Here is a 57,671-nt window from a genome sequence, read left to right as displayed (position 1 = left end):
CCTCGCCCGGGAAGACATCGCGCCTGTCGCAGCCCTGATCAAGACGGTTGCCGCCAGCTGTGGCGTGCTTCTGGTCGAGCACAATCTGCAAGTCGTGAGAAGTCTGGCGACGAAGGTCACGGTGCTCGCGGAAGGCTCGGTCCTTTGTGAGGGAGGCTACGACGAAGTCGCGCGCGACGCTCGCGTGATCAACGCCTATATCGGAGCCGAGCGCCGTGCCTGACGCTGCTTCGCTGCGCCTCTCCGATGTGGAAGCTTGGTATGGCGATTCCCAGGTGCTGTTTGGCGTCGGATTCGCGGTTCGGCAAGGCGAGGTCACCTGTCTGGTCGGTCGCAACGGCGCGGGTAAGACAACCATCCTCCGCGCCATCATGGGTTTGCTGCCGCGACAAACCGGCAGCATCGTCCTGTCCGGGTACGAAGCGAGCGGAATGCGCCCATATGAGCGCACCCGGTTCGGCATCGGCTATTGCCCCGAGGAGCGTGCGATCTTCTCCAGTCTCACCGTCGAGGAAAATCTTGCCCTTCCTCCAGCGGTTTGCGCCGCAGGCATGGCCAACGACGAGATTTTCGCGCTGTTTCCGAATCTTCGTACCAGGGGACGCCATTACGGTGACCAACTCAGCGGCGGTGAGCAGCAAATGCTCGCCATCGCGCGGATTTTGCGCACGGGCGCCCAGACCCTTCTTCTGGACGAACCCACTGAAGGGCTAGCGCCGGTCGTCGTGAGGCAAATCGAGCAGGCGCTGATCGAACTCAAGCGCCGCGGCTACACGATCCTGCTTGTGGAACAGAACCTCGATTTCGTCCTGCATCTCGCCGATCGCGTGGTGGCGATCGAGAACGGTGAGGTTGTGGACGACCTCGAAACCCAAGGTGGCGAGCACGTCAGGGCTCGGCTCCTCCAACGTCTCGCGCTGTGACTCCTCCATGATGGACCTCATCCTCGGCTACCTGACGATCGGCCTGGTCAATGGTTCGTTCTATGCGCTGCTCAGTCTCGGGTTGGCGCTTATCTTCGGTCTTCTCAACGTTCTCAACATGACGCACGGCGTGCTCTACATGATGGGCGCCTTTGCTGCATGGGCCGGTTCTCGATATCTCGGATTGGGCTATTTGGAGGGGCTGGCTTTCGCGCCGGTGTGCGTGGCCGCCTTCGGCATGATCCTCGAACGTTGGTTGCTGCGTCGAACCTACGGCCTCGATCCGCTCTACGGATTCATGCTGACGTTCGGCGTGGCGATGGTCGTTCAGGGCGGCTTCCAGGCCCATTTCGGTTCGACCGGACTTCCCTACGCGGCGCCGGACTGGTTGTCCGGCGGGCTGGATTTCGGCTTTCTGTATTTCCCCACGTACCGGCTTTGGGTCGTCGCCGTGGCGCTTGTCATCTGTGTGATCGTCTGGGTCGCCATCGCTCGCACGCGTCTGGGCTCGATTCTGCGCGCCTCGTCTGAAAATGCAGCCACTGCCGAAGCGCTCGGTGTCGGCGTGCCCCGTGTCTTCGCCGCGACCTTCGCCTTGGGCGCAGCCCTGGCGGGATTGGCGGGCGCGCTGGCGGCGCCGATCTACCAGGTCAGCCCGCTGATGGGTTCGGACATCCTGCTTGTCGTATTTGCAATCATCGTGATCGGCGGCATGGGGTCGATCGGGGGAACGATCATCTCGAGCTATGCCCTCGCGCTGATCGAGAGCCTTACGCAGGCGCTGGTCCCGCAGGCGGCAAGCTTCATTGTCTTCGCCTTCATGTGCGTCGTGCTTCTGCTTCGGCCGCAGGGGCTGTTCGGCATTTCGGTGGTTCGATCCCACGAATTTCTGACCGCCCGGCTTTCTCGGATCGAGCCGGCCGGAAAGGAAACGGCCGCCAAGCGCTTGACCGGCATGGTGCCGGCGCTCGCTACCGTCGCCGCATTGTTGGCACTGCCGATGCTGCTCTATCCCGTTTATCTGATGAAGATCTTCTGTTTCACCATCTTCGCCGCCTCATTCAATTTCCTGCTTGGGTTTGCCGGCATCATGTCCTTCGGCCAGGCCGCCCTGTTCGGTACCGCGGCCTATCTCACAGCGCATGCGGCAAAGGAGTGGGCGCTGCCACCGGAGGCCGCGATTGGCGTCGGGATAGCGGCAGCGCTCGCTCTTGGCCTCGTCATGGGGATCTTTGCGATCAGGCGTCGGAGCATCTATCAGGCGATGATCACGCTGGCGATCGCGCAGATGATCTATTTTGCCTATGTGCAGGCCAGCTTCACCCATGGCGAGGATGGCATTCAGTCGGTTCCACGCGGCATGTTGCTAGGCTTGATCGATCTCCACAACGACGCGAATGTCTATTGGCTCAGTGCCGTCGCGATGCTCGGCGTGCTCTTCGGCCTGCGCCGTCTAATGAATTCCCCGTTCGGGATGATGCTGATCGCGATTCGCGACAATGAACGCAGGGCTCTGTCGCTGGGGCATAATGTCGACGGATACAAACTCGCTGCATTCGGCGTCGCCGCCTTCTGTGCCGGGGTCGCCGGTTCCATGAGTGCCATCATCTTCCAATTGGCCACCTTGTCCGACGCGCATTGGCAACTTTCGGGCGAAGCCGTGCTGATGGCGTTGATCGGCGGTATCGGCACCTTCGGTGGACCTCTCGTCGGCGCCGCCGTGTTGGTGACCATGCAACATTTCCTGTCGTCGTTCGGTGCCTGGATCATGGCAATTCAGGGAGCCGTCTTCGTTCTTTCCGTCCTGCTGTTTCGCGACGGGCTATTGCCCCATGCCCTTGCGCTTGTCGCAAATCTTCGCCGGCGAGATGCAAGTTCGGAAGACGCAGCGGCCCCGCGAACGGTGGAGGCTGTCGGCCAATGAATCACGCATCAGGTACTCAGCGGCAGGCGCTCGCTTCGAACGGCATGCGATTGAACGAATTGTCGGCGCGTACGATCGTCGATGCGATCCGCGGGCGTCGGCTGACGGCGATATCCGTGATGGAAGCCTGCCTGGAGCGAATTGCCATTCGCGAACCGGAGGTGAAGGCCTGGAGCTTCTTGGATGCGGATGCGGCGCGGCAACGCGCGCGGCTGGCAGATGAATATCAGGCCAGCGGACTCCCGCTCGGCCCGCTGCATGGCCTGCCGGTCGGCGTGAAGGACGTGTTCGACACCAGCAATATGCCATCCGAATACGGCAGCCAAAGCTTGCGTGGGCGTCGCCCGACCGAAGACGCGGATGCCGTCAGCCTGCTGCACCGGGCCGGTGCGGTCGTCGTCGGCAAAACCAGCACGTCCGAATTCGGAATGTATCATCCCAGTCCGACCCACAATCCCCTGGATCTGTCGCGCTCCCCCGGCGTGTCGTCGGCGGGCTCTGCGGCGGCCGTGGTCGATCGTATGGTTCCGCTGGCGCTCGGCACCCAGCACACGGCATCCACCACGCTGCCAGCTTCGTTTTGCGGCGCGTTCGCCTTCAAGCCGTCGTTCGGATTCGCGAGCATGCAAGGATCGAACGTGCTGGTCCCGCGTATGGCGCATATAGGTCTGCTGGCCCGCTCTCTCGACGATCTCACACTATTCGCCGGAGCTTTCGATCACAGTCTCGCGGACGTCGAAGTACTGCGGCATCCGCCCAGGCTCGGTTTGGTTCGTGGGCCGGGCTGGGACAGCGTCAGTCCCGACGCGCGTCAGGCTCTCGATCGTTTGGTCGCCGGACTGCCTGTGGCTGTGGTGAACGTCGATCTTCCAAGCGAATTCGATATGGCGCTTGAGGTTGTGCTGGGCCTTCTGAACGCCCATCTGGCAAATCGTTTCGGTGCCCTGCCGGAGCAAACGTTCCGCAGCTTCTGCCCACCATTGCAGGAGGGGATCGTTGCTGGGCGCTCGTTGAGTGCCGCGCGCTATCTCGAACTCGAGGCCATGGCCGACCGGCTCAGCGCTCTGGCCGCGGCGCTGTTGTGCGACCATGACGCTTTGCTCACGCTCTCCGCGCCAGGTGAGGCTACGCGCCTTGAGGAGGGGCCGGGCTCTGGCGTCTTGTCTATGCCCTGGAGCTTGTGCGGACTACCGACCGTGTCCCTGCCGCTGCTGCGCGGAATGAACGACATGCCGATCGGCGTCCAACTCGTTGGTCGTCACGGGGGCGACCGCGAACTTCTGGGCGTGGCGGCGTGGCTCACAGACGTTGTAACACTCGACGGTAAGTCTTCTCATGAACAAATCTGATCGAATCTCGACCGATGTCGCGTCATGTCGTGCCGAGAGACCTCTGCTGAGAGTGAACGGGCGGGCCTACGCGTGGCCGAAACATCCCGCTGTGGTCATCTGTTTCGACGGCTGCGATCCGGCCTATATCGAGTCTGCCGGCGCCGCCGGAGCCATCCCGGCCATCGACCGGATGCGGCGCGAAGGCTTCAGCAGCTCGGCACTTGCGGCAATGCCGACATTCACCAACCCCAACAATGTGTCCATCGTCTGCGGTGTACCGCCTGCTGTTCACGGTGTCTCCGGCAATTTCTATCTCGACCGCGACACCGGCGCAGAAATTATGATGGTCGATGCGACGCCGGTTCGTGCGCCAACCATTCTGGCAGCGTTCTCGCAAGCGGGAGCCAAGGTTGCCGCCATTACTGCCAAGGACAAGCTGCGCAGGGCGCTCGGCCACGGGCTGGACGGCATCGCTTTCTCTGCCGAGAAGGCCGACGATGCAACCGATGCGGAGAACGGCATCTCCGCAATTGGTGCGCTGGTCGGGCGTGGAGCGCCGGACCAGTATTCCGCCGATCTTTCCTTGTTCGTGCTCGATGCCGGAATTCGCCTGCTCGAGGCCCGCCGGCCAGACCTGATTTATCTGTCGCTTTCCGACTATGTGCAGCACAAGCATGGGCCGGAGGCTCCAGAAGCGATCGCCTTTATGCGCGCGGTGGACCAGCGGGTCGCAAGGTTGGTCGCGCTCGGCGCCTGCCTCGGCATCGTCGCCGACCATGGCATGAATGACATGGCTCACCCGAGCGGCGAGCCGAATGTCGTCTATCTCGGCGACTTGCTGGATGCCGCCTTCGGCGCGGGTGCAACCCGCGTCATCTGCCCAATCACCGATCCCTTCGTACGTCACCATGGCGCCCTGGGCGGATTTGTCCGGGTGCATCTGCAACGGACGGGGATTTCCCGCGCCTCGGTGTTGGAGTTCATTCGGCAGCTTCCCGGCGTCTGCATGGCCGCTCCGCGCGAGGAAGCGTGCTTGCGCTTCGAGCTGCCGGAAGATCGCGAAGGCGACATCGCCGTGGTGGCCAGGTCGGGTGTCGCCCTCGGCGCTCACGCCCGCGACCACGACATCTCGCGGCTCGCGGGCGAGCGGCTGCGTTCTCATGGCGGGCTCGCCGAGCAGGTGGTACCGTTCATCCTCTCTCACCCGTTGAGGGCCGGGGTGGCGCTGGGCAGGGCAGGGCAACCGCTCCGTAACTACGACGTCTTTTCGGCACTGCTCAACGATGTGGAAGTCTGACCATGCCTCGCGCCATCCTTGTCATCCTCGATGGTCTACGCCGCGATCTCGTGACACCCCAGACCACACCACGTCTTGCCGCCTTCGCCGATCGCTCCGAGCAGTTCGCCGCCCATCGCACGGTGTTTCCGTCTTGCACGCGGGTGGTCTCGGCGAGCCTGGCAACCGGTTGCCATCCGGCGCGCCACGGCTTGCAGGGCAACACCATGGCGCTGATGGAAAACGGGCGCCTCGTTCGGCACGATGCGGGTCACCCCGACTTCCTCCAACACAAGCGGCGCGTCACCGGTCGCGCGCTGGCCGTCCCAACTTTGGCCGAATGCCTCACGGACTGCGGCGGCGCCGTCATCTTCAGCAACGTGTCACCCGGAGCGGCCTACGCGCACGATCCGGATGGATTTGGGCGGGTCTATCATCGCGCCGGTTCGTTCGGCCGTGGCCGCGTCCCGCTGCCGCAAGACGAGCAGCTTCGCGTCACGCTGGATGCGGAGGGCGACCGGGCGATGACCGAGCGCTTCATCCGAGAAGCGGTGTTGCCCCAGCCTGATCCTCCTGCGCTTGCGGTGCTGTGGCTCGGTGAGCCGGATGCGACGCAGCACGTCTTACCCATGGGGTCACCCGGTCATCTTGCGGTGCTGGAACAGGCGGACCGCAATGCTGAGCGCGTCATCGACGCCGTGGCGACGCTTGCGGACAGAGACGATGTTCTCTTGCTGATAGGATCAGATCACGGCCATCAGACGGTCGCCGGCGTCATCGACATCGACGAAGAACTGGTCGCAGCCGGATTGAAGGAGAGCTCCGACTCCACCGACGTGGTCGTCGCTTCGAACGGCACCTCCGCGCTGCTCTATGTCCATCCTGATTTCGTCGCGCGCACGCCTTTGGTCGGTGACTTCCTCGCCAATCAGGAATGGGTGGACACCGTTCTCGATGGCAGCGCACTGGCATCGGTGGGGCAGTCCCGGGATCATGGCCTAGCTTTTGCGGTCTCAATGCGCGCGAGCGAGGAACACAATGCCTACGGCGTGGCTGGCACCAGCCTCGTTGCGGAGCGCGCCGGCGGCAAGGCAGACGTTCTCGGCAGCGGCCAGCACGGTGGTCTCGGTGCAGGCGAGCAGGCGCCCTTTCTCATGATCGATGGCGCGGGCTTCAGCCGTGGTGCGGTGAGGCAGGAGCCTTCCTGCATCGTCGACATCGCGCCAACCATTCTTGCGCATCTTGGGCTTCCTGTCTCTGGAATGGACGGGCGCCCGCTCCAGGCGCCGCAGGGAGGCCTCAATGGCTGAGATCGAACTACGACTTGCGGAGCCGGTGGAGATGGGCTGCTGACCGCCGCGGAGCGTTCCAGAGTCACCTCCGCGGTGAATAGGAGCCCATGATCCGGTCCAGAGACCTGGAAGATTTCCGTTGTTCGGCAGTTTCAACGCATCTACCATTCGCCAAACATAAAAAGTGGAGATCAACTGCACGGGAGGAAATGATGTGCTGCATTCGTGCAATGCGGCTGATCGCGTCCGCGCTTCTGCTGTTGCTATTCCTTTCGGCGCCTCCGAGCTATGGTCAGGGGCTCCCGCAGGATATTCCAAGGAAGGAACTGCTGATCCTGGAAAACCCGGAAGGGACCATCAAGAACGCCGGTTGGTTCAATATCTGGGCGATCAATGCCGGATCGCAGTCGAACGGGCTGCAGCAAGTTGCGCTCGATACGCTTTGGTACATTGATCCTGAAGCCGGCCTCGACGGGGCCTGGGACAACTCGCTGGCTGCCGACAAGCCACAATATAATTCCGACTTTACCGAAATGAGGGTGAACCTCCGGAAGGGCATCTTCTGGAGTGACAACGTTGAGTTCACTGCCGATGATGTGGTCGCGACGGTGATGACACAGATCATGCATCCGGGGATGCGCTTCAGCGCAGTGATGGCGAGCAACGTCGCGTCAGTCGAAGCGCCCGATCGTTACACAGTCGTGTTCAAACTTAAGCATCCAAATTCGCGCTTTCACACCAATTTCACCGTGCGCTGGGGCGCGGTGTGGATTTTGCCCAAGCACGTTTTCGAGAAGGTGGATGATCCGCTCAGATTTAATTTCAACAAGCCGATCTCTCTCGGTGCATACGAATTGCACAGCTACGATCCAAACGGAAAATGGTACATTTGGCAACTTCGCCGCGATTGGGACCGCACGACGCTTGCTCGCTTCGGCAAACCCGGGCCGAAATATCTCGCCTATATAGATCCCGGTCCGCCGGACAAACGGGTCATTCTGCAGCTCAATCACGAGCTCGACGTCATCCATGACATCGCGCCTGAAGGCATGTTTGCCCTGGCCAGGCAGAGCAAGACGACGCGGGCTTGGTTCAAGGGATTCCCTTATGGTCATCCCGATCCGACGCTTCCTGCGGTGATCTTCAACACGCAGAATGATCTGTTCAAAAACCCGGATGTACGATGGGCGCTTGCGCTGTTGATCGATATCAAGGCGGTCGTGATGGCCGCCTATCGCGGCGCCTGCACCATCTCAGCCATCGGCGTACCACCGACCGGAGCTCATCCGGAAACCTATCATCAGCCGATGGAAGAATGGCTCAAGAGCTTCGAGATCGACACCGGAAAGCGCAAAATCAGGCCGTACGATCCCACGATAGGAAAGCAGATCGCCGACATGCTGCGGCCCTCCATGGGTGAGCAGATTCCATCCGACCCGAAAGAGGTCGCCCGAGCGTTCGGGATGGGCTGGTGGAAGCCGGATCCGCAGGCTGCGCAGGAACTTCTGGAAAAGGAGGGCTTTGCCAAGCGCAACGGTGCCTGGACCACGCCGGACGGAAGGCTGTTCAGCATCCGCGTCATGGTCGAAGGCGATCTACGCCCGGTGATGACGCGCGCCGGCACGATGATTGTGCAGCTGTGGAAGCAGGCGGGCATCGATGCCAAGATCGATCTGGCGCAGGGGACGCTGCCGACGCGACGGGCTGCGGGTGACTTCGACACCCTGATCGGGTGGAGCGTCGAGACGTGGGGCGGCCACCAGGATTTGTCCTATTTTCTCGATAGCTGGCACTCTCAGTTCGTTGCCGAGCCGGGTAAATCACAACCACTGCGCAACTGGCAGCGCTGGTCGAGTCCGGCGCTCGACAAGATTATCGAGGAGATCCGCACAGTCGATTTTGATGATCCGAGGTCGATCGAGCTCGGTAAGGAATATATCAAGCTCGCGGTCAAGGAGATGCCCACCATCCCCCTGATGGCCTACACCGTCTTTACCGCGATGGACCAGACCTACTGGACCGGATTCCCGACAGCTGAAAATCCTTACACGAATCCGGTGCCGAACTGGGGCAACTCGCGCTATATGTTCGTCAGGCTCAAGCCCGCCAGTTAGGTCCGTCGGGCAATGCTGCGAATCGCGTCCTATGAGGCTGCGGACTGCGGTGATCCGGGATCGTTCCTCAGGCATGGGGGTGCGCTCATGAGCGGGTATTTCGCTTTCCTGTTGCGGCGCCTGGGACAGTTCGGGCTTGTCCTTTTCATCGGCATCAACGTCGCTTATGTCATTACCCACGCCTCGCCGATTGATCCCGTCGAGCAATCGATCTCTGCGGTCACCTCTTTCGGCAACACCGCTCCGGATGCGGTCGAGCAGATGCGAAGCGCACTGCGCGAGCTCTATGGCCTGGGGGCCACGCCGCTCGACCAATATCGCCTGTTCTGGAGCCGAATTCTGCGCGCCGATTTCGGCCCGTCGCTATCAGCATTCCCAACCCCGGTCTCTACCTTGATCGGTCGTGCGCTGCCCTGGACTGCGGGATTGCTGGCCGTCTCGACCATTATCGCCTGGGGGCTCGGCAACCTGTTGGGCGGGCTTGCCGGCTACTACCAGAAAAGCCGCACATTGCGGTTGATGGGCGTGGTCGCGATCGGGTTGCATCCCATCCCTTACTACATTCTGGCGCTGCTGCTGCTGATCGTGTTCGGCTATCTCTGGCCTGTGCTTCCAATCGCCGGTGGTTCGGCGATGAACTTGCCGCAGTCGTTGACAATGGAGTTCGTCGCGAGCGTTTTGCAGCATGCCATCCTGCCGGCGCTCTCCCTGATCCTGATCGGGGTAGGGAGCTGGTTTATCGGCATGCGGTCGCTGGTATCGAACATCGTGACCGAGGACTACGTCGTCTACGCCGAATTGGCTGGCGTGAGGCCCTGGCGCATCCTGTCGTCCTACGTCATGCGGAATGCGATGGCGCCGCAGCTAACCGGCCTGGCCATGTCGCTTGGGGGTATCTTCAACGGAGCGGTCATTACCGAAAAGGTGTTCGGCTATCCGGGGCTCGGTTCGCTCCTGGTCGACGCGGTCTACGCGGGAGACTACGGCCTCGTGCTCGGCGTGACGACCATCTCGATCGTGGCCGTTTCGGCCGGCGTGCTTGCGATCGATCTTCTCTACCCGTTGCTTGATCCCAGAGTAAAGGTCAACTGATGGCTGGAGCCATACGAGACCTCTTCCGCGATCACGCGGAGTTCAGGATCGGGGCGGTGCTGGTCGCGTTTGTGCTGCTGCTGTCGGCCCTGGCGAGTTTCTCGCCATATCCGCCGGAGAGCGTATATGTGGTGCCTCCGGACGTGCCGCCATCGCTGGCCTACTGGTTCGGCACCACGTCGCGCGGCCAGGACGTGTTTTGGGAGCTGAGCGTCGCCCTTCGCAACACGCTGCTGTTCGGGGCCGTTGTGGCGATGATCAGCCGTGTTATAGCCCTCGTGATTGGACTTCTCAGCGGTTATAAGGGAGGGTGGGTCGACCGGGCCCTGATGTCGGTGAACGACACGTTCATCGTCATCCCTCTGCTGCCGCTGCTCGTGCTGTTCTATTTCGTGATGCGCGACCGCATGTCCTGGCTCGCATTGGCACTGATCATGGCGTGTTTCGGCTGGGCTTATGATGCGCGACTGATCCGCTCTGTCGCAATGAGCCTGAAGGCCCGCGAATTCACCCAGACCAGCCTGTTCTCCGGAATGAGCACGCGCGAGATCCTGGTTCAAGAGCATCTGCCCCATGTCATGCCGGTTGTGTTCTCGACTGCCATGAACAACATGGTCTGGTCGATCGGTCTGGAGGTGACGTTGGCAGTGCTTGGCTTCACCGACGTCAACAGGCCGACGATCGGCGGCATGATCTATTGGGCCAACCAGCACGCAGCGATGGTGGCGGGAGTTTGGTGGTGGATCGCTTTTCCAATAGCCGCCGTGACGATGATGTTCATCGGGCTGTTCCTGCTCGCTGTCACCGCCAACGCATACATCGATCCTAGAAGTCGCTTCCGAACCATTGGAGGCGCCTTCTGATGCACGCGCAGGCGGTGCCTGATGTTCCCTCCGAAGCGGTTCCCCCGATGCTGTCGGTCCGCGATCTCCGGACGTACTATCGGGCTAACCGTCTCGGCATCAAACGCGAGGTGAAGGCTGTTGATGGTATCAGCTTGACGGTGCGGCGCGGTGAAATTTACGGGCTCGCCGGCGAATCCGGGTCCGGCAAGTCCACACTGCTCAACTGTGTTGCGGGGGCGATCAGGCCGCCGATGGAGATCGTTGGCGGCGACATCGATTTTGCATTCCTGTCCGGCTATGGTGGATTGCACCGTGCTCCACCGGCCGAGGTAGCGCGCGTCCGCTGGCGGCATCTGTCCTACATCATGCAGGGTTCGATGAACGTGCTGAATCCGCTGCGCCGGCTCCGATCGGTGTTCGTCGATTTCGCGTATCCGCATGTCGGGGGCACTCGGCAGCAATTTGAGCGGCAGCTGCACGCTCATCTGGCCCGGCTTAACCTTGATCGCTCGGTGCTGAGCGCCTATCCGCATGAGCTATCCGGAGGCATGCGGCAGCGTGCGACAGTTGCACTTGCTACGGTTTGCCGCCCGGATCTCATCATCGCCGACGAGCCCACGACCGCGCTCGACGTCCTGGTTCAGAAGGAGGTGCTCGGGATGATCAGAGGTATTCAGCGAGAGATGGGCTCGTCAGTCCTGCTCGTCACTCATGACATGGGTGTCCACGCGCACGTGTCCGACCGCCTCGGCATCATGTATGCGGGTCATCTCGTCGAGGAGGCAGGTACAGCGGAAATCTTCCGCAATCCACTCCACCCTTACACCAAGCATCTGATTTCAAGCCTCCCGCGCATCGGCGACGACGCGCCTCGATGTGGGCTTGGAGGCGCCCCACCAAATCTCGCGGATCCTCCGCTCGGATGCCGCTTCCACCCGCGCTGCCCGCTTGCCATGAAGGTTTGCAGCGGCGAAGCCCCAGCGATGCTGGAGACGGCGCCCGGACATCGCGTCGCCTGCTTTGCCTACAACCAGAGCGGTGGAGCATGAGCGATCTGCTGCTCGATGTTTGTCATGTCAGCAAGATCTTCAGCCGGGGAGGGCTGTTGTCCAGGCAGCGAATTACCGCCGTTGATGATGTGAGCTTCCAGATCGATAAACGCCGGCCGGAGATCCTGGCTGTCATCGGCGAATCCGGCAGCGGCAAGACGACGCTCTGCCGGATGATTCTGAATCTGGAACTGCCAACAACCGGTAGATTGGTCTTCGACGGCGTCGACCTTGCAACAATTCGAACTGCGGCAGACCGAATGATGCTCAGGCAAGGGGTCCAGCCGATTTTTCAGAATCCCTTCGATTCTTTCAACCCGATGAAGCGGCTGGAGCGCTACCTGTTCCTGACTCAGCGCCGTTTCCTAGCTGCAACGCAGCAGCCAGCCTCGTCCAAGGCGGCCATCGATGACGCGCTGCACCAGGTGGGATTGTCGCTAAAGGAAGTCAGTCACCGCTACCCGCACGAGCTTTCCGGCGGACAGCTTCAACGGGTCGCAATCGCTCGCGCGCTGCTCGCGAGGCCGAAATTGATTGTTGCGGACGAGCCGGTGTCCATGGTCGATGCGTCGCTACGCCTATCGATTGTCAACCTGTTCCGGACTGTGCGCGATCTCGGCATTTCGATCATCTATGTCACGCATGACTTGGCTACAGCCTACTACATCAGCGATCGTATCCTGGTCATACGGAACGGAAGCATCGTCGAGAGTGGCGATGCGAAGGCGGTGTTGAAGTACCCACAGCATCCCTATTGCCGTCAGCTGCGGGATGCTGTGTTGTTGCCTGATCTTGCGAACGCCGCGGCGGACGTTCCGATCAGCATGACCGGTGTGAAAGGCACCGGAGAACCAGATCGCAGGCCATGAGAAAAGCACGCGTGCTGCTGGACCGTGATTTCAGCATCGGTCACACCGACCATCGTTTGTTCGGCGCCTTCGTCGAGCACCTCGGACGCTGTGTCTATGGCGGCATCTTCGAGCCGGGCCATCCTGCTGCGGACGAGAAGGGGTTTCGGAAAGACGTGCTTGCGCTCGTGAAGGAGCTTGGACCAACTATCATCCGATATCCCGGGGGCAATTTCGTGTCGGGATACAATTGGGAAGATGGCGTCGGGCCGTTGGAAAGTCGTCCGTCGCGCCTTGACCTCGCATGGTTCAGCACCGAACGGAATAACTTCGGCACCAATGAATTCATCGATTGGTGCAAGGCCGCCGAGGTCGAGCCGATGCTCGCGGTCAATCTCGGTACCCGTGGAGGCGACGCCGCGCGCAAATTGATTGAATACTGCAACCATGCGGGTGGGACGACCTGGTCGGATTTGCGACGCGCTCATGGTTGGGAGAAGCCGCATAACATCAAACTATGGTGCCTGGGCAACGAAATGGATGCGCCGTGGCAGATGGAGTATAAGAGCGCTGAAGCCTATGGGGTGGCGGCGCGCGAGGCTGCCAAGATGATGCGATGGGTCGACCCTAACGTCGAGCTGGCGGCGTGTGGCTCGTCGGCGCGCAACATGCCTACATTCGGGCATTGGGAGGACACGGTCCTCGATCACACCTTCGATCACGTGGATTACATTTCGCTTCATACTTATCTCAACAATTATAGGCACGATACTGCATCATTCCTTGCCAGCCCCGACCTGATGGACAGATTCATCGATGAGGTCGTTGCGCTCGCCGATGCCGCAGCGGCCAAGCGGCGCTCCAGCAAGCGCATGATGCTGAGCTTCGATGAATGGAACGTCTGGTATCGAACGCGCCGCCCCCGAGCCGATCGGGTCCCGGAGGGCTGGCCGGCAGCACCGGCGATCTTGGAGGAAATTTATACCATGGAGGACGCGCTCGCGTTCGGTGGCGCCTGCATTTCACTGCTCAATCACGCCGATCGCGTCAAGGTGGCCTGTCTCGCGCAACTTGTGAACGTCATAGCACCGATCATGACCGAGACCGGCGGCGGCGCGTGGCGCCAAACAATCTTTTTTCCGTTCGCACATATGAGCAGCCTCGGACGTGGCAGGGTCCTGCGCACCCTGGTCGAGTCCGAGACCTACGATTCCTGCTACTACGATCCTCGCGGCGATCAGGAATTGACGTTTCCAATCCCTGACGTGCCGTATCTCAAGATTGCGGCAGTTGCAGGAGAAAGCGGCAGTCTCTCGCTCTTCATGCTCAACCGCGACCTGAAGCAAGAGATCGCAGTGACGATGGAGGCGCGAAGCTTTGGTCCCCTTGCGTTGGCCCAGGCGTTCGAATTGCGTCACGATGACCTTCAGACGACAAATACCGGGAACGAACCGGAGCGGGTGGCTCCGCAACCGTTAGAGCACGTCACGATCGTCGGGAGACGGCTGCAGGCCACGCTGAAGCCAGCGTCATGGAATGTGGTGCGCCTGTTGCCGAACTGAAGAGGGGCGGGCTCCGGGATTGCCGCGCCGGGATCAGTTGTCGTGGTTCGACCCGGTTCGGGCAGCCAGGACTTCCCGAATCAAACGCGCCAGCTCCAATGGGCGATAGGGCTTGCTGATCAAGGTGATTCCAGGCTCGAGACGACCATCATCCGTCATGGCAGCTTGCGGATACCCCGACATATAAAGGACGGCGACTTCGGGACGCTGCCGCCTGACGGCTGCGGCGAGTTCGCGTCCATTCATGCCGCCGGGCATGACCATATCCGTGAAGAGCACATCGAAGGACTCGCCCTCGGCCAACAAAGCCAACGCCTCAGGACCATTGGCCGCAGTCATCGTGCGATAGCCGAGACTCTTGAGTTGCAGCACCACATTGTTACGCACCAGTGGATCGTCTTCGACAACAAGGATGGTCTCACTCCCACGTTGGGCTTCATGTTGTGGCGGCGCATCTGAGATAGCTTCCCCTTCGACCGCGCGCGGCAGATACAAGCTGATCGTCGTTCCGCGCCCTTCCTCGCTGTCGATCGTGACGTAGCCTCCGGATTGCTTGATGAAACCGTAGACCATGCTCAGTCCCAGCCCCGTTCCTTTTCCCAGTTCTTTGGTCGTAAAGAAAGGCTCGAATATCTTGTCGCGTATGTTCGATGGAATGCCGGACCCGGTATCGCTCACGGCGACCATCACGTAGTCGCCGAGCGCCCCTTCCGGGCCGGAGTTGAAGCCGGCAAAGCTCGCTTTGGCTGTCGTGTAGGTAATTGCGCCACCGTTCGGCATCGCATCTCGAGCATTGACGGCAAGGTTTATCAAAGCAGTTGAGAGTTGACTTGGGTCGATCAAGGCATGCCAGCAACTGGCTTCAAGTCTGGAGTCGATCGTGATCTGTTCGCCGAGCGTCGGTCGCAATAACTTGGCCGTGTTGATGACAAGCGTATTGATATCGGTATCGCGAGGCTGCAAGGGTTGCTTGCGCGCGAACGCAAGCAATTGCTTGGTCAGCTCAGCGCCACGGCTGGCGGCATCATCGATCATTCGTGCGATTGCGGCCAGCTCGGGCCGATCGGACAAACCATCGATCAGGATGTCGATGGTCCCGGTGATCACGGTCAGCAGGTTGTTGAAGTCGTGAGCCACTCCGCCGGTCAGTTGGCCGATGGAATCCATCTTCTGCGATTGGCGCAGCTGCTGCTCGAGGCGAAGGCGGTGGGTGATATCACGCGCGATGACGATGATCAGTTCTTGGCCGCCAATTGATACACGGGCCGCCGATACCTCTGCATCTAGCCCCTTGCCGTCCTGGCCTGCAAGGCGCAGCTGAATCAGGCCAGCCGGGCTTGGTTTGAGCAGGCTGTCGAACTCGGTTGCTGCCAGGGGACCTACAATGGATCGGAACGGACGCTGGATGATCTGCTCCCGAGGCCGGCCAAGCATGACCGTGGCCGTGTGATTGGCTTCGATGACATTGCCGCTCTGATCGAGAACCAGGATGCCGTCGTGGGCCTGCTCCATCAACAGCCGATACTTCTCTTCCGCTTGCTTTCGTGCCGTGAGATCGAGCACGAAAGAGATGTTTTGCTCGGAGGATCCAGTGAGCATGGCCGTACCGATCAGCACCGGAACCCGACTGCCGTCCTTTCGGAAAAACTCCTTTTCGCGAGGTGGAAGCTGCCCGAGCAGCCGAAGTTTGCGGACCCGCTCCGCATCAGAAACATGATATTCCACCGGCGTGATGTCTTTCCATTGGATTGATCCGGAGACGAGTTCCTGCCTCGAGTAGCCGGTCATGTTCAGGAAGGCGTCGTTGGCGTAGCTGATATCGCCGTTCGCATGCCAGAACAGGATTCCAATGATGTTGGAATCGACGAGCCGGCGGATACGGGCCTCGCGCTCCTGCAGATCGCGGTAGAGGCGGGTGTTTTCAAGAGAAATCGCGGCCTGAGCTGCCAACAGCTCGAGCACGGTGACCCGGTCCGGTGTGAAGGCGTAGGTTGCCAGCGTATTCTCGAGATAAAGCACCCCGATCAGTTTCGCCTGCTTCATCAGGGGCAGGCATAGGATCGATCTGGGACGACGGCGATGAACATATTGCGGGTCGCGGAGCGGATCCGCCTGCGAGGCGTCATCGATAATAAGCGTCTTTTGTGTACGTATGACATAGCGGAGCAGCGACTCTGGACAATCGGGGTCGGAAATGGGAGCGTGGGATATCACGACCGCGAACTCGTCCCCTTTCGATTGGCCCTCTGCCTCCACCCAAAACTCATTATGGTCGCCTAAGATCAGCAAGCCGCGGTCGGCGCCCGCGTCTTGCAGCGCGATTTTCATCAAGGTTTCGATCAGTCTTGGCAGCTCGATTTCGCTTGATACGGCCTGCGAGGCCTTCACCGCGGCGGTGACGTCGATTTGCTGCACACTCATGGCGGCGACAAGGCCAACGTGGTCTGTCACGTGGAGGCGAGGGTAGAGCCGTTCGAGTTGCGTTGCCTTCGCGTCTGCTCCCCAACGAAGATAGCCGTATCGCGCATCACGCAGATAGGTATAGGCGATCTTCTCGAAGCTGCGGGTAGCGTAGAAGCGCCCGGCAAGCTCGTTGGCGAGCGCCTCATTGTGCACGAAACGGTTCGCCCGCGCTGAGGCGATTGCCTGATCGTAGGAGCGCATCGCGTCCAGCTCGCGGCCCTCAACCCGCGCAATCTCAGCGGCGATGATCGCGGCCCGGTCGGTAAAGTTATCCGGAGATAGAACGGCCCATTGCTGAATCTGGCGATGGTGAGCTGCCAGCGCCTCGAGATGCGTGGCTCTCTCCGCGACGGTTGCGGTGCCGAGGAAGGCGGCGTGCGCCAGCGCGGAATAGAAATGAAAGTCCGCGGTGTCGAACAGCGCTTTTGACGTCCACAGCAGTCCGCTGGCCTTCGTCACCGCCGTGATCGCGCTTGCGTCGTCCGCAAGAACACGAGCCTGTAGCTTACGGACCCAGTACCAGAACCCAGCGTGTACGAGGCGCGGATCAGCCTCGAGACGACGTTCGAAGTTCTCCTCATTGAACCCACGCTCTTCGAAACGGCCGAACGTCGAAGTCAAGCCGCGCAGCATGCGAACCAGCTGGACCTGGCCCACCATACGGTCGACTGCGAGATCAACCCCGGCTTTTCGCGCGTACTCGAGCCCAGCCTCGGCCTCCCGTTGTACCTCGGCAAGCGGATCGCCGCAGGCGAGGAGGTGGGTCAAGAGATGATGGCGGGTAAAGCTGGCGTAGTTAAAGTCGCCGACCTGCTGAGCTGCTTCGAAGGCCCGCCGCAACCACGGGCGGCCCGTCCTGAGATGACGCGTCCAGCTCCCGAAGCCCACATAAGCGCGGGCCTTGAAGCGGTCCAGCCGGCGCCTTTCGACCAGGTCGAGGCCGAGCTGGGCAAAGCGAAAGCCTGAATCATAGTCGTCAAAGTCGGGTCCAAGCACTGTGCCCAGCAGAATGTAGGCGAGGCAAGAGGCGTCGGAGTTGCCGTACTCCAAGCTGAGATTCGCCATCCGGGCGATGATGAGACGTCGCAGGCTCTCCTCGATGTACCACGCTGGGGACACGAGCACTGTGAGGACGTCCATCGTCCCACACGCGACCGGATCGATCATTCGAGGCAGATTGAGCAGTGCTTCGATCGGACGCGCGCCGATTTCCTGCCACATCCGCTCGTACTCCTGCTGAACCTCCTCTGGTGACGGGTGTGTCGACCACGAGATGCCGACGCGCTTCAGGTAAGCTAGAGCAATTTCGATCTGGCGATCGTTCGGCTCCATCTGCAGTCGGGTGACGGCGGCAAGGTCTGGGAGAGTGGCGGCACGGAGTGACAATGCGGCAAGCCTCGCCTTCGCTGCTTCGTGCTCTCCGGTCAGGAATTCGCACTCCGCGCGGTGCAAGGCCAGGGCGAAGCTGAGCGCATAATGCTGCTCCCAGCGATTATCCGGGAGCAAGGTCTCGCCAGTGCTGAAGTGCGCGAGTGCCATGGCAAACGCCGTGGCCGCCTTGGCGCGCCGGCCGGCGCGCAGGTTCAGCTCTGCGACGTTCAACCGTTCCTGAGCCGTGCTGATCAGAGCAGCGCCGCGGTTGAGCTGACCCACGATTTCAAAGACATTTTCTTCGATCGCTGCCGGCGCGGTGCGCGCCGCCAGCAGTCGACCGATACGCAGGTGGGCTGCCGGGCGTTCAGCCTCTGATATCAGCGCGTAGGACGCCTCCTGAAAGCGATCATGGACGAACCTGTACGCATCCGCCTGAGGCTCAACGAATTCTTGAAGGACGGACGGCCATAGAGTTGCCCGGACCTTGTCCTCCGAGATTTCGAGGATGAGCGATAGCATGGTGGTCTCGGCACGACCTCCGAGACAGGCCAGCTGCTGCAGAGCAGTTTGCGTCGCTGCCGGCAGGCGGACGAGTTTCCCCAGCATGAGGTCGACGACGTTGTCGGTGTATCGCTTGGCGTTGATGCGGTCCAAATCCCACGACCAACGCGCTGCGTCATGATCGAAGACGAGCAGGCCTTCTTCGACCAGCGAAAGCATGAACTGAATGGCGAAGAACGGATTGCCAGCGGTTTTATCATGGACGAGCTGTGCGAGTGGCGCTGCACGGTCGGCGTCGCAGTGAAGCGCGTCAATGAGCAACTGTCCGAGATCATCTCGGCCGAGCGGTGCAAGCGTGATCTCCACGACTTTTGCATGCATCGCCCTGATGCCGTCGAGCATGCGCGTCAGAGGATGAGTGGAATCGACTTCATTGGAGCGATAAGCGCCGACCAGCATCAGGTGGGTCAGACCCGACCGGGTCAACAGATCATCAAGAAGGTCGAGCGTCGCCGTATCCAGCCATTGCAGATCATCGAGGAAGAGCACCAGCGGATGTTTCTCTCGGGCAAATACCCCGATAAAGCGCTTGAAGACCTGATGAAAGCGACTTTGAGCCTGTTGCAACGGAAGCTCTGGAACGGGCCGTTGCTCCCCGATCACGGCCTTCAGTTCAGGGATGAGGTCCACGATCAGCTGCCCGTGTGAGCCGAGCGCCTCCTGAAGTTTGCGACGCCACTCGCTCAGCTCCGTCTCTCTCTTGCCCAGAAGCGGCCGAACAAGACTTTGAAGCGCCTGAGCGAGCGGCGCGTAGGGGACGTCGCGCTTGAGCTGATCAAATTTTCCGGATGCGAACAGCCCGCGCGAGCGCACCAGCACCTTGTGCAGCTCGTTGATGACCGATGACTTGCCGATTCCGGAATAGCCTGAAACCAAAACCAATTCCGGCACACCGCTCTGGACGATGCGGCCGAACGATGCGAGCAAGGCAGCGACCTCGTGCTCTCGGCCATAGAGCTTCTCGGGGACGAGCAGATGGTCAGGCGTATCGTCCTGGGCAAGTGGGAAATCGTCGATCCGATGCCGAAGTTCCCATTCGCCGAGACAACGCCGCAGATCGCGCTCGACGCCGGCTGCAGTCTGATAACGATCCTCAGCCGTCTTGGCGAGCAGCTTCAAGATCAGTTGCGAGACCGGGGCCGGGACATTCTTCAACCGATCGCCTGGTGGCTCAGGTCTTCTCGCGACGTGGCAGTGCACCCATTCCATCGGATCCGACGCTGTGAAGGGGAGCGAGCCGGTTAGCATCTGGTAGAAAGTGACACCGAGCGAATAAAGGTCGGTTCGGGAATCGATCGATCGGTTCATGCGCCCGGTCTGCTCTGGCGCCATATAGGCGAGAGTGCCGGCAATCGATTCCGGAGATGCAAGCGACTGCCGCTCGCGCGGACGCCGCGATGCAAGCCCGAAGCCGGTAAGGCGCACGCTCCCGGTGTTGCGGTTGATCAGTATGTGAGCTGGTTTGATGTCTTTATGCACGAGACCGTGCTGATGGACCTTGCTCAACGCGTTGGCAATCTGCGCCGCAAGGCGCAGGAAGTTTCCTATCTTCAAGGGTGCACTGATCAGGCGCGTGAGGGGCTCGCCGCCGTGATCTTCGAGAACCAGGATGGTACGGGCGCGGTCCTGGATCAGTTCGACCGGCTTCGCGGCCCAGGCACTGTCCAGTTGATCACCCAATTCAAATTCGTGAACAAGGCGATCGAGGCTTTGCGGCGTTGGATGTTCGGCGGCCGAAACAACCGCCAGCACCATCTTGCGCTGGCGATTGGCATACTCACGCCAGGCTCGGCACAACAAGATACCGTCGTCATTGTGCAGGACTTGAGGGCCGTGGGTCCAACCTGCGCCCAGAAACGATGAAAGATTCATCTCGATAACCACGCCGCAGCCGAACTTCGGTCCAAACCGAAGAAGCTCGTCAGGTCGGTACCATCATCCCCCACAGCCGCGCCGATACGGGAGGGTGTTATCAATTGTCTGTATCTTGCACGACGAAGCAGGAGGAGAATGCGCGTGCGATGCGGAAGACGACGCTACGCTCTCGCGCCTTCATTCCAGTACCTTGCCAGTACCTTGGGTCTCGACCGAGGTGCGACTCGTTCATCAAAGCGCATAGCTGCCTGGAAGTTTATATGAACTCGTCTCAATCCAGTCAACTTGCCCGCGTCGCGACCAAAGGAAATGCGAGCCGAACGGCAGGCGAATAGCTCGGATGCCGTGTGCACTCTCGCGATTTCGAAAGGCGCAATCGCGAGCGCATTGCAGAATTCACTTCCGGCGCCACCCTGACGCGAAACGCACCTCGTCTGCATCGGTCATGAGGCGCTGCGGTCTCTAACTACGATCTAGGCAACGAAAGGGGAGCTGGTTGTTTGGCACGCCGGTCGGAGGCCCTCCCGCAGCGAGAGGATGCCGATGATGACCGGCGCAGCCGAAACGGCTGTCGAGTGCTGCAGGGTGTGCCAGGGCTTGGGGAAGAAGAAATTGCCGGACGCGCCGGCGATCCCGAGCAGATGCGACACCTGGCGTATGATGGTGACGTAGACCACACCTTCGATCAAGCTGCGCATCCGTCCTCAGCACGGGCGCGCTCGGTCGTTTTCTATGTCCAAGAGGAAGCGTTCGAGAATGGGATCGAAATCGCGCGGACTTTCCCAGAACGGAGCATGTCCGAGCCCGGCAAGGCGATGACAGCGGCCTTCCCACAAGTTGGCATAAGCAAGCGCGTCAAAGTAATCGAGCTTGACGAAGCGGTCGTCGCTGCCGTTGATCACTGCAAGCGGCGTCGGGCTCGTCTCAACGATCTGTCGCTGGTCAACGCCAGATCCAGCGCGCGCTGCCTCGAAAAGCGTCTTGCGGAAGCGGCCATCCGCGCGCGCGACGGCCGCCTGCATGAACGGCTCGGCCGATTTGCCGAAGATCGCATCGACGAAACTCTGGATCTCCGTCTCTGACAGATGCTCTTGCCCAGCCACCTGCATGTGCGCCGAGCGCTGGAAACCATCGGCCATACCGTTCCGGGCGACAGGCGGTGTGCCGATCACCATCAGACCTCGCATGCCGGCAAAGCGAGGAACCATCTCGATGCCGATATGACCACCGAGCGACCAACCGAGCACAACGGCCTCCGTCACGTCCAGCCTTTCAAGCAACTCGACGACGGCTTCAGCCAAGCCAGACCGCGTGTAGGTCCGCGCAGGATCTGGCGCATCGCTGGATTGGCCATGGCCGGGCAGGTCGAACGCGATGAGCCGGTGATGTTCTGCGAGCCGTCCCATCAGCTGATGGCGGAACACGTCTCGGCAGGTCGAGTTGCCGTGGATCAGAACGAGTGGCAAGCTCCCCCGGCCGACCTGCTCGACCGCAAGAGTGCCGTGCGATGTCGTGACAAAAGATTGCATTTTCTTCGATCCCCCGCGGGTCACGACTCTCGCTTGCTCTGTTCGGTTCGAAGTCATGACTTGGTCTGGCTGTGATGTGCATCACATCGAAAACTATCGAAACGAGATGAAAAGATGACACATGACATATCATGTATATGTCATTGCAATGTCGTGTGCCCCCGTAATTGGGTTACAGTTGCAACAGAGTTGAGCCGCGCTGTTTCATTATGTCGGGAGATGAGACCGGCTCGCAGCCGGAAACGGTGAGCGCTCGTGCGTGGCATTCCGGAGCGCGGGGAGCAGCTCTTCCGGTTCCGGCCGACGCGTATAGTCGGCACTGACGTCGGCATACACGATGAAGCCGGACCGGCTGATGACGTATCGGGCCGGCATTGGTAGCGTCCATTCGGGATCGTCGTTGAACCTTGGGAGATCGATTTTCGCTTTTCTGTAGAGTTCCACCAGATATCCTGGCAGCCCAAATTTGAGACCGAATGCAGCGCCGACTTCGCCGCCGATATCGGAGAGTATCGGGTATGTGAGGCCATTTTCGCGAACGGATTTGCGGCTGTTGGGTTGGGTTTGCGGCGAGATGGCGACAAGGCTTGCGCCGAGCTTTTTGTAGTCTGCTAGGGCGTCCTGCAGCGCCTGCAACTCCATGTTGCAGTAGGGGCACCATATGCCGCGGTAGAAGCTGACGATCAGTGGGCCCGTTTCGAGAAGAGCCGATGACGAAACAACGCCGCCTTCCGAATCCTTCAGTCTGAAAGCGGGTGCACGATCTCCAACCTTAAGGGCTCGCTCGGGTTGTCCGGACGATTTGAGTTCCGCGGTAGCGCGATGCATGGCCTCAACGACAGAATAGGGGACGTTGTAAGGAGGGTTACCTGCTTCGAGATTTGTCCTAAAAGCGTCGAGTTTGCTCTGAAGGTTGCCCATTGGATTTCTCCCGTGCTGAAGAAGGCCGTTCGCCATGCGACGTCGCTTGATCCGCTGCATCAAAAGAGACGGCCCGGGCGCCGGTCCTCTCATGATCCGAACGCAACAATAAGGATGCCTAGCTTCAAATCTGTTTCTGATTGTCAGAAGCTCAATTGCAGCCGAAAGAAGCAATTGATCGCGAAGAAAAGTGCGCATTTGCGCTTCCGGCAGAAAGGGCCAGACAACAGCGGTAGCTGGGCGTGTTTGAAGCCTGCTGCTGCATGCAATTAACGCCGCTCCACCGGCATCGCAAACCTGTATCCGATCCCTCGCTCGGTGGAGATCAGTCGTTCGTCCGGTGCTGCTGCGCGTAACTTGCGTCTCAAACGAAGGATGCGAACGTCAATGCTTCGATCGAAGGCATCTCCGGCGATTCGCGTCGCTCTAACGAGATATTCCCGTGTCAGTACTCTTCTCGGAGCTTCAATAAACGCCGTCAACAGGGCATATTCGGATCTTGTCAAGGCGATGTGCGAGCCGTGAGGACCTGTGAAGCGCCTGTGACGCGTATCAAGCCGCCATTGTCCGAATTCATAAATGTACTGCTCTGCAGAGCGTTCCTCTTTCATGACTATCTGACAGTGTGCTCCTGATGGCTGATGATAGCGGAGCACCGCGCTGATGCGTGCCAGCAGTTCCCTCTTGCCCACGGAAGGGACGACGTAGTCGGCGGCACCTCCCTCGAGCGCCGCGACACATTCCGGCTCACTCGCCGGTCCAGTGACGATCGTGGGCGTGGTGGATGTGCTCCTTATCCATGCGAGAGCTTCCAAGGTAGGCTCTCGATCAGCCCATCCCAAAATGAGAAACTGCAGCTTAGACGCATCGAGATGATGCGCAGCGCGTTTGACGTCGTGGTGCGCATAGCAGTGAACGTCGTAGAAATCTGACAGAAAGCTTCCGATTTCGTGACCATTGCTGGATAGGATGATTCCTGTCGGTCTCGAGCGAGTGTCTGCCAAAGGCGCCGAAGTCGGAGCAGGGTGCCTCCAGGCCTTTCGGTCGGAAGTGGTTCGAGCTGTGTCGATACTCTCGCCGATATTCATGACGATCTACACGAGTTCCGAACCGGGCAAATCTCCTGCAATGCGGATATCTGCTCCCTAGAAATCGTGAATAGAACCAGGATCTTGGCTAAGAGATTTCTCATCGCGCTTTCTCCTTGCGCTCTCGGCGCGGGAATCGAATGCCGCTCGGCCAAGGCGGCCTCGGCATCGGGCGCACGGGGATTGCAAACGATACGACCTGACTGCAGCGTGACCTTCGCAGATGATGCTTCGGATCGTGCGAGAGACCGACCGTGATCGACTTTGCCCGGGCGTGCGAGCCGCTGGAAACACTAGTCTTTTCGCATTGGGCTGATTAGATGGTAAAATCGGAATGCAATTATTGGACAGGAATATAAGTGGACCGCGAAAACGCGAGCGATCTACTCGCCTTCCTTGCTGTTGCAAGAGAGCGGAGTTTCACACGGGCCGCAGCGAAGTTGCGGATGTCGCAGCCCAGTCTCAGCCAACTTATTCTCGGCTTGGAAGAGAGAATCGGCGTGAGATTGCTGAACCGCACGACGCGGAGTGTGACGCCGACCCAGGTCGGCGAGCGGCTGCTGCTGAAGATCGGACCAAAGTTTGACGAGATAGACCAGGAATTGGCGGCTTTGACCGATTTGCGTGACAAGCCGGCTGGATCCATTCGGATCTCCGCGACCGACTACTCGGCTCGGATGATCCTGATGCCCGCGCTAGCCAAGATCCTTTTCAAATACCCCGACATCAAGGTGGAAATCGTCATTGACTATGGTCTGACCGACATTGTCGCCAACCGGTTCGATGCTGGAATTCGAGTGGGTGGGCTCTTGGCCAAGGACATGATCGCGGTGCGGCTCGGTCCGGATATTCGAATAGCAGTGGTCGCGGCGCCAGCCTATCTGGCCGGTCGAAAAAGGCCGCGTCAGCCTCAGGATCTCAAAGAACACAACTGCATTAACTTCCGGTTCATGCAGGAAGGCGGCCTCTTCGTGTGGCGTTTCGAAAACGGCGGCCGCAAGCTGAACGTTCGTGTAGAAGGGCAACTCGTCTTCAACGATGCGAACGCGTTGCTCTATGCCGCCCTCGAAGGCTTCGGCGTTGCCTATTTGCCCGAGCCCTATGCCTTGCCTCATCTGTCGAGCGGTGAACTTGTCCGGGTTCTGACGGATTGGTGTCCATCTCTTCCGGGTTATCACCTCTATTACCCGAGCCGTCGCCAACCGTCCTCGGCCTTCTCGGTGCTCGTCGACGCGATTCGATATCGCCCGGGCGCTTCTGCCTGAGGTCCGGCCGGAACGAAAACCGCGGAAATCGTTATTGCATGACCCCACCGGAAGCGAGCATGCGACCGAGGGCAATTAAGCCAACAAGGATGAGGCTCAAGGCCCAGATCCTGTCCAGGTTGAACCAGCTTCTTGCGACGAATTGCAGGCCGAGATGTCGATAGACAAGCCATGCCGCGCACGCTCCGGCGGAGATCATCGCGATCGTGTGCACAATGGACACCAGCACCGCCATGGCGAGGTTTGCCGTGGCAAGTGCGGCTGCCGCTTCGTGGCCGCGATCGGAGCTGCTGGTCGCGCAAAGTCCGAGATAGATCGGCACGAGCATCAGGCCGGCGCCATGCGCGATTGCGACCACAAACGACCAAAGTGCGAGTTGCGTGGGCTTGATCCGTGCGAGCACGCGCGGATGGCTCGGCTCGAGCAGCCGCAAGATCCCGAAGGCGATAACGACAAGACCGGCGCCGGCCTGAATCTGAAGCTGCCACTGCGCAAGCACGAGCATGGCCGCGAACGGCAGCAGCATCACGAGCATGGCCGCCAGATGACCCACCGACAGCGGCCACAGCGACGCGAACAGCGCCCGCGGGCTCTTCTCCATCAGCCCCGCCGCGACCGCGAGCGGCCAACCCATCCCCGGGTTGATCCCGTGATAAAGGCCGCTCGCAACAATCGCCAACCACCACCAGGCTGGTGCCAATCCGCTCACGTCAAGCCGAAGGATAGCAGAACGAATCTGTGGAGCAATCGCCGCCTTCGAGTCTGATCTGATGCGCGCGATAGCCCTCGGGAAAACTTACCCAGTAATCGTTGGCGAGCTCCAGGCCGCCGTTTGCGCCGACATTGGCCATGACCTCCGCACCCGGAACGCCTTGGGGATAGAACTGATCATCCCAGGTTGAATAGAGTGAGTTTGTCCAATACACCCGCCTGCCGTCCCGACTGATCTCAACCATTTGCGGACCGCCGGCATAGGGCTTGCCGTTCGGGTGCGGGGTACGACGCACAATGCCACCGATGTGAACGGAGCCCGCAAGCTTCGGCTTCCAGGGATCGGTGACATCATATTGGCGCATCTCACCCGTTCCCCAGCAGGAAACATAGAGGAAGCGGTCGTCCATCGACAGGTCGATATCGGTGACGAGCGGCGGCACGGCGCCGAAGCCTTGCAGCAGGGGCGGAAGCTTCTCCTTTGGAGCGGGCTCAGGCGGAATGGTTGCCGTCTTCTCTGCGTGGAACTTGCCGCCCTCGCGCCACCAGGTCCAGATCGAAGCTTCGAGATTGGTGGTGTCAACGACGACGCCGACGAAGCCGTACTCCTTGATGGGATCATGCGCGGGACGCACCTCGAGTGCCATCTGGTGATTGGCGCCGAGATCGATGGTCTGCACGTTGCGCCGCGCACTAAGGTCCCAGAAGTGAAGCCGATGACCATATTTGTTTGAGAGCAGGTCCTCCGGCACGATCCCGTTCTCAAATTGCGGCGGCAGTGCCCATTCGCTCGTCACCATGTAGTCGCGTGGCAGATTCCACCAGAAATCATAATGCTTGGTTTGCGTGCCGCGATCGATCTCCCAGCGGCCGAGCACCTCGAAGCTTTCGCAGTCCATGATGAACACGCCGGGAGGTCCGTCGGTGCCGTCCTTGCCGGCGCCACCAAGCGTCGAGACGTATATGCCTTCCGGTCCACAGTGGATGGTGTGCGGCCTCGAATAGCCGGTCTTCTTGAAGACCTCCTCGGGCTCGATGATCTTGTGAATTCTTGCCTGCGTCGGATCGGGCTTGGTATCGATGATATAGATGCGCGAGGACCGAATTCCGGGGATGATAAGATAGCGCCGCTCAATGAAGGCGTGCCCGGAGAGGGGCGACAAGGCGGACGAGCAGGCATTCCATCCGAAATGATGGAACTCGTCCCCCTTGTTCGGCATCGTCACCGTGTGGACGACCTGACTGAAGGTCGGCGAGCCGCGCCTGACATCAATGACGGCAAGTGCATCGGGCTTTGAGAAGTCCGGACTTAACAGCAGGGTGTAAGCAAAGTTCTCGGGCGGGGCTTCCATCGCAAGTTTCGGGGAAGCGTAAAACGTCGGGTCTGGTCTTATGGTCATGGCACCAACCTCTCGAATTGTATCGTTCTAAGGGTTAGGCATCCGCGCGTTCCACGGCGAACGGGCCGGGATTGCGTCCGATGAGCCTGCGGCTGATTTCATTTTAACGGGCGCGGATGGCAGCATATCTACACCATCTAGGCCAGTGTTAAGAGAGACCATCGAGGAACCTTTCAAGTGCCGCATTCGTCTCCGCCGGTGCCTCCTGCTGCACCCAGTGGCCGGCACGCGGGATGATGACGGAACCGCGGAAGTCGGTGCAGGCTGCACCGGGATCGGCATAGAGGTCCATGCCTGGAATGAAGCGGCGGACGACATCGCGTTCGCCCGCAATAAAGAACGACGGCTGCGTGACCGGCTTTCCCTTGATATCCGCGAGCTCGGCAGGATCGAAGCGCTGGGCACGGTAACGGTTCAGCGGTCCACGAAAGCCGTTGCTACTGAACGTATCAGTATAAGCCTGGAGGTCGTCAGCGTTCATCCAGGCTGGAAACGGCTGCGGGTCCACCATGCCATCAAGGAGTTTCGCATCGACCGGCTTGTGCACGAGCCATGTGTTGAGCGGGGCGTCGCCCGAGAGGGTGAAATAGATCTTGCGAAGCGATGCGGAGATGTCCGCCTCCAACTCTGCTTCCGCCACTCCTTCCGGCTGGAAGTAGGTCTGGTAGAAGAAACGGTCGGTGTAGATCTGCTTCGCGAGCTCGCTGAACGGTACATCCGACACGGGGATATAGGGCACGCTCAGACCGGCGACGGCGGTGATCATCCCGGGATGGAGCACAGCGGTGGTCCAAACGATGGGCGCTCCCCAATCGTGGCCGACCAGAACCGCCTTGCCACCCAAGTGGTTTGTTACCGCCGCGACGTCGTCTGCGAGGCAGCGCAACGTGTAGGCTTCGACAGCTTGCGGTCGGGAGCTGCCGCCGTAGCCGCGCACATCCATGGCTGCAACGGTGTAACCGCGCGCTGCGAAATGGCTGAGTTGATGGCGCCATGAGTACCAAAGCTCTGGCCAGCCATGGACACACAGGATCACCGGGCCTTTGCCCTCGATTGCGACGTTGAGTTCAACCTCGCGGTTGTGCACTGTAATGAAATCCATGATGTGAGTCCTTGGCTATGACGGACGAGAAAGCCGCAAGTTAGGCGTTGATATTGGTCTCCGTGGCCGGCTGCGGAAGTGGATGAACGGGAAACGTTGGAAATGCGGCTGGATCGCCTCCTGCGCGTCGCGACCATGGTAACCACAGGGACAGGTTCAGGCTGGTACGATCGAAAATCTTTCGGGCTTGCACGGGCTGCGTAAAATGTCTGGAAAGCGATTCCATCCGCTCCAACCCCAATAAAGATTCCGACGCACGCTCTGCGGCACTGCTTCCTCGCTGTTGCGCAACGACCGTCAGAAGTCCGATCTGACGCTTGTCGGGCTGATGCAGCAACCAGACGCTCGACAGGTGGGCAATCTTGGCCGTTTCGCGTATCGACGGCCAGAGCGCCTGGAGGATTGCGGCCGATACATGGTTCACATAGGCGAAGCGTTCAAATCGGTGGGCGTAATGGGTCGGCATTGGCGTGAAGTCGTGAGCGCCGATGACATGCCACGCATACTTGTCGACGCCGATAAAAAAAGGCCGATCCCAAAATTTCACGCCCGGTTCGAGTTCGAGCTCCTCGCTTGTGAAACGCAGGTAGTCGACCACATTCTCCCACGTGTCAAAAAGGTAACGCCCTCCGATTTGCCGCATACCGGTTGCCGGATCGAAACGCAGCGGCGTGTATTTGTGACGCATGCCGGGCCGCACATCCATCATTTTCCGTCCGACCTCAAGATTGGTGATGATTTGCTGCAGAGACAACCCGGCCGCCATCTCGAAGTCTGCGGTAAACGCAGCTCTGCATGTGATAGGGCCGGTTTCGTAGCCGATAACGTTCATCGAACGCCTCCTCTCCAACGATGCCTGTTCATCTCGATTTGGTGTCTCGATCGATTGGCGGCTTCCTCGTGCGAGCTTGACGTGGTTGAGCTTCCCAATTTTGTGTCTCGTAGCTGCTCGCCAATAACAACCGGCGAGGTAAGTTGGCCGCAGGCGCGGCGGCGTCAGCTTCGGCGCCCTCCGGCGAGCTTCTCAACGTCCGCACAGCGGCGATGATCTGACCCGCAAGTCCGGCCGGAGCGCGAATCACGCGAGCTTCGAGCGCGGCGCGCAACGCTTTCGCCTGTTCGAAAAGGGTGCGAGCCTCGGGTAAGGACGCCAGAAGAAGTCTGCCTGCACAGCGCTCCGCGTCGGGCCATCTCGACAGGTCGTCGCCGAGCCGATCGATCAGATCTTCGAATGTTCCGACATCCATTGTCCGGCCCAGTGAGTTAGTCTCGCGACAGCTCAGGACAGACGGTCGCGAATTTGTGTTGCGTTGTTGTTTCGTGTTGAACTGAAAATGCCTTCATCTGAAATAATCGATCCCGCAACCTATCGTCTCGTCGGGATGCGAAGCTCAGGGGGATGGAAGCTCTTGATCTCTGGAGGAGGCCAGCGAAGTACGCTGCTTCGATGATGGCTCGGAGAATCTTGATGTTGCTGTAACAGGGGTGCTGAAGGTGTTTCCATCGCCGACGAGCGCCCGCCCGTAGTTCTTGGTCATGGCGGGCTGGTTGGTAACCGACCCGCAAAGTGTGATCTGTTCGGGCGTTGGTAGATCTCGAGCGTCGATCGGCGCTTGCGGTTTTGGAGCAAACGGTACCCGTCGCGCGCTCCTGCGCAACCCGTCGAATTGAGTGACGATGCTGCTCGATCGCAGGCTAGCTTGGCGTTTTTCGGTCGCCTGCTGTGGTCCGGATTAGGTCGAAGTCGTCCGCATCAAAGACAGGACCTCCAAGTGTTGCATTAGATGCTAGTCGGTTGAAAGTTCTTAATTGCCTACGGAAACTGCACCAACGACCGCTCGTTGAACTCGTGCAGGTCATCTCGGCATCATCTCAGCGTAACCTCAACGTCACGTTGTGGATAACTCGCAGTGCCGCTTGCGGGTAAAATACGAGTGCGGTTCCATACCGTAGTTCGACGGGGTTCATGCGGGGGCATGGGATGGTGTCGGTACGAAGGGCGCCGCGGCCGCAATTTCGGTCGTGGGTGGGAAAAGGCTTGTTTCTTGTTGGTTGGACCGGTTGTTTTTTAGTCGCAAATACAACCGAAAGTATTTCGGGATCAATGTCGCTACCGGGTCAGTTCTCTGTGAACCCGGCCGGCGCTGCGACCTACTCCATCCCGATCTCGGTGCCGCCGGGCGCGGCTGGCATGAGTCCATCTCTGTCGTTGAACTACAACAGCCAGGGTGGCAACAGCCTTCTCGGTGTCGGCTGGTCCTTGGGCGGTCTATCTTCAATTGGACGTTGCCCGCAAACCGTCGCGCAGGATGGCGCCATCCGGCCTGTGTTTTTCGACTCTAACGACCGCTTCTGCCTGGATGGTCGTCGGCTCGTGGTGGTCACCGGATCGTACGGTGCCGACGGTGCTGAATATCGAACCGAAATCGACACTTACTCGAAAATCATCTCCCACGGAACGGTCGGGACCGGACCGGCCTGGTTCGAGGTGCATACGAAGTCTGGCCAGACCTTGGAGTACGGTCACTCGGCCGATTCGCAAATCATGGCCCAGGCGAAGAGCAGTGTGGGGATTTGGGCCCAGAACAAGGTCACCGATCCCAAGTCGAATTATTACACGATTGCGTACACCAACGACACGACGAACGGTCAGTTTTACTCGAGTCGAATCGACTACACCGGAAACGCGACGACCGGGATGGCGCCATACAATTCGGTGCAGTTCGTGTACGCCGACCGGCCAGATAAACCGCCGCGATTTCAGGCCGGCTCAATGACCCGAGTTACGGTCCGTTTGACAAACGTGAGGACCTTCATTCGCAGCTCGCTCGTCAGCGACTATCGACTGACATATCAGGACAGCGGGTTCGTTCGTGCCAGCTATCTGTCGGCGGTGGGGCTTTGCGCGGCTGACGGAACATGCCTGCCGCCTCTGAGCTTGTCCGTAACCTCGCCCGAAACCGGAGGATTTGACCCGGTGGGCGTGTACCCGATTCCGAGTGGGAACGTTTTTGGTTCATCGCCGACCGGGTCCTACACCTTGGTGGTTGGCGATTTCAGTGGTGACGGCAAGACGGACTACGCACTGATCGGCTCGAATGCCCAGTACGTTTTTCTCAGTAAAGGCGATGGGACATTTCTCGAGAAGGACACGGGTGGCCTGCCGAACGTGTTCGGGACACCGCCGTCAAATTCATATGCGCTTGTGGTCCAAGACTTTACGGGCGACGGAAAGATGGATTACGCGTTCATTGGGACCAATGCTCAATATGTCTTCATAAGTAACGGTGACGGTACGTTTTCCGAAAGAGATTCGATCATCCCGAATGGATGGAGCTTTGGTACGCCTCCCACGATCACTTACGACGTCGTTACTGGCGACTTCAATGGCGATGGGCGAGGAGATTATGCGCTAATCGGAAATAATGGCCGTTGGGTGTTCCTCAGCAACGGTGATGGGACCTTCGCTGCTACAGGCGAATATCCGTTGACCAACGGATGGAGCTTCGGTTCGCCTCCGCGGGCGAGCTATGATGTGATCACGGGTGATTTCAACGGCGACGGCCGTGGGGACTATGCATTGTTGGGCAGCGCCGGGCGCTGGGTCTATCTGAGCAATGGCGACGGCACTTTCACGCCGACCGGCGAGGTGCCGCTTTCAAATGGCTGGGCGTTCGGGTCTCCGCCGCGAGCTGCCTACGCGGTCGTCACCGGGGATTTCAATGGTGATCGTCTGGGGGACTATGCGCTGATCGGGACGAACAGCCAGTATGTGTATCTGAGCAAGGGCGACGGAACGTTCTTGCCCGTTGGGACCTATCCGATCCCCAACGGATGGGCATTCGGTTCGCCGCCGACCGGGTCGTATTCCGTGACGTACGGTGATTTCAACGGAGATGGTTGCACCGATTACGCTTTGCTCGGGAACAATGGACAGTGGGTATTCCTAAGCAATGGCGATGGGACGTTTTCGCAAACCGGTACACTTCCGTTGCCGAACGGCTGGGCATTCGGAAGCCCGCCTTCAACGTCCTATGCACTGGTGACCGGAGACCTTAACGGCGACGGGCGAGGGGACTACGCGCTGATCGGATCGAACAGCCAATATTCCTACCTCAGTAGTGGGCAGCCGTTCTATCTCGTCAGCTCGATCTCGTCCGGAATCGGAGCGCAGACGTCCATAACGTATCAATCGACGGCCACGGCATCGGCGCCCTATCAGAAGGGAACCGACGCGTCTTATCCGATCGTCGACCTTCAGGTGCCGATCAACGTCGTTACCCGTGTGGACGTGTCGAACGGCGTTGGCGGTGCCCTTAGCTCAACTTACAGCTATGCCGGAGCCAAGGCGGATCTCAGCGGACGGGGCATGCTCGGTTTTCGCCAGATGACGATGCAGGATCTGCAGACCGGTATCAGCAAAACGACATCGTATCAGCAAAACTTCCCGTTTACCGGGGCGGTGTCGTCCGTGACGAGCTCGCTCAGCTCGCAGACAATCAGTCAGAAGAGTTTCAGCTACCAAGCAACATCGACAGTATTCATCTCGGGTCAGCCGCAAACGGTCAGCTGGCCAACCGGCAGCCCGCCATATAGTGTTCAGCTCTCGCAGACGGTCTCAAGCGGCTCGGATCTGGACGGATCTACGTTGCCGAGCGTGACATCGTCGAGCCAGTATGACGCATATGGCAATGCCACGCAGGTTGCGGTGTCGACGTCGGACGGGTTCAGCAAGACGACGATGAACACCTACAGTAACGATCCTTCGCTCTGGTATCTCGGTCGTCTCACCAGAGCTTCCGCAACGAGCGTCGCGCCCTAGAGGCGCGACATGACGATATCAATCGCGTGTGCCTGGTCACACGCGATTGGGAAGGTTTGTGTCTTGCGTTGAGCCGATCAGGATCTGATCGAGCGTTTCCGGCGATATTTCTTTCGGCGACTTGGGGGGTGGCGCTATGAAGACCGTGACCAGAATTGTCATACCGTCCGTTATGGCCGCAATTGCGCTGCTCGTGTCGACCCCGGTCTTGGCTTCGAGCAGCGTCATACAGACGTCATCCTTTGCCTATGATGCGGGCACGGGGATCGTGACCCAGCAGGTGGTCGAGCCAGATACGCCGGCGGTCCGCCTGCAAACGGACTACACCTACGACAATTTCGGTAATGTGCTGACCTCGACCGCCAGCGGGGCGGACATCGTCACGCGGAGCAGGACGAGCAGCTATGATGCGCGCGGGCAGTTCGCGACCTCCAACGCCAATGCGCTTGGTCAAAGCGAGAGCCTGCAATATGATGCCCGCTTCGGGCAGCCGACCAGCCAGACCGGGCCGAACGGATTGACGACCAGCTGGAGCTATGACGGGCTCGGCCGCAAGATCCTGGAAGTCCGTCCTGATGGCACACAGACCAAGTGGACATATCAATTCTGCAGCGGCGTCAATGGAGGCACTGCAACCTGTCCTTCGGGCGCAAGCTATCTGATCCAGCGGACGTCGTATGCGGCCGATGGCACGACCGTGAATGGCCCGTTCGCGATCGTTTATTATGACGTGCTCGATCGCGAGATCGTGCGCGACAGCCAGGGCTTCGACGGCAGTACGATCCGTGCGACGACAAGCTATGACGGACTCGGGCGGGTGTCGCAGACGAGCCGGCCTTACTTTGTCAACGGCGGCACGCCACAATATACGATGTTGACCTATGATGCGCTCGGCCGCGCCCTGACCAAGACCAAGCCGGACGGCAGCGTGTCCCAGGTAGCCTATCATGGGCTGACCGTCGCCAAGACAAACGCGTTGGGTCAGACCCGGACGGTGACCAGAAACAGCCAGGGCAATGTGGTGTCGGCGACGGATGCGCTCGGCCACACCATGACCTATGCCTATGATGGGCTCGGGAATCTCCTGCGCACGACCGATCCGGTCGGCAATGTCGTCACGGCGAGCTACGACGTCCGCGGCAACAAGGTCGCGAGTGCGGACCCCGACCTCGGCAATTGGAGCTACGGCTACAACACGCTCGGGCTGCTGGTCAGCCAGATGGACGCCAAGGGCCAGACGGTCAGCCTGGCCTACGACAAGCTCGATCGCCTGGTGCAGACCGTCGAGCCGGACATGACGAGCGCTTGGGTCTACGACACGGCGGCGCATGGTATCGGTAAGCTCGCCTCCACGAGTATCACGGTAGGTCCGGGATCCGGGTTCTCCCGCAGCGCGAGCTATGACGCCCTGGGGCGTCCGATTCAGGTGGCGACCACCATCGACGGCGCGACTTACATCATAGGTGCCACGTACGATGCCAATGGCTCGCTCGCCAAGGTCAGCTATCCCTCCGGGTTCACGGCCCGTTATGGCCACACGGCGCTTGGCGATGCCAATCAGCTTTTGGACGACGCGACCGGACAGGTCTATTGGACCGCGAACACGCTCGATGCCGAACTGCGCGTGACACGGGACACGGGCGGCAACGGCCTCACGACGACCCGGAGCTTTGATCCGTTGTCGGATCGGCTCACCGGCATTGCGACGGGTACCGGGGGCGCAGTCCAGAACTTCAGCTACGCCTATGATCGGGGAGGCAATCCTCTGTCTCGGTCTGACGCAAACACCAATCTGAGCGAGACATTCACCTATGACGCGCTCAATCGGCTGACGTCGTCGACGGTCAATTTGAGCCCGACGCCGCTGTCGAAGACCTTCTCCTACGATTCGATCGGCAATCTGCTGTCGAAGTCGGATCTCGGCAATTACAGCTATCCGGCCGCCGGCTCCGCGCTGCCTCATGCGGTGATGAGCGTCAGCGGCGGCTCGATCAGCGCCACTTTCACCTATGATGCCAACGGCAATCAGACCTCCGGTCTCGGCCGCAGCCTCGTCTATACCTCCTACAACAAGCCCTCCAGCATTACGCAAGGGACGCGGACGATTTCGTTCCTCGACGATACCGACCACCAGCGCTTCAAGCAGGTGACGCCGGAAGGCACCACGCTCTACATCTCGGCCTTCGGCGTGCAGGCGGAGGTCAGCAATCCCGGAAGCGCGTCCCCCCGCTGGACGGATTATCTCTCGATCGGCAGCTCCATGCTCGGCATCCGGGTCTCGCAGCCGGGCTCGGAGACGCTGGCGACACGCTACTTCCACACCGATCCGCTCGGCTCGATCTCAGTCATTACCAACGAAAACGGCGTTGTCCAGGAACGGCTCTCCTACGACGCTTGGGGCAAGCGACGCTTTCCGAATGGAACCGACGACCCGAGCGGCAGCATCACAAGCCAGACGATGCGGGGGTTCACTGGAGAAGAGCAGCTCTCGGTCGCCAGCCTGGTCCATCTCAACGGTCGCGTCTACGATCCGATCCTCGCCCGAATGACAAGTGCGGATCCAACGGTTCCTCACCCCATTAGTCCGCAAGGATGGAACCGATATGCGTACGCAAGCAACAGGCCTTTAACGTCCGTCGACCCATCGGGCTACTATGACGCGGCGTCGTATACGTACGATGCAACCTTTGGATGGGTGCAAACACAAACGCTAAATACCATAGAAGTTGTTGGGTCGATATCTCCGGACAATGTCAAGAATACCGGCGGCAGCGCCTGCTGCATTGACAATAGTGCCTACATTTATCCAGGTCTTACACTTTCTCAGCAGATTAACGGGTTCGTAGCGCAGCAAACCGCCTATGCGAGCCAGCAGGTCGCTTACTACAACACTCTATTTTCTCAGTCATTCGTTCCGACGCCGACGCCAAACGTCGTGGACCTGTTTCCTGCTCTCAACCAGCCAGTTTATATTCCGTCAAACAGCTTGGTTCAGCAGGTTGGCTACAACGGAGTGCCGCAAGCGGCCCCTCCGTCGGCGCCTACGCCAGGCGCTCAATTGGGCGACGCGCTCTCAAACTTCATGAGCCGGTGTCTCGAGGAATGCGGGGGAATAAGCTACTTTACAGGCTCAAACGGGCTGCGTGCCGGCATCGGAGGGCTGCTAGAGCTCTGCGGAGCTGCGTGTGATCCGGCAACGCAAGCGTCCATTGGAGATCTTCCAGGGGCGGCTGTGTTGGGCGGACTAGGCGCCTATGGCAGAGTGGGCATGAAAGGGATAGATTCCCTTGTAGGCGCCAGGGGCTTCGGCAAATTGGGTGGAATAATATCCAGTTCGGAAAACGCGGCCGGTGGTACGGTCGTTACGGCAACGGGGCGCGTTGTCGGAAGCGATTTTGATCTAGCGGTAGAAGGCGGAATGAGACGTGGTGGTGAGGTTAACATCTTGAGCGGCGTTCATGGAATGTCGGATGGAACGATATTCCCCGACAAGAGCCTCCTTGCGGAAGATACGGCCCGCTTCGGTCACTTGGAGGGCGTGAATGTTCTTGACTATAACCGGCTGACGGACACCGAAAGAAGTTTGTTGCTTCGAGGGCCAGGAACTACAATTGGGGCGTTCTGCGACAGCGCTGCCTGCCTCAAGCCTTACCGATGAAAAGACCGTGACATACTTTGCAGATCTAACCCCCTATAGTTACGGGGCTGCGGATACCTCTGCAGCCTCGACGCTAAACGTTGGATGGCTCGCCGCGGGCGTTGACTTTCCAAGAAAATTAGCCGAGCCGCAGTTTGTCGATCGGCTATGGCGCTTTTGCCAAGTATCAGTTGGTCAGACTAGAGGTCTTCACAAATGTGAATTGTGTTGCTCATTTGATGGAAATCTCGCGCAGAAAAATGGAGAAAGATTGTTGCTCGGATCGGCAGAGATTCGTGTCGTATCCGATCGAGGAGAGCTTTTTGCCGCGCCAAATTTGATCTATCATTACGTTGTACAACATGATTACGCTCCGCCAATGGAGTTCGTTCGTGCTGTCTTGCTGGGACCGTGTCCTCCGGAAGATCGCTATCGCGAATTGCTGTCCAAATTTGGGCTTGACTGGCGCAAGACTTCCGTCCCGGAGTTAGATAGCAGGCCTGTCCGGGTTGTGAGGACCCCAAATGGGGTCTCCAGAATAGAAGAATAATTTGTGTTGGAAGCATAAAAGGGCGTTGCGGTAATTATCCAGAGTGCCTGATTGAACGGGTTTTGCGATGAGCGGGCGGCTAAATACGGACTTGCGAGATTGAGTGTTGGAGGATGCCCCCCCATGCACAGGAGCTTCTTAGTCGGATCCTTACAAGCTGTGGCCGTAAATGGTTGTGCTTGAATCGCCGGCGAATGGCACAGTCGATATGCTTTGCGGCCAAAACCCCATAAACTTCATTAGTCGTTTAGCAGCTGGGCTGCATTGGACCGGGTGATTGTGTTGCGCGATGAGGTTCATTGAATTCGATAGGTTGCCTTCTCCTGGTGCTCGTGCTTGGAAAACAATCTCACTGGTTCGAAGTCGCTGCCAAAAGCGTACTCTAACGTTCCTCGATACGTCGCAGCTAGACACGCTTGCCACACCGTTCGACTTAGGCCTGTGACAGAGTAGATGATCGCGGGACTGCGCTACGACTGCCTCCTGATAGTTGAAAGGTTCTCATGCATTTGATCGATATATGATGCGGGTCATCTCCGTAACATCTCGGCGTTACCTCAACGTCACGTTGTGGATAACTCGCAGTGCCGCTTGCGGGTAAAATACGAGTGCTGTTCGATACCGTAGTTCGACGGGGTTCATGCGGGGGCATGGGTGATGGTGTCGGTGCGAAGGGCGTCGCGGCCGCAATTTCGGTCGTGGGCGGGAAAAGGCTTGTGTCTTGCTGGTTGGGCGGCGTGTTTTTTGGCCGCAAATACAACCTTAAGTAATGCCGGATCAATGTCGCTGCCGGGTCAGGTCTCTGTGAACCCGTCCGGCGCATCGACGTATTCGACTCCGATCGCGCTACCTCCGGGGACGGCAGGTGTCGTGCCGTCGCTGTCGCTCGATTACAGCAGTCAAGGGCCTAACGGGCTGCTCGGGATTGGCTGGTCGCTCGGCGGACTGCCATCGATCGGCCGCTGCCCGCGGACGCCGGCGCAGGACGGTGTGCTCGGCGCCGTCAGCTACGATGCCAATGATCGCTTCTGCATGGACGGGGAGCGGCTGATCGCGATCGGCGGAACCTACGGTGCTGATGGTACGGAGTATCGGACCGAGGTCGACAGCTACAACAAGATCATTTCCCATGGCACGGCCGGCACGGGCCCCGCGTGGTTCGAAGTCCGTTCCAAGTCCGGTCAGGTGATGGAGTTCGGACACACGACGGATTCGCTCGTTCTGGCGCAAGGCAAGACGACGGCGAGGTCATGGGCCGTCAACAAGGTCAGCGACACCAAGTCGAACTACTTTACCGTCACTTACGTCAGCGATGCTGCAAACGGGCAAGCCTATCCCAGCCGCGTCGACTACACGGGAAATGCCGCGGCGAACGTCGCGACCTATAACTCGGTGCAGTTCGTCTATGCCAGCCGGCCCGACGTCGTTCAGGGTTATCAGGGCGGCTCGATTGTGAGGACGACGGTCAGGCTTACGAACGTCAAGACTTTCGCCGCATCGTCGCTCGTCGCCGACTATCGGATCGGGTATCAGCAGAGCGATTCGACGCAACGCAGCGAAGTCGCGTCGGTGGCCGTATGCGCCGCAGATGGTGCCTGTCTTCCGGCCACAAATTTCGGATGGCAGTCGGGCGCGGGTAGCGGCACCTTCACCGGGACCACGCAGACGCTGCCGAACGGTTGGAAGTTCAGGGCCGACGCCAAATACATTCCCATCACCGGCGACTTCAATGGTGACGGGAGGACCGATTACCTGCTGATCGATAGCAGTGGTTATCCCTATCAGTATGTGTTCCTGAATAACGGCGACGGCACGTTCACGGGCCAGACCCAGACACTGCCGAATGGCTGGAATTTTCCAATCAACAGCAATACGCCGAACGTGAACACGCCGATCGTTGGCGACTTCAACGGGGACGGAAAGACAGATTATCTGCTGATCGATGCCAACGGCTATCCCTACCAATACGTGTTCATGAGCAACGGCGACGGAACGTTCAGGGGCCAGACCCAGACGCTGCCGAACGGTTGGAAGTTCAGCGCGAACCTCAGATACACCCCGATCGTCGGCGACTTCAATGGCGACGGCCGAACCGACTATCTCATGGTCGATGGCAACGGCTATCCGTACCAGTACGTCTTCATGGGCAATGGCGACGGGACATTTGCCGGAATCACCGAGACGCTGCCAAACGGCTGGAATTTTCCCAACAACAGCAACACGCCAAACATGAACGCTCCGGTCACCGGAGACTTCAATGGGGACGGCAAGACCGATTACGTGCTGATCGACAGCAACGGCTATCCTTATCAGTATGTCTTCATCAGCAATGGCGACGGAACGTTCACGGGGCAGACCCAAACGTTGCCGAACGGCTGGAAGTTCACGATCAACAAGAATACCCCCAATGCCAACATGCCGATCGTCGGCGACTTCAACGGCGACAACAGGGTCGACTACCTCTTGATCGATGCCAACGGCTACCCGTACCAGTATGTCTTTATCAACAATGGCGATGGGACGTTTTCCGGACAAACGCAAACACTGCCGAACGGCTGGATCTTCAAAGCGAACCAGCCGTATTTGCCCATTCCCGGTGATTTCAATGGTGACGGCAAAACCGACTATGTCGTGATCGACTGCGGCGGCTATCCTTATCAGTACCTCTTCATGAACAATGGGGACGGTACGTTCTCAGGCCAGGTCCAAAACCTGCCGAACGGCTGGAATTTCCCGATTAATGCCAACACGCCGAACGTCAACTTTCCGATCGTCGGCGATTTCAACGGCGACGGCAAGATGGACTACCTCTTGGTCGACGCAAACGGGTACCCATACCAATATGTCTTCATGGGCAATGGACTCATCGGCGATCTGATCGTGACGGCTAACACCGGGCTGGGTACGACGACGTCGATCTCCTATCTTCCGCTGACCAACGCCAGCGTCTATTCGAGGGACAACTCGGCGTCGTATCCCGTGTTCGATCTCCAGATTCCGTTTTACGTTGTATCGCGCATTGATACCTCGAACGGGGTAGGCGGGACATACAGCTCGTCTTATTCCTATGCCGGTGCGAAAGCAGATCTGTCGGGCCGCGGAATGCTGGGTTTCCGGCAGATGATGGTGAAGGATCTGCAGACGGGGCTCTCGGACACGACGACGTTCCGGCAGGATTTCCCCTATATCGGACTAGTGGCGTCCACGACGCGGTCAAATGGGACCCAGGTGCTGGGGCAGTCGACCAACACTTATCAGCTCGCGAACGCGAGCGGTACGACGGCGATCAGTCCGTCGAGTGCACCTTATCGGGTTTCGCTGGCCCAGAACGTGTCGAGCGGGACCGATCTCGACGGCTCCGCGCTGCCGACGGTGACGACGTCGAACCAGTATGACGTCTATGGCAATGCGACGCAGGTCACCGTGTCGACGCCGGACGGGTACAGCAAGACGACCGTCAATACATACAGCAATGATCCGGCGCTCTGGTATCTCGGCCGTCTCACCAGAGCTTCCGTCACCAGTATCGCGCCCTAGCAGCACGAGATGACGATATCGATGCCGTGTGCCTGGTCACACGCGATCGGGGGGGCTCAGGATTTTGTCGAGCGATCTCGGCAACTTTGGGGGCGTCCTAAAAGCCGTGACCAAGACGTCTGTGCCGTCCGTTGCTGTCGCAATTGCGCTGCAGGTGTCGAGCTCACGGCGGGTGCAAGCAGGATCAGGCGAACGGCGTCGTTTGCCTATAATGCTGTTTCGGGCCTTTCGATTGAGAATGCCTGTGCGCGCCATCTCCATATCATCTGGTTGTCGTCTCTACGTAAAGTTGTTGATAATTAGCAATAACGGCTTGAGGGCGATTAGGCCGCAATGTTCCACTACCGTAATTCAACGGGGATATCCATGCGGGGGCATGAGATGGTGCCGGTGCAAAGAAAGCGACAGCCGTGGTTTCTCGCGTGGGAGCGGAGCGGTCGGCTAGTCGTCGGTCTAGCGGCTTTTTTTGGGTGGCCTCCACAACCGTAGGTATTTCTGGGACGATGTCTCTATCGGGCCAGTTCTCGGTCAGTCAGACCGGCGCGGCGACTTACTCTTTGCCGATCGCGTTGCCGCCCGGGTCGGCTGGTGTGCTGCCATCGCTATCTCTGGATTACAGCAGCCAAGCCAGCAATGGTCTGCTTGGAGTTGGGTGGGCCCTAGGCGGATTGCCAGCCATCGGTCGCTGTCCTCAAACGACGGCACAAGATGGATCGCTTGGGGGTGTCAAATACAATATGAGCGACCGCTTCTGTATGGATGGGCAACGCCTCGTTGCTACGAGTGGATCATATGGCTCGGACGGCGCAGAGTATCGGACCGAAATCGAAACATTTTCCAGAATCATATCGCACGGTTCTGCCGGCAACGGACCAGCTTGGTTTGAAGTTCATACCAAGTCCGGTCAAATTATGGAGTTTGGTCGCACGTCAGATTCGCAAATCCTTGCGCAGGGAAAAAGCACCGCTCGAGCCTGGGCTATCAATAAGGTCAGCGACACAAAATCTAACTATTTCACAGTCAGTTACACGAACGATCAAGCGAATGGACAATTCTATCCGGCGCGGATTGACTACACCGGTAACTCAGCTGCTGGGGTGAGCCCATACAATTCTGTCCGCCTCTCGTACGCTGCGCGTCCGGACATGCCAATTCGCTATCAAGCTGGTTCGATGATGCGCACGACTGTGCGCCTGACGGACATCAAGACATACGTTGGCGATGCGTTGATAAGCGACTACCATCTCGGTTACTACGACAATGGAGTGCCTCGGGCTAGTGTGATCACCACAATCTTGTTATGCACCGGAGATGGGTCATGTCTTCCAGAGCACATCATTGGCGTCACTGTTCCGGCTACAGGAGGCTTTAATTCCATTGTGGTGAATCCGATCCCAGGCGGAGCCGGTTACGGAACTCCGCCTACGGCGATGTATGATTTGCTGGTAGGCGACTTCAATGGTGACGGAAAGACTGACTACTCTTGGCTGGGTGCGCACAACCAAACGGTGTTTCTCAGCAATGGGGACGGAACATTTACGTCTGTAGATACAAATCCCATTCCTGGCGGGGCTAGCTATGGTACGCCGCCGCACGCGCTTTATGATTTGATGGTTGGCGATATTAATGGGGACGGAAAGACTGACTATGCGTTCCTGGGCGATCACAATCAAACGGCATTCCTAAGCAGAGGCGATGGTACATTCAGCGTGGTCGATACCAATCCCATTCCGAGCGGGGGCAGCTTTGGTTCGCCGCCGAGTGCGCTGTACGCGCTTATGGTTGGAGACATCAACGGTGATGGAAAGACCGATTACGCCTATCTAGGCGCGCAAAGCCAGACTGTTTTCTTGAGTCGAGGTGACGGTACCTTTTCGGAGGTCGATACCAATCCACTGCCGAATGGCGCCGGTTATGGCAGTCCGCCAACGAGCCTCTATGCCCTTGTAATCGGTGATTTCGACGCTGACGGACGGACCGATTATGCATTCATCGGTGACCACAATCAGACGGTCTACTTCAGCAAAGGGGATGGAACATTCTCGTGGGTTGATACGAATCCGCTGCCCAGCGGCAGCACGTTCGGAACACCGCCGACTAGTCAGTACGCGCTGGTTAGCGGCGACTTCAACGGTGATGGCGCTGCGGACTACCTCCTCAACGGTGCCTCGACCCAGACAGTGTTCCTGAGTAAAGGTGATGGGACCTTTGCCGAATTTCACACTAACCCAATTCAGGGCGGAGGGCCGTTTGGCACACCGCCGACAGCCTCATATTCGGTGGTAACGGGCGATTTTAATGGGGACGGACTTTCAGATTACGCGTTGTTGGGCACGTCAAGCCAATCAGTGTTCTTGAGCAACGGTGATGGTACGTTTTCGTTAAAGGACACTCATCCGCTGCCGTATGGGTTCGCATTTGGGTCGCCGCCAACGAATGGCTACGGGCTCGTAGCCGGTGACCTTAACGGTGACGGATTGAGTGATTACGCCTTTATCGGCGCGAACAATCAGTTCAGCTATCTAGGCATTGGACAGACGTACTACCTGGTCAACTCTATCTCAAATGGGCTCAACGCGAATACGTCAGTTACGTATCAATCGCTCTCGGCTCCAGGAAGCGCATATGCGAAGGATGCAAATGCCGTCTTTCCGACCGTTGATCTTCAGTTGCCTCTCTCAGTTGTCTCGCGTGTGGATGCATCGAACGGGGTAGGTGGGACGTACACCTCGAGCTACAGCTACGCGGGCGCCAAGGTTGATTTGACAGGGCGTGGTCCGCTCGGCTTCCGTCAGATGACGGTGAAGGATCTGCAGACGGGGATCTCGGACACCACGACGTTCCGGCAGGACTTCCCGTATACCGGCATGGTGGCTTCCGCGACGCGGACCTTGGGCACGCAGGTGCTGGGGCAGTCGAGCAACACGTACCAGTTCAGCAATGCTGCCGGGAGCACGACGATCAGCCCGTCAAGCGCGCCCTATCGGGTGTCGCTGGCGCAGAACGTGTCGAGCGGGACTGATCTCGACGGCTCGGCGCTGCCGACGGTGACGACGGCTAACCAGTATGATGCCTACGGCAATGCGACGCAGGTCACCGTGTCGACGCCGGATGGCTTCAGCAAGACGACCGTCAATACCTACAGCAACGATCCTTCGCTCTGGTATCTCGGCCGTCTCACCAGAGCTTCCGTGACGAGTATCGCACCATAGAGGCGCGGCAGTGAGGATGTTGGTCGCGTGGCACGCCACGCGATCGAGAGGGGTTTGTGTCTCGCGTTGAACCGATCAGGACGCGATCGAGCGTATCCGGCGAGTTTTCTTCGACGACTTTTTTCTTTCGGCGACTTGGGGGCTTGGCGCCATGAAGACCGTGATCAGAACTGTCGTGCCGTCCGTTGTGGCAGCAATCGCGCTGCTGGTGTCCAGCCCGGGCTGGGCCTCGAGCAGCATCACGCGAACCTCGTCATTCTCCTACGATCCTGCTTCGGGGCTGCTGACGCAGGAAGTGGTCGAGCCGGATACGCCGGCGCTACGGCTGCAGACCGACTACGTCTACGATGCCTTCGGCCACAAGCAGTCGGTCACGGTCAGCGGCGCCGACATCGCCAGCCGCTCCAGCACGAGCAGCTACGACGCGAGGGGCCAGTTCGCGACCTCCAATAGCAATGCGCTGGGACAGAGCGAGAGCGTCCAATATGACCTGCGGTTCGGGCAGCCGACCAGCCACACCGGGCCGAACGGACTGACGACGACCTGGAGCTACGACAGCTTCGGCCGCAAGATCCTGGAGGTTCGTCCCGACGGCACCCTGAGCAAGTGGATCTACCTGTTCTGCAGCGGCGTCAATGGAGGCACAGCAACCTGCCTCTCCGGGGCAAGCTACCTAGTCCAGGAGACCTCCTACGCCGCCGACGGCACCACGGTGATCGCGCCGATTGCGACCGTGTTCTACGATGCGCTGGAGCGAGAGATCGGACGACAGACCCAGGGCTTCGACGGCAGCCTCGTCCAGGCCACCAAGGCCTATGATGCGCTGGGGCGGGTGACCAGGACAAGCCGGCCGTACTTCGCCAGTGGCGGCACGCCGCAATACACCACCTTCACCTATGACACTCTGGGCCGGGTGGTGACGACGACGCAGCCGGACGGCAGCGTGTCGCAGGCGGCCTATCACGGGCTGACCACGGTCGAGACCAATGCGCTGAGCCAGACGCGCACGACGACCAAGAACAGTCAGAGCCAGATCGTGTCGGTCACCGACGCGCTCGGCAAGACCCTGACCGCTTCATATGACGCGGTCGGCAACATGGTGCAGACCACCGATCCGGACGGCAACGTGGTCACGGCGAGTTACGATCTGCGCGGACGCAAGATCGCAAGCTCCGACCCTGATCTCGGAAGCTGGAGCTACAGCTACAACACGCTCGGGCTTCTGACCGGTCAGACCGACGCCAAGGCGCAGACGGTTACTCTCACCTACGACAAGCTGAATCGTCTGGTGCAGCGGGTCGAGCCGGACATGACCTCGGTCTGGGTCTATGACAGCGCAGCGAACGGCATCGGGAAGCTGGCCTCGAGCAGCATCACGGCGGGCTCCGGCAACGGCTTCGCCCGCAGTTTCAGTTATGACAGCCTCGGCCGGCCCTCCCAGGTTGCGACCACCGTCGATGGCGCGAGCTACACGATGGGAGCGACCTATGACGCCAACGGCCGGCTGACCAAGGTCAGCTATCCCTCCGGCTTCACGGCGCGGTACGGCTACAACAGCCTCGGTTTTGCCAACCAGCTGCAGGACGACGCCACCGCCCAGTCCTACTGGACGGCGAATGCGATGGATGCCGAAGGCCATATCACCCAGCAGACCGCCGGCAACGGCCTGGTCACTATCAGAGGCTTCGATCCTCTGACCGGACGGCTGACCAGCGTCGCCACCGGCGTCAACAATGCCGTGCAGAACCTGGGCTTCGGCTATGACCGGCTCGGCAATCTGACCTCGCGCAGCGACGCCAACACCAGCGTCAGCGAGAGCTTCGTCTACGATCCGCTGAGCCGGCTGACCTCGTCGACGACCAATCTTAACCCGTCGCCGCTGGTCAAGACGTTTGCCTACAGCGCGACCGGCAACATCCTGTCGAAGTCGGATGTCGGCACCTATACCTATCCGGCTGCCGGGCAGCCGCTGCCGCACGCGGTGATGAGCGTCTCGGGTGGCATCATCAGCGCCACCTTCACCTACGATGCTAACGGCAACCAGATCTCTGGCCTCGGCCGGAGCATCGTCTACACCTCCTACAACAAGCCCGCGAGCATCACGCAGGGTACGCGGACGATCTCCTTCGTTGACGACACCGAGCATCAGCGCTTCAAGCAGGTGACTCCGGAGGGCACGACGCTCTATATCGCAGCCTTCGGCGTGATGGCGGAGGTGCAGAACCCCGGCCAGGTCACCCAGAAGTGGACCGATTATTTGTCCGTCGGCAATGCCAAGGTCGGCATGCGGGTGACGCAGACGGCGTCGGAGACGCTGACCACGCGCTACTTCCACACCGATCATCTCGGCTCGATCTCGGTCCTCACCGACCAGAATGGCCTGGTGGTCGAGCGGCTCTCCTATGACGCCTGGGGCAAGCGGCGCAACGTCAACGGCACCGACGACGTTAGCGGCAGCGTCACCAGCCAGACCAATCGCGGCTTCACCGGCGAGGAGGAGCTGTCGGTTGCCGGCCTCGTGCACCTCAACGGCCGCGTCTACGATCCGCTGTTGGCGCGCTTCACCAGTCCCGACACGATCACGGAAAGCCCGTTCAGCACGCAGGGCTGGAACCGCTATTCCTATGTCGGCAACGACCCGCTGACCTTTACCGATCCGTCCGGCCACTGCTTCCTCGGCTGCTTCTGGAACGCGATCGGCAAGGCGGTCGGCAGCGCGGTGAAGGCCGTCACCCATTTCTTCCAAACCAACGCCATCGCCAGGGCCATCCTGCAGATCGGCGCGACCATCCTGCTCAACGCGGTGCTCCCCGGGATCGGCTTCGCCGGCATGTCGCTCGCGGTCGCATCCGCCGCGGGTGGTGCGATGATCGCGACGGGGTTGTCGGGTGGCAATATAGGCCAGATATTAAAGGCAGGTGCTATAGCTGCCGCAACGACATTTGCTTTCGGTAAGATCGGTCCAACGCCGGCATTTGCGGACGCACCCGGGTTATTCGCCTTGAACGTCGGCGAGAATGCTGCCGTAGGTTGCGTCTCGTCGGTTGTGAGCGGCGGGTCATGCGGATCGGGCGCAGCAGCTGCCGCAGTCAGCGCTGGATTTTCCCCCTATCTGCCGAAGGATTTGGTCGGTGGAACCATTGCCCGCGCTACGGTGGGAGGCCTTGCGTCCGTGGCCGGTGGCGGAAAATTCGCGAACGGCGCGATCACGAGCTCCTTCCAGTATCTAGCGACGCGGACTTTGGAGGAGGCACAACAGAGTAGAGAAGACAATTTTAGGAACGCAAATGCATTTGCTCCAGCGATCCCAATCATTGGAGCGGCTGCTCTATCAGATTTCTTGTTCGGAACGTCGGCTGTTGCCGCAGCGTACGGACTATGGAAGACTTGGACGGTCTTTAATGCACCACCGGCAAACGGTGGAGACGCAGCACCTCATGGCGCATCGGATCATGACGGCGCAATCGATGACAAGGTTGAGGAACTCAAGGCTGAGGGCGCGACAGATATCCGAAAAAATCAAGCACAAGTTGATGCGAACGGTAATAAAGTGGGGACGAATCGCCCGGACCTTCAGTGGACTGACACGGATGGAAATCGAAATGCTCAAGAGTGGGGTCGCAGCGACGATCGGCTGCAGCAGCAGAAGAGCCGAATTCTATGCAACGACCCGACATGCACAGTAACAACTACAAAGTTGAGGTGAGCATTCTGGAGCTATTCGAACGCTTCACCTTTTCGATCTTGCCGTGCCAACTCGAGTTGGCACGAGCGTCGATAAAGAGACAAGGCGAGCTATGGGGAAAGAGTTTCGTGTTTGATAGGCCCAGTCCGTTTGACGTAAGGCTCATTTACAACTCTCCCGACGGGCCAGATCGGGCTCCGGCCGTTAACATCGGGATATTACTAAGTGAGGTGGAGGGAGTAGAGGGCCGGAAGACGCTATTTGTCAGCAGCGTGGCCGACGGGTACTCTTCAATGATTACCTGTATTTCGCGGGAAATCCCCGGAACGCATCTAACATTTGCGGTATCCCGTCCTAAGATCAGGTACCCAGGTTGTTCATTTCGCGCAATTCGCGATGGTGAGACTGTGCGCACAGTTTATGCGATGCTAGACAATAGTTGGGTGTTCTTTGAGCGGGGTAGCCCGCTTCCATTTGAAGAAGTCGACCTTTATAGCGCTCGTCGTAAGAGGGATCGCCTAAGTGTTGATATTTTGTCGTCTTACATTGGACGCTTGGGCTACGGCTCACTGAAAACGGAGTTTTGGATCCGGACGACTGCGCCAGCGCAACTTATGGCGACGAATGGATTTAGAATTGGTGGCGCACAAGAAACTCAAATCGACCGTAGTCCGCAATAGGTGGATCAAAATAGTTGTCAAGCCAGAGCGCAACAGCATCGGCCATCTTCGCGGCACGCACCTCCGGGCGGTCGGGTGAATCGTTCGAGCTTTCGTTTGCAAACGATCGGCTGCGAAACGAAGCCATAAGCATTATTCGTCCCTAGCATAGCCCCTTCTTACGGCATTCGCGCCCTTCGTGAGTCGAAATGGTGTGTACGAGTCCCCGATAGGAGTAGTAATTCTTACCCCAGATTATCGAAATGGCTTAAGGTAAAAATCATCGGCTAATCAGCGGTGTTGCTGCGTCGAGTTTGGGGGGGCCGTGTCGCGCTACGGAGCTTGTCAGCTTCGAACTGTATTGCTTCCGCTGGCGCTCGCGCTTTCGGCATGCCAGACGGTCGATGATAACTCGTCGTCATTTGCTTGGGGGCCGGCGCAGGCTCCGGACTCGATCGCAGCATCTCAAGTTCAGGCCGCCGTGAGACCAGCCGGATCGACGGGGCGATCAAATCGGCTCTCGGGTTCGCCGCTGCTCGCCGATACGCGGGGGAATTCCTCGACTGTCATTGAAGGCTCCGGCCGCTTCGTCGGTGAGCCTGCAACCGGCTCGATCTCGGGCACCTCTGACGAGGTTGCCAATGGCGTGACGATCAATCTCGTCAACGTGCCGGCGCCGCAGGCGGCAAAGACGATCCTCGGCGATATCCTTGCCGTCAAATATACAGTCGATCCCGGTATCGAGGGCAAGATCACGATCCAGACGCCGAGGCCCGTTGCGAAATCGACCGTCATCGACCTGTTTCAATCGGCGCTACGGGCCAACAATGCGGCGCTGGTCAATAACAGGGGCATCTACCGCATCGTCGCCGCCGATCAGACGGCGCTTGCGGGCGCCTATCGCACGGAGAACAATCCTGACTCCGGCGAGGCGGTCGGCGGCGGTCTGCAGGTGGTGCAGCTCAAATATGTCTCGGCCTCCGAAATCAGGCGCGTGATCGAGCCGATCGCGCCGCGCGGCGGCGTGGTCCGCGTCGATGACGCGCGCAACCTGATCACGCTGTCCGGCAATCGCCAGGAGGTCGCCGCCATGATGGAAGCGATCACCCTGTTCGACGTCGACACCATGAAGGGCATGTCGTTCGCGGTGATCCCGGTCAAGACCTCGCAGCCGGACGCGATCGCAAGCGAGCTGAAATCCGTGTTCGCCTCCGACCGTGACGGGCCGATGGCCGGCATGGTGCAGTTCATTCCCAACAAGCGGCTGCGGTCGATCCTGGTGATCTCGCCGCAGGTTCAATATCTGCGCCGCGCCGAGAGCTGGATCCACCGCCTGGACGCCCAGGCCGAGGGCAATGAGAAGCAGCTCTTCACCTATGCCGTGCAGAACCGGCGGGCTCAGGAACTCGTCGACGTCCTGCAGTCGATGTTCGCTGCCGACGCGGCCAATAGCGCGTCGCGGCGGACCGTTGCGCCGAACTATCAGGACGCAACGCTGCAGTCGTCATCTCCTGCGCCGTCATCAAATCAGAACGCAAATGGTCCGGCTTTCACCAGTAGCCTCGGAATGGGGACCAGCTCGATCAGCGGTGCCAGCCGGACGCCCGGCGTGTCGTCATCGGCCGGGGCAGGTCCATCAGGTGCCGCTGCATCCGTCGCGCAACTCGGCAAGGATAGCGATGCGGACGGGCCACGCGTCAAGATCGTTGCCGACGAAGCTAAGAACTCGGTGCTGATCGAGGCGACCGATGCGGACTATAAGCGGGTGCTCCGGGTGATCGAAACTCTCGATCAGATGCCCAACCAGGTTTTGATCGAAGCCACGATCGCTGAAGTGACGTTGAATGACGAGTTGCAGTTCGGTGTTCAATGGTACCTGCAGAACAAGCAATCGAAGTCCACGTTCAGCACCTTGTCTTCCGGTATTGTCAGTGCCGTATTTCCAGGATTTTCCTATGCGCTTGCAGCCGGCTCCGTTGCCGCGACGCTGAGCACGCTGAACGAGATCACCAACGTCAACATCGTGTCGTCGCCGTCGCTGACGGTGATGGACAACAAGACGGCGGTGCTGCAGATCGGTGACCAGGTGCCGATCACCACCCAATCGGCGACCAGCACGCTGACGTCGAACGCGGCGATCGTTAATTCGGTCAGCTACAAGGACACCGGCGTGATCCTGTCCATCACGCCGCGGATCAACGAAAGCGGCCGCGTCCTGCTCGATATCGAGCAGGAAGTCTCCAGCGTGGCGAACACGACGTCATCAAACATCGATTCGCCGACGATCCGCCAGCGCAAGATCAAGACCAGTGTCGTCGTGAATAACAATGACGCTCTGGTGCTGGGCGGAATGATCCAGGACAGCAAGTCCGTCAGCCGCAGCCAGCTGCCGATCCTGGGAGACATTCCGTTCATCGGAAGCGCAGCCAGCAACAAGGACAATGTGCTGACGAAGACGGAGCTGATCGTGCTCATCCGTCCCCATGTTATCCGCAGCCTGGACGAGGCGCGAACGATCACCGACGAATACCGCCGCTACATGGCGATCGAAGGGCCGCATCGCCGGGTGCCGGCGCGCAACTTGGAAGCCACAGGACGCAGGATCTTGGATTGATGCCGCGCTTTCGTTACCGCGCCTATGGTCTGGACGGCTCCTTTGCCGAGGGGACGATCGAGGCGGCGAGTGCTGACGCCGCTCAAGATGCGCTTTGGGGGCAAGGGCTGTCGCCCTTCAATCTGCGAGCAACTGACAACGCCGGGACAAAATGGTGGAATCGCGAGATCACGCTCGGGGGTGGGGCGCAGCGCGCCGACCTGGTCGCGTTTACGCGTGAGTTCTCCATGCTGTGCGCGGCTGACATTCCGATGGATGATGCCTTGCGGATCGTCCTGACGCAGGCGACCTCGGTGCGGCTGAGGACATTGGTCGAGGCGCTTCTTGCGGAGGTGCTCAACGGCCGGCCGCTGTCGGAGGCGATGCAGGCGCAGTCGCGTATCTTTCCGGCAGACTATGTCGCAGTCGTGCGGGCCGGCGAGACTGGAGGACGATTGGCTCACGTGCTGGTCGAACTCGCCGAGCTCTTGGAGCGGCGAGCGGAGGTCCGCACGCGTATCCAATCCGCCCTGATCTATCCATCGATGCTGATCGTGCTCAGCCTCTTGACGCTGATCATCATCGTCGGTGGGGTTATTCCATCGATGGCGCCCATCTTTACCCAAGGCGGCAAGCCGGTTCCGGTCACCATGCAGGTCATGCTCTCGCTCAGGGAGCATTGGGCCGAGATCGCAGGAGTACTGTTTACGCTTATCTTGGCCGGCGGCATCGCCGCAGCGGCGGCGCTGGCAGAGCCTGAGCGACGCCGTCGTCTGGATGGGCTGGTGCTCCGGCTCCCGGTGCTCGGCACTTTCCTGCTACAGCAGGAGACGGCGCGTTTCACCCGCACCTTGGGAACGATGCTGACGGCGGGAGTTCCGCTGGTCCAGGCGACCCGGTCGGCAAGCGGCGTCGTCGGCAACCTTCATCTCGGCGCCGGGCTCGATCGCGCGATCGAAGCGATCCAACAAGGAACAGCGTTGCACCGGGCGTTGCGGAACGAGGTTACGCTGCCGGCGATCGCGCTGCAGATGATCTCGGTCGGCGAAGAGGCCGGGAAGCTCGATCGCATGCTGGTGCGGGTTGCACTCATGCTGGAGCGGCAGATCCAGGCCAGCATCGATCGCTTCATGGCGGCACTGACACCTGCGCTGACGGTCGGGATCGCCTTGATGGTCGGCGCCATGATCATGCCGGTCATGAACGCCGTGCTCAGTATTAACGATCTGGCCGCACGATGACAAAGCTCGCAATCGACAACCGGCATGGCACCACGGCGGGCTTCACCCTGGTCGAGATGCTCGTTGTTCTCGGAATCATCGCGCTTGTGTTGGCGACGGCGATGCCGCTGCTGTCTGGCGGTTCCGACACACTTCGGCTGGAGACGGCATCGACTGAGATCACGGCCGCCTTGCGGGCTACGCGCGCGGCCGCGATCATGCAAAATGCTGTCATGACGCTGAAGCTGGACGTCGATCGCCGAACATTCGGATCGGCTGTGGTCGCCATGCGCACGTTCGCACCGACCATCAATGCCAAGCTGACCTACGCGGCGGCCACGCGCGCGGCGTCGTCCGAGGGCGGCTTCCAGTTTTTTCCGGACGGATCGTCAACGGGCGGAGACCTCGTACTAGCGTTGAACGGAAAGCAGGTTCGACTTTGCGTCGATTGGTTGACGGGAATGGTTCGCACGGCAGCGACGTGCTGAAGGGGGATCGTGATGCAGAGTCCGATCGAGACAGCGCCAGCCCGCCCGGTCTGGTCCGCGGCCAGCGTGCTGGTCAGGCGGATTGGCCAATGCGCGATGCCGGCAAGGCTTCTACCTGGTACAATCGTCCAGGAGCGTTCGAGCCGGACGGACGAGGCCGGCTTCACTTTGGTCGAGGTGATCGTCGCACTGGCGATGCTGTCGGTCGGTCTCAGCATTCTGTTCGGTATGATCTCGAGCGGTCTCGGTCGGACCGGCACTGCTGAGAGGACCGCTGAAGCTGCGTCGCTGGCGCAGTCATTGTTGGCTGACGTCGGTACTGAACTCGCTGTCGGAGTGGGCGCGCGCAGCGGCGAGTTCCCGCATGGGTTCCGTTGGCAGCTGATAATGCGCCCATACCATCAGTCGCGCGAGGGAGCAGAACGCAGGATCGAGCTCTATCTGGTGTCCGCGCAGGTTGGCTGGGACGAAGGGGCCGGTCAGCGCTCGTTCGAACTGTCGACGCTTCGGTTGGGCCCGAGGGTCACGAGGCCATGAGCCGGCTTTGCGAGCCATACGGCGGGAGGGGCAACGAGGCCGGATTCACTCTGGTCGAAATGATCGTGGCGCTTGCGTTGTTCAGCATGGTCGCGGTGTTGCTGTTCAACAATGTCAAATTCGGCGTGTTGGCGTGGCGTAGTGGCAGCGCTCGCGCCGACGAATTGCAGCGCAGCGTGGTGACGCAGGAGCTCCTGCGTCACCTGCTGGGCAATGCCTATCCCATGACGTCAGCGGAAAATGCGCTGCAGCCTCGGGTCGATTTTGAAGGCACGAAGGAGGCCGTCGAGTTCCTCAGCGATGCGCCGGGCGTGTCCGGAGGCGCCGGCCGCTTCCGCTTCAAGTTGTTCGTTGATCATGCGCGCGAGCGGACCGATCTCGTGATGGTGGCCACGCCCGAGCTGGCGAGCGCACAGGATGTCTCGGCGACAAGGACATTGCTCGTCTCTGACATCGATCACGCCGATCTGGCGTATTTTGGCGCGGCGGCGCCGGGGGCGTCCGGGCAATGGAACGACAGCTGGCTGAAGCAGAGCGACATTCCGGGTCTGGTCCGTCTGCGCGTGGCGTTTCGTGCGAATGACCCGCGGACCTGGCCTGAGCTTCTGGTCAGCTTGCGGGTGCGGGTGGATGTGAGCTGCGTTTACGATCCGATTACGATGCGTTGCCGGGGACGGTAGGCGATGACGCGGGGCGCAAGCAAATGCCGGTGGTAACAGTGCTATGGGCGCTCGCGCTATTGACGGCAGTGTCGACATCCCTGCTGTGGTCCGGCAGCGTGTCCTACGGACTGGCACATAACGACCTTGAGCTGGCCGGCATCAATGCGATGGTGGAAGCGGGCGTGAACCTGGCCGTCGATGGGATGCTCGATCCAACGCCTGACCACCGGTGGCCGACTAACGGGCGTCCGCATGACGCCACCTTTGACGGCACGCCTATCAAGATCACAATTCAGGACGAGCTGGGTAAGATCGACCTCAACCAAGCCGATATATCGCTTCTGATCAGCCTGCTGCAATCCGCTGGCCTTGATGCCGATGCGGCGAACACTATGGCGGAGAAGATCGTCGACTGGCGGATCGCGACACCGCTCAAGCACCTCAATGGTGCCAAGGACCGGGATTATGCCGCGCGTGACAGCGCTTATCGACCTCGGAACGGGCCGTTTCAGAGCGTCGACGAGCTTCTGCTTGTGATGGACATGACGCCGGAGCTCTTTCGAAAAATCGCGCTAGCCCTGACCGTCTATTCGGGACGGCAGTTCGTCGATCCTCAAGTTGCTTCGCCCGAGGTATTGCGTGTCATGCCCGGCATGACGCCACAGGCCGTTGACGCTGCGTTGGCCGCGCGTCAGAACAGGCGGCCGATCATGGATGCGCTGGCCGGCGATGCCCTTGCATATATGCGCGGCCGTGCCTTCACGATCCGATCAGAATTTGCGCGGTCCTCGCGCGCGATCGTCGCGGATGTCACCATCCGGCTCACGGAAAACCCGAACCAGCCCTATTGGGTGTTGAACTGGAGGTTGAAGTGACCGGCAATCGCGGCGCATCGCTCCAACTGCTTAAGCCGCGCGCAGCTTCGCGGTTCGTCCAGTCGGTGGACGATGCGCGACCGGAGCAGAACTTTGGCGACTTTCTTCTCACCGAGAAGATCATCGATCGCATGGTGCTGGAGCGCGCCGATAGCGCTGCGCGGAAAACCGGCGATCGGCTCGACCGGGTGCTGACGAAGCTCGGCCTGGTGTCGGAATCCGACCTTGCGGTAGCGCTGTCGAGGTTCCTGTCGGTGGAGCTGGTGCGCTCCGCAGACCTTCCGATTGAGCCGGTGCTGCCGGAGATAATCGAGCCCGACTTCGTGCGGCGCAATCAGGTTTTGCCTCTGTGCGTCGAAGGCGGCGTGCTCTCGGTCGGAGTGACCGATCCCTTCAATCGCGAGCCGGTTCGCGCGATCAGCTTTCTGACTGACCTTGCGCTTGATGTCCGGCTTTTTGCCGTCAGCGATTTCGAAAGGGCGTTCGAGGCGCTCTATGCCACGACAGAGACCGAGAGAGAGGGAGGGCCGTCGGCTTCGGCGGAGGCTAGCGAGGTTGACGTCCAGCGGTTGCGTGACATTGCAAGCGAGGCGCCGATCATCCGTCTGGTCAACCAGATCATCGCCAACGCCGTCGAAGCGCGCGCCTCCGACATCCATATCGAGCCGAATGTCGATCAGGTTCTGGTGCGCTATCGCATCGATGGTGTGCTGCAGTCAACGCAGGTGCTTTCGTCGGGACTGCGGGCCGCCGTCACCTCGCGGCTGAAGATCATGTCCAAGCTCGACATCGCCGAGCGGCGGCTGCCTCAGGATGGTCGCATCAAGATCGCGGTGCGCGGCATTGACATCGATCTCCGCGTCTCGACCATTCCGACTGCCTTCGGCGAGAGCGTCGTGCTGCGCATTCTGGACCGCAATCGCGTTGCGCTGGACTTCAAGCAGCTTGGCTTTTCTGACGGGCATATAGCGGCGTTTCAAAAGCTCTTACAGGAGCCCAATGGAATCATCCTGGTCACAGGTCCGACCGGAAGCGGCAAGACGACGACGCTCTATACCGCGCTCAAGGCGTTGAACAACGCGGAACGGAAGATCTTTTCGGTTGAGGATCCGATCGAGTACCAGATGCCGGGGATCAACCAGGTTCAGGTCCAGGCAGAGATCGGGCTGACCTTTCCGCACGCCCTACGGGCGATCCTGCGCCAGGACCCGGATATCATCATGATCGGTGAGATCCGCGACCTGGAAACCGCCCGGATTGCAATCCAGGCCTCTCTCACCGGCCACCTTGTGCTATCGACGCTCCACACCAACAGCGCGGCGTCCGCGATCACACGATTGATCGATATCGGTGTGGAGAACTATCTGCTGGCGTCGACCCTCAAGGGGGTCATCGCACAGCGTCTGGTTCGGAAGCTGTGTCCCCATTGTGCGGGGACCCACCGGCAGACGGACTATTGGCGCGAGGCGTGCGAGCGTGCCTTACCGGGCATCGCAGCGCTCGGTCCGGCAGATATCCGCCAGCCGCTCGGCTGTTCCGAGTGCGGTCAAGTCGGGTTTTCTGGCCGCTCGACCATTGCCGAAATGCTGCTCGTCGATGAGGTCTGCCAAAGCCTCGTGCTGTCGAAGGCGTCAGACGCTGCAATCGAACGCGCTGCCCGCGAGCGCGGCATGTTGAGCATGTACGAAATGGGAGTGCAGAAAGTCTGGCGCGGCGAAACAACCATTGATGAGGTGTTGCGTGCGACACGAATGGGTTGAAGGAAACATGCGTCATGAGCATAAGCGCGGCTTCAAATTGAGAGTGTGTCGATGCGGCTAACGTTGGGCCAACATGGTCTGGCTCGGTTGCTGGACCTGACCGGTCGGGCCGGGGCGTGGTGGCTGGAGGAATTCTTCAGTTTGCTGCCCGCACGTTATGCCGCGTCTCTGAGAGGAAAGGCCCGGCCGACGCTTATCGTGGGCTATACAGATGGGCAGCTCGAATTGCGGCTGCGAAGCGCCGGGGCGGATGTCGACGAAGCCGAGCGCGTCGTCACTGAAGACGCTGTGGCAGCGATCGACGCCTTCCTGTCGCAGCGCGATCTCGACCGGCGCGACACCGAGACCGGTTTGCGGTTGCCGGAAGAGCTCGTGTTCAGCCGCGAGCTGGCTTTGCCGGTCGAGGCGAGGGCGTCCATCGACGCGATCGCAGCCCAGGATCTGGCACGCAAGACGCCGTTCAAAGCCGCCGACATCCATTCTGATCACGAGATCGACCGCGGAATCGACGGAGGCCGTCTCCTCGTTCGGCAGTGGGTCACGCGGCGGCAATCCGTTGAGCGTGCGGTTCATGAGCTTGGCCTGCCATTGGCTGAACTGAGCTTTGTCACTTTTGGCGAGCAGCAGCCTGCTCCATCGATCCGACTGTCGCGCGAGGCTAGCAAGCGCAACGTTTGGCAAGCCGTTCTCCCGGCGCTTTGCGGTAGCGCCGTCGTCCTCGCGGTGCTGTTGGGCTATCTGGAATATTCCAACCAGCAGACGACTCTCGATCGCTTGGCGGTGGAGATTGCCTCGGCGGGCCATAAGGCGCGGCAGGTGCGTCAGACGATCGATCAGCTGCGTGCGCGCAGAGATGCGCTGGTTCGGCTGCGTCTTCAGCATAGCGAAG

The 57,671-nt window shown here is 59.9% G+C and carries 36 protein-coding genes and 2 pseudogenes (1 of these 38 running past the window's edge); 28 read left to right on the top strand and 10 right to left on the bottom strand.

All coding sequences use genetic code 11. From position 1 onward, the window contains the following. The 13 genes and pseudogenes from BRAS3843_RS10115 to BRAS3843_RS10060 form a co-directional block, all read left to right on the top strand. Positions 1 to 223 carry the final stretch of an ABC transporter ATP-binding protein gene (locus tag BRAS3843_RS10115; protein WP_008968756.1) on the top strand. 599 nt of this gene lie to the left of the window's left edge, so only the last 223 of its 822 coding nucleotides appear in the window; its start codon lies off the left edge, out of view; its stop codon occupies positions 221 to 223. After that, positions 216 to 923, top strand: coding sequence for an ABC transporter ATP-binding protein (locus BRAS3843_RS10110; RefSeq protein WP_008968755.1), 708 nt, complete (start codon positions 216 to 218; stop codon positions 921 to 923). Before BRAS3843_RS10115 ends, BRAS3843_RS10110 begins: the two co-directional genes overlap by 8 nt. Before the next feature lie 10 nt (positions 924 to 933). Then, positions 934 to 1,785 (top strand): annotated as a pseudogene (locus BRAS3843_RS42580) (branched-chain amino acid ABC transporter permease); the annotation flags it as partial. Between the two features lie 93 nt (positions 1,786 to 1,878). Then, the gene (locus BRAS3843_RS42575; protein ID WP_347379572.1) at positions 1,879 to 2,847 is read left to right on the top strand and encodes a branched-chain amino acid ABC transporter permease; all 969 of its coding nucleotides are present in this window, start codon (positions 1,879 to 1,881) and stop codon (positions 2,845 to 2,847) included. Then, positions 2,844 to 4,196, top strand: coding sequence for an amidase (locus tag BRAS3843_RS10100; protein WP_008968753.1), 1,353 nt, complete (start codon positions 2,844 to 2,846; stop codon positions 4,194 to 4,196). Before BRAS3843_RS42575 ends, BRAS3843_RS10100 begins: the two co-directional genes overlap by 4 nt. Further along, the gene (gene phnA / locus BRAS3843_RS10095; RefSeq protein ID WP_008968752.1) at positions 4,183 to 5,475 is read left to right on the top strand and encodes a phosphonoacetate hydrolase; all 1,293 of its coding nucleotides are present in this window, start codon (positions 4,183 to 4,185) and stop codon (positions 5,473 to 5,475) included. Before BRAS3843_RS10100 ends, phnA begins: the two co-directional genes overlap by 14 nt. Before the next feature lie 2 nt (positions 5,476 to 5,477). Further along, entirely contained in the window at positions 5,478 to 6,764 is a 1,287-nt protein-coding gene (locus BRAS3843_RS10090; protein WP_008968751.1) for an alkaline phosphatase family protein, read from the top strand. A 212-nt stretch (positions 6,765 to 6,976) separates the two neighbouring features. Next, positions 6,977 to 8,860 carry an ABC transporter substrate-binding protein gene (locus BRAS3843_RS10085; RefSeq protein ID WP_139024819.1) on the top strand — a complete coding sequence of 628 codons (1,884 nt, stop codon included), beginning with the start codon at positions 6,977 to 6,979 and terminating at the stop codon, positions 8,858 to 8,860. An 87-nt stretch (positions 8,861 to 8,947) separates the two neighbouring features. Then, a complete protein-coding gene (locus BRAS3843_RS10080) occupies positions 8,948 to 9,952 on the top strand; it encodes an ABC transporter permease (RefSeq protein ID WP_035981289.1) in 1,005 nt (334 codons plus the stop codon). Further along, complete coding sequence (locus BRAS3843_RS10075) at positions 9,952 to 10,815, top strand: ABC transporter permease (protein WP_008968748.1); 864 nt, start codon at positions 9,952 to 9,954, stop codon at positions 10,813 to 10,815. Before BRAS3843_RS10080 ends, BRAS3843_RS10075 begins: the two co-directional genes overlap by 1 nt. Next, complete coding sequence (locus tag BRAS3843_RS10070; protein ID WP_008968747.1) at positions 10,815 to 11,846, top strand: ABC transporter ATP-binding protein; 1,032 nt, start codon at positions 10,815 to 10,817, stop codon at positions 11,844 to 11,846. The genes BRAS3843_RS10075 and BRAS3843_RS10070 overlap by 1 nt, the downstream gene beginning before the upstream one ends. Further along, a complete protein-coding gene (locus BRAS3843_RS10065) occupies positions 11,843 to 12,715 on the top strand; it encodes an ATP-binding cassette domain-containing protein (RefSeq protein ID WP_008968746.1) in 873 nt (290 codons plus the stop codon). Before BRAS3843_RS10070 ends, BRAS3843_RS10065 begins: the two co-directional genes overlap by 4 nt. Further along, a complete protein-coding gene (locus BRAS3843_RS10060) occupies positions 12,712 to 14,256 on the top strand; it encodes an alpha-N-arabinofuranosidase (protein WP_008968745.1) in 1,545 nt (514 codons plus the stop codon). The genes BRAS3843_RS10065 and BRAS3843_RS10060 overlap by 4 nt, the downstream gene beginning before the upstream one ends. Before the next feature lie 33 nt (positions 14,257 to 14,289). Here BRAS3843_RS10060 and BRAS3843_RS10055 read toward each other — a convergent pair whose 3' ends face one another. The 5 genes from BRAS3843_RS10055 to BRAS3843_RS39535 form a co-directional block, all read right to left on the bottom strand. After that, entirely contained in the window at positions 14,290 to 20,526 is a 6,237-nt protein-coding gene (locus BRAS3843_RS10055; RefSeq protein WP_008968744.1) for an AAA family ATPase, read from the bottom strand. Between the two features lie 476 nt (positions 20,527 to 21,002). Next, positions 21,003 to 21,227: a hypothetical protein gene (locus BRAS3843_RS10050; RefSeq protein WP_008968742.1), complete on the bottom strand. Its 225-nt coding sequence runs from the start codon at positions 21,225 to 21,227 to the stop codon at positions 21,003 to 21,005. A 6-nt stretch (positions 21,228 to 21,233) separates the two neighbouring features. Next, the gene (locus tag BRAS3843_RS10045; protein WP_008968741.1) at positions 21,234 to 22,058 is read right to left on the bottom strand and encodes an alpha/beta hydrolase; all 825 of its coding nucleotides are present in this window, start codon (positions 22,056 to 22,058) and stop codon (positions 21,234 to 21,236) included. Between the two features lie 207 nt (positions 22,059 to 22,265). Further along, the gene (locus BRAS3843_RS10040) at positions 22,266 to 22,979 is read right to left on the bottom strand and encodes a peroxiredoxin-like family protein (RefSeq protein WP_008968740.1); all 714 of its coding nucleotides are present in this window, start codon (positions 22,977 to 22,979) and stop codon (positions 22,266 to 22,268) included. Positions 22,980 to 23,248: 269 nt separating this feature from the next. Further along, the gene (locus tag BRAS3843_RS39535) at positions 23,249 to 24,067 is read right to left on the bottom strand and encodes a response regulator transcription factor (protein ID WP_008968738.1); all 819 of its coding nucleotides are present in this window, start codon (positions 24,065 to 24,067) and stop codon (positions 23,249 to 23,251) included. Positions 24,068 to 24,426: 359 nt separating this feature from the next. Here BRAS3843_RS39535 and BRAS3843_RS10030 point away from each other — a divergent pair, with 359 nt between their 5' ends. Next, on the top strand, positions 24,427 to 25,332 hold the full coding sequence (locus tag BRAS3843_RS10030; protein ID WP_008968737.1) for a LysR family transcriptional regulator: 906 nt from the start codon (positions 24,427 to 24,429) through the stop codon (positions 25,330 to 25,332). Positions 25,333 to 25,363: 31 nt separating this feature from the next. Here the strand turns inward: BRAS3843_RS10030 and BRAS3843_RS10025 are convergent, their stop codons facing one another. From BRAS3843_RS10025 to BRAS3843_RS10010, 4 genes are all read right to left on the bottom strand, one after another. Next, on the bottom strand, positions 25,364 to 25,966 hold the full coding sequence (locus BRAS3843_RS10025) for a hypothetical protein (RefSeq protein WP_139024817.1): 603 nt from the start codon (positions 25,964 to 25,966) through the stop codon (positions 25,364 to 25,366). 76 nt (positions 25,967 to 26,042) lie between these two features. Next, positions 26,043 to 27,443 (bottom strand): selenium-binding protein SBP56-related protein, encoded by a 1,401-nt coding sequence (locus BRAS3843_RS10020; RefSeq protein ID WP_035981286.1) that lies wholly within the window; start codon positions 27,441 to 27,443, stop codon positions 26,043 to 26,045. Positions 27,444 to 27,591: 148 nt separating this feature from the next. After that, positions 27,592 to 28,545 (bottom strand): alpha/beta hydrolase, encoded by a 954-nt coding sequence (locus BRAS3843_RS10015; RefSeq protein ID WP_008968734.1) that lies wholly within the window; start codon positions 28,543 to 28,545, stop codon positions 27,592 to 27,594. Between the two features lie 40 nt (positions 28,546 to 28,585). Continuing rightward, positions 28,586 to 29,377 (bottom strand): hypothetical protein, encoded by a 792-nt coding sequence (locus BRAS3843_RS10010; protein WP_008968733.1) that lies wholly within the window; start codon positions 29,375 to 29,377, stop codon positions 28,586 to 28,588. 1,296 nt (positions 29,378 to 30,673) lie between these two features. Here BRAS3843_RS10010 and BRAS3843_RS10005 point away from each other — a divergent pair. Next, positions 30,674 to 33,367: an FG-GAP-like repeat-containing protein gene (locus tag BRAS3843_RS10005; protein ID WP_244425210.1), complete on the top strand. Its 2,694-nt coding sequence runs from the start codon at positions 30,674 to 30,676 to the stop codon at positions 33,365 to 33,367. Positions 33,368 to 33,403: 36 nt separating this feature from the next. Here BRAS3843_RS10005 and BRAS3843_RS41430 read toward each other — a convergent pair whose 3' ends face one another. Next, positions 33,404 to 33,595, bottom strand: a complete 192-nt coding sequence (locus BRAS3843_RS41430) for a hypothetical protein (protein WP_175361101.1) — start codon at positions 33,593 to 33,595, stop codon at positions 33,404 to 33,406. 40 nt (positions 33,596 to 33,635) lie between these two features. On the opposite strand from BRAS3843_RS41430, the gene BRAS3843_RS10000 reads away from it, so the two are divergent. From BRAS3843_RS10000 to BRAS3843_RS09945, 13 genes and pseudogenes are all read left to right on the top strand, one after another. After that, positions 33,636 to 37,025 (top strand): RHS repeat domain-containing protein, encoded by a 3,390-nt coding sequence (locus tag BRAS3843_RS10000; RefSeq protein ID WP_244425208.1) that lies wholly within the window; start codon positions 33,636 to 33,638, stop codon positions 37,023 to 37,025. Between the two features lie 1,309 nt (positions 37,026 to 38,334). Continuing rightward, positions 38,335 to 41,091, top strand: coding sequence for an FG-GAP-like repeat-containing protein (locus BRAS3843_RS09995; RefSeq protein ID WP_008968726.1), 2,757 nt, complete (start codon positions 38,335 to 38,337; stop codon positions 41,089 to 41,091). A gap of 503 nt (positions 41,092 to 41,594) precedes the next feature. After that, positions 41,595 to 44,303, top strand: coding sequence for an FG-GAP-like repeat-containing protein (locus BRAS3843_RS09990; protein ID WP_035981285.1), 2,709 nt, complete (start codon positions 41,595 to 41,597; stop codon positions 44,301 to 44,303). Positions 44,304 to 44,454: 151 nt separating this feature from the next. Then, complete coding sequence (locus tag BRAS3843_RS09985) at positions 44,455 to 48,009, top strand: RHS repeat domain-containing protein (RefSeq protein WP_008968724.1); 3,555 nt, start codon at positions 44,455 to 44,457, stop codon at positions 48,007 to 48,009. 1,119 nt (positions 48,010 to 49,128) lie between these two features. Further along, positions 49,129 to 51,261 (top strand): type II secretion system secretin GspD, encoded by a 2,133-nt coding sequence (gene gspD, locus BRAS3843_RS09980; RefSeq protein ID WP_244425205.1) that lies wholly within the window; start codon positions 49,129 to 49,131, stop codon positions 51,259 to 51,261. After that, the gene (locus BRAS3843_RS09975; RefSeq protein ID WP_008968720.1) at positions 51,261 to 52,481 is read left to right on the top strand and encodes a type II secretion system F family protein; all 1,221 of its coding nucleotides are present in this window, start codon (positions 51,261 to 51,263) and stop codon (positions 52,479 to 52,481) included. The genes gspD and BRAS3843_RS09975 overlap by 1 nt, the downstream gene beginning before the upstream one ends. After that, positions 52,478 to 52,576, top strand: a pseudogene (locus BRAS3843_RS42485) (prepilin-type N-terminal cleavage/methylation domain-containing protein); the annotation flags it as partial. The gene BRAS3843_RS09975 and the pseudogene BRAS3843_RS42485, both read left to right, overlap by 4 nt. A 6-nt stretch (positions 52,577 to 52,582) precedes the next feature. Next, complete coding sequence (locus tag BRAS3843_RS09970; protein WP_244425226.1) at positions 52,583 to 52,948, top strand: GspH/FimT family pseudopilin; 366 nt, start codon at positions 52,583 to 52,585, stop codon at positions 52,946 to 52,948. Positions 52,949 to 52,960: 12 nt separating this feature from the next. Continuing rightward, positions 52,961 to 53,485: a prepilin-type N-terminal cleavage/methylation domain-containing protein gene (locus BRAS3843_RS09965; RefSeq protein ID WP_008968718.1), complete on the top strand. Its 525-nt coding sequence runs from the start codon at positions 52,961 to 52,963 to the stop codon at positions 53,483 to 53,485. After that, positions 53,482 to 54,165: a prepilin-type N-terminal cleavage/methylation domain-containing protein gene (locus BRAS3843_RS09960; protein ID WP_008968717.1), complete on the top strand. Its 684-nt coding sequence runs from the start codon at positions 53,482 to 53,484 to the stop codon at positions 54,163 to 54,165. Before BRAS3843_RS09965 ends, BRAS3843_RS09960 begins: the two co-directional genes overlap by 4 nt. Beyond that, positions 54,150 to 55,022: a type II secretion system protein GspK gene (locus BRAS3843_RS09955; protein WP_244425203.1), complete on the top strand. Its 873-nt coding sequence runs from the start codon at positions 54,150 to 54,152 to the stop codon at positions 55,020 to 55,022. The genes BRAS3843_RS09960 and BRAS3843_RS09955 overlap by 16 nt, the downstream gene beginning before the upstream one ends. Further along, complete coding sequence (locus tag BRAS3843_RS09950; RefSeq protein WP_008968715.1) at positions 55,019 to 56,782, top strand: ATPase, T2SS/T4P/T4SS family; 1,764 nt, start codon at positions 55,019 to 55,021, stop codon at positions 56,780 to 56,782. The genes BRAS3843_RS09955 and BRAS3843_RS09950 overlap by 4 nt, the downstream gene beginning before the upstream one ends. Positions 56,783 to 56,869: 87 nt before the next feature. Next, a partial coding sequence (locus BRAS3843_RS09945) for a hypothetical protein (protein ID WP_139024811.1) occupies positions 56,870 to 57,671 on the top strand: 802 nt, incomplete at its 3' end.

The organism is Bradyrhizobium sp. STM 3843, from assembly GCF_000239815.1.
Taxonomy (GTDB): domain Bacteria; phylum Pseudomonadota; class Alphaproteobacteria; order Rhizobiales; family Xanthobacteraceae; genus Bradyrhizobium.
The sequence above is the reverse complement of the archived record's forward strand: the minus strand, read 5'-3'. Positions and strand labels throughout refer to the sequence as shown.

Coding starts and splice junctions, on each gene's coding strand:
- BRAS3843_RS42575 (WP_347379572.1), top strand. CDS start 1,879: ATGGTGCCGGCGCTCGCTACCGTCGCCGCATTGTTGGCACTGCCGATG.
- BRAS3843_RS10100 (WP_008968753.1), top strand. CDS start 2,844: ATGAATCACGCATCAGGTACTCAGCGGCAGGCGCTCGCTTCGAACGGC.
- phnA (WP_008968752.1), top strand. CDS start 4,183: ATGAACAAATCTGATCGAATCTCGACCGATGTCGCGTCATGTCGTGCC.
- BRAS3843_RS10090 (WP_008968751.1), top strand. CDS start 5,478: ATGCCTCGCGCCATCCTTGTCATCCTCGATGGTCTACGCCGCGATCTC.
- BRAS3843_RS10085 (WP_139024819.1), top strand. CDS start 6,977: ATGCGGCTGATCGCGTCCGCGCTTCTGCTGTTGCTATTCCTTTCGGCG.
- BRAS3843_RS10080 (WP_035981289.1), top strand. CDS start 8,948: ATGAGCGGGTATTTCGCTTTCCTGTTGCGGCGCCTGGGACAGTTCGGG.
- BRAS3843_RS10075 (WP_008968748.1), top strand. CDS start 9,952: ATGGCTGGAGCCATACGAGACCTCTTCCGCGATCACGCGGAGTTCAGG.
- BRAS3843_RS10070 (WP_008968747.1), top strand. CDS start 10,815: ATGCACGCGCAGGCGGTGCCTGATGTTCCCTCCGAAGCGGTTCCCCCG.
- BRAS3843_RS10065 (WP_008968746.1), top strand. CDS start 11,843: ATGAGCGATCTGCTGCTCGATGTTTGTCATGTCAGCAAGATCTTCAGC.
- BRAS3843_RS10060 (WP_008968745.1), top strand. CDS start 12,712: ATGAGAAAAGCACGCGTGCTGCTGGACCGTGATTTCAGCATCGGTCAC.
- BRAS3843_RS10055 (WP_008968744.1), bottom strand. CDS start 20,526: ATGAATCTTTCATCGTTTCTGGGCGCAGGTTGGACCCACGGCCCTCAA.
- BRAS3843_RS10050 (WP_008968742.1), bottom strand. CDS start 21,227: ATGCGCAGCTTGATCGAAGGTGTGGTCTACGTCACCATCATACGCCAG.
- BRAS3843_RS10045 (WP_008968741.1), bottom strand. CDS start 22,058: ATGCAATCTTTTGTCACGACATCGCACGGCACTCTTGCGGTCGAGCAG.
- BRAS3843_RS10040 (WP_008968740.1), bottom strand. CDS start 22,979: ATGGGCAACCTTCAGAGCAAACTCGACGCTTTTAGGACAAATCTCGAA.
- BRAS3843_RS39535 (WP_008968738.1), bottom strand. CDS start 24,067: ATGAATATCGGCGAGAGTATCGACACAGCTCGAACCACTTCCGACCGA.
- BRAS3843_RS10025 (WP_139024817.1), bottom strand. CDS start 25,966: ATGGGTTGGCCGCTCGCGGTCGCGGCGGGGCTGATGGAGAAGAGCCCG.
- BRAS3843_RS10020 (WP_035981286.1), bottom strand. CDS start 27,443: ATGACCATAAGACCAGACCCGACGTTTTACGCTTCCCCGAAACTTGCG.
- BRAS3843_RS10015 (WP_008968734.1), bottom strand. CDS start 28,545: ATGGATTTCATTACAGTGCACAACCGCGAGGTTGAACTCAACGTCGCA.
- BRAS3843_RS10010 (WP_008968733.1), bottom strand. CDS start 29,377: ATGAACGTTATCGGCTACGAAACCGGCCCTATCACATGCAGAGCTGCG.
- BRAS3843_RS41430 (WP_175361101.1), bottom strand. CDS start 33,595: ATGACGCTGCTCGAAGCCAAGACCGGGGTCGACACGAGCAGCGCAATT.
- BRAS3843_RS09995 (WP_008968726.1), top strand. CDS start 38,335: ATGTCGCTGCCGGGTCAGGTCTCTGTGAACCCGTCCGGCGCATCGACG.
- BRAS3843_RS09990 (WP_035981285.1), top strand. CDS start 41,595: ATGTCTCTATCGGGCCAGTTCTCGGTCAGTCAGACCGGCGCGGCGACT.
- BRAS3843_RS09985 (WP_008968724.1), top strand. CDS start 44,455: ATGAAGACCGTGATCAGAACTGTCGTGCCGTCCGTTGTGGCAGCAATC.
- BRAS3843_RS09975 (WP_008968720.1), top strand. CDS start 51,261: ATGCCGCGCTTTCGTTACCGCGCCTATGGTCTGGACGGCTCCTTTGCC.
- BRAS3843_RS09970 (WP_244425226.1), top strand. CDS start 52,583: ATGCCGCTGCTGTCTGGCGGTTCCGACACACTTCGGCTGGAGACGGCA.
- BRAS3843_RS09965 (WP_008968718.1), top strand. CDS start 52,961: ATGCAGAGTCCGATCGAGACAGCGCCAGCCCGCCCGGTCTGGTCCGCG.
- BRAS3843_RS09960 (WP_008968717.1), top strand. CDS start 53,482: ATGAGCCGGCTTTGCGAGCCATACGGCGGGAGGGGCAACGAGGCCGGA.